Annotated in this window: 37 protein-coding genes (1 of these 37 running past the window's edge); 16 read left to right on the forward strand and 21 right to left on the reverse strand. The window is 34.5% G+C overall.

The features are described 5' to 3' along the window. The 8 genes from DOS84_RS11570 to DOS84_RS11610 form a co-directional block, all read left to right on the forward strand. Nucleotides 1–182 (forward strand): hypothetical protein (locus DOS84_RS11570; protein ID WP_133255352.1); only part of this gene is annotated, 182 nt, incomplete at its 5' end. Between the two features lie 38 nt (nucleotides 183–220). After that, the gene (locus DOS84_RS11575; protein WP_111410290.1) at nucleotides 221–1,858 is read left to right on the forward strand and encodes a beta-N-acetylhexosaminidase; all 1,638 of its coding nucleotides are present in this window, start codon (nucleotides 221–223) and stop codon (nucleotides 1,856–1,858) included. Between the two features lie 1,447 nt (nucleotides 1,859–3,305). Continuing rightward, nucleotides 3,306–3,968 (forward strand): dienelactone hydrolase family protein, encoded by a 663-nt coding sequence (locus DOS84_RS11585; protein WP_111410292.1) that lies wholly within the window; start codon nucleotides 3,306–3,308, stop codon nucleotides 3,966–3,968. A gap of 31 nt (nucleotides 3,969–3,999) precedes the next feature. After that, nucleotides 4,000–4,590, forward strand: a complete 591-nt coding sequence (locus DOS84_RS11590; RefSeq protein ID WP_165830428.1) for a phosphoribosyltransferase — start codon at nucleotides 4,000–4,002, stop codon at nucleotides 4,588–4,590. Nucleotides 4,591–4,596: 6 nt separating this feature from the next. Next, nucleotides 4,597–5,940: an erythromycin esterase family protein gene (locus tag DOS84_RS11595; RefSeq protein WP_111410294.1), complete on the forward strand. Its 1,344-nt coding sequence runs from the start codon at nucleotides 4,597–4,599 to the stop codon at nucleotides 5,938–5,940. An 82-nt stretch (nucleotides 5,941–6,022) separates the two neighbouring features. Beyond that, on the forward strand, nucleotides 6,023–6,652 hold the full coding sequence (locus DOS84_RS11600) for a PIG-L deacetylase family protein (protein WP_111410295.1): 630 nt from the start codon (nucleotides 6,023–6,025) through the stop codon (nucleotides 6,650–6,652). Nucleotides 6,653–6,670: 18 nt separating this feature from the next. Then, on the forward strand, nucleotides 6,671–7,813 hold the full coding sequence (locus tag DOS84_RS11605) for a glycosyltransferase family 4 protein (RefSeq protein ID WP_111410296.1): 1,143 nt from the start codon (nucleotides 6,671–6,673) through the stop codon (nucleotides 7,811–7,813). Nucleotides 7,814–7,819: 6 nt separating this feature from the next. Beyond that, entirely contained in the window at nucleotides 7,820–9,049 is a 1,230-nt protein-coding gene (locus DOS84_RS11610) for a glycoside hydrolase 100 family protein (protein ID WP_111410297.1), read from the forward strand. Between the two features lie 457 nt (nucleotides 9,050–9,506). On the opposite strand, the gene DOS84_RS11615 is transcribed toward DOS84_RS11610, so the two are convergent. Next, entirely contained in the window at nucleotides 9,507–9,968 is a 462-nt protein-coding gene (locus tag DOS84_RS11615) for an Hsp20/alpha crystallin family protein (protein WP_111410298.1), read from the reverse strand. Nucleotides 9,969–10,514: 546 nt separating this feature from the next. Here DOS84_RS11615 and DOS84_RS11620 point away from each other — a divergent pair. The 3 genes from DOS84_RS11620 to DOS84_RS11630 all read left to right on the forward strand — a co-directional run bounded on the left by DOS84_RS11620 (nucleotide 10,515) and on the right by DOS84_RS11630 (nucleotide 12,356). Further along, complete coding sequence (locus tag DOS84_RS11620) at nucleotides 10,515–11,144, forward strand: MCP four helix bundle domain-containing protein (protein WP_111410299.1); 630 nt, start codon at nucleotides 10,515–10,517, stop codon at nucleotides 11,142–11,144. A 25-nt stretch (nucleotides 11,145–11,169) separates the two neighbouring features. Continuing rightward, on the forward strand, nucleotides 11,170–11,733 hold the full coding sequence (locus tag DOS84_RS11625; protein WP_111410300.1) for a DUF6642 family protein: 564 nt from the start codon (nucleotides 11,170–11,172) through the stop codon (nucleotides 11,731–11,733). Between the two features lie 62 nt (nucleotides 11,734–11,795). Then, nucleotides 11,796–12,356 (forward strand): AraC family transcriptional regulator, encoded by a 561-nt coding sequence (locus DOS84_RS11630; protein WP_207802055.1) that lies wholly within the window; start codon nucleotides 11,796–11,798, stop codon nucleotides 12,354–12,356. 93 nt (nucleotides 12,357–12,449) lie between these two features. On the opposite strand, the gene DOS84_RS11635 is transcribed toward DOS84_RS11630, so the two are convergent. The 16 genes from DOS84_RS11635 to DOS84_RS11710 all read right to left on the reverse strand — a co-directional run bounded on the left by DOS84_RS11635 (nucleotide 12,450) and on the right by DOS84_RS11710 (nucleotide 43,100). After that, a complete protein-coding gene (locus DOS84_RS11635; RefSeq protein WP_077378508.1) occupies nucleotides 12,450–12,707 on the reverse strand; it encodes a DUF6952 family protein in 258 nt (85 codons plus the stop codon). Nucleotides 12,708–12,782: 75 nt separating this feature from the next. Beyond that, nucleotides 12,783–13,091: a thioredoxin family protein gene (locus DOS84_RS11640; protein ID WP_111410302.1), complete on the reverse strand. Its 309-nt coding sequence runs from the start codon at nucleotides 13,089–13,091 to the stop codon at nucleotides 12,783–12,785. A 102-nt stretch (nucleotides 13,092–13,193) separates the two neighbouring features. After that, a complete protein-coding gene (locus DOS84_RS11645; protein ID WP_077378516.1) occupies nucleotides 13,194–13,832 on the reverse strand; it encodes a peroxiredoxin in 639 nt (212 codons plus the stop codon). A 115-nt stretch (nucleotides 13,833–13,947) separates the two neighbouring features. After that, entirely contained in the window at nucleotides 13,948–15,546 is a 1,599-nt protein-coding gene (locus DOS84_RS11650) for a glycoside hydrolase family 3 protein (protein ID WP_111410303.1), read from the reverse strand. 135 nt (nucleotides 15,547–15,681) lie between these two features. Then, nucleotides 15,682–16,944, reverse strand: a complete 1,263-nt coding sequence (locus DOS84_RS11655; protein ID WP_111410304.1) for an MFS transporter — start codon at nucleotides 16,942–16,944, stop codon at nucleotides 15,682–15,684. Nucleotides 16,945–17,098: 154 nt separating this feature from the next. Further along, a complete protein-coding gene (locus DOS84_RS11660) occupies nucleotides 17,099–18,652 on the reverse strand; it encodes a glycoside hydrolase family 10-like protein (protein WP_111410305.1) in 1,554 nt (517 codons plus the stop codon). Nucleotides 18,653–18,784: 132 nt separating this feature from the next. Continuing rightward, on the reverse strand, nucleotides 18,785–18,976 hold the full coding sequence (locus DOS84_RS11665; protein ID WP_111410306.1) for a hypothetical protein: 192 nt from the start codon (nucleotides 18,974–18,976) through the stop codon (nucleotides 18,785–18,787). A gap of 286 nt (nucleotides 18,977–19,262) precedes the next feature. After that, complete coding sequence (locus tag DOS84_RS11670; RefSeq protein WP_124020639.1) at nucleotides 19,263–19,634, reverse strand: hypothetical protein; 372 nt, start codon at nucleotides 19,632–19,634, stop codon at nucleotides 19,263–19,265. 315 nt (nucleotides 19,635–19,949) lie between these two features. Next, entirely contained in the window at nucleotides 19,950–20,447 is a 498-nt protein-coding gene (locus tag DOS84_RS11675; RefSeq protein ID WP_111410308.1) for a hypothetical protein, read from the reverse strand. Nucleotides 20,448–20,453: 6 nt separating this feature from the next. After that, nucleotides 20,454–26,363, reverse strand: coding sequence for a nucleic acid/nucleotide deaminase domain-containing protein (locus DOS84_RS11680; RefSeq protein ID WP_111410309.1), 5,910 nt, complete (start codon nucleotides 26,361–26,363; stop codon nucleotides 20,454–20,456). A 37-nt stretch (nucleotides 26,364–26,400) separates the two neighbouring features. Beyond that, nucleotides 26,401–28,854 (reverse strand): hypothetical protein, encoded by a 2,454-nt coding sequence (locus DOS84_RS11685; RefSeq protein WP_111410310.1) that lies wholly within the window; start codon nucleotides 28,852–28,854, stop codon nucleotides 26,401–26,403. Between the two features lie 95 nt (nucleotides 28,855–28,949). Then, a complete protein-coding gene (locus DOS84_RS11690; RefSeq protein ID WP_111410311.1) occupies nucleotides 28,950–33,803 on the reverse strand; it encodes a T9SS type A sorting domain-containing protein in 4,854 nt (1,617 codons plus the stop codon). Nucleotides 33,804–33,806: 3 nt separating this feature from the next. Next, the gene (locus DOS84_RS11695; protein WP_124020640.1) at nucleotides 33,807–35,084 is read right to left on the reverse strand and encodes a hypothetical protein; all 1,278 of its coding nucleotides are present in this window, start codon (nucleotides 35,082–35,084) and stop codon (nucleotides 33,807–33,809) included. Nucleotides 35,085–35,097: 13 nt separating this feature from the next. Beyond that, on the reverse strand, nucleotides 35,098–36,387 hold the full coding sequence (locus DOS84_RS11700) for a hypothetical protein (RefSeq protein ID WP_111410313.1): 1,290 nt from the start codon (nucleotides 36,385–36,387) through the stop codon (nucleotides 35,098–35,100). A gap of 4 nt (nucleotides 36,388–36,391) precedes the next feature. Next, a complete protein-coding gene (locus DOS84_RS11705; protein ID WP_111410314.1) occupies nucleotides 36,392–38,470 on the reverse strand; it encodes a fibronectin type III domain-containing protein in 2,079 nt (692 codons plus the stop codon). Nucleotide 38,471: 1 nt separating this feature from the next. Next, nucleotides 38,472–43,100: a hypothetical protein gene (locus tag DOS84_RS11710; protein ID WP_124020641.1), complete on the reverse strand. Its 4,629-nt coding sequence runs from the start codon at nucleotides 43,098–43,100 to the stop codon at nucleotides 38,472–38,474. A 711-nt stretch (nucleotides 43,101–43,811) separates the two neighbouring features. Here DOS84_RS11710 and DOS84_RS11715 point away from each other — a divergent pair. After that, nucleotides 43,812–45,743 carry an amino acid permease gene (locus tag DOS84_RS11715; RefSeq protein ID WP_111410316.1) on the forward strand — a complete coding sequence of 644 codons (1,932 nt, stop codon included), beginning with the start codon at nucleotides 43,812–43,814 and terminating at the stop codon, nucleotides 45,741–45,743. 87 nt (nucleotides 45,744–45,830) lie between these two features. Here the strand turns inward: DOS84_RS11715 and DOS84_RS11720 are convergent, their stop codons facing one another. After that, nucleotides 45,831–49,757 carry a starch-binding protein gene (locus tag DOS84_RS11720; protein ID WP_111410317.1) on the reverse strand — a complete coding sequence of 1,309 codons (3,927 nt, stop codon included), beginning with the start codon at nucleotides 49,755–49,757 and terminating at the stop codon, nucleotides 45,831–45,833. 444 nt (nucleotides 49,758–50,201) lie between these two features. On the opposite strand from DOS84_RS11720, the gene lpdA reads away from it, so the two are divergent. Beyond that, a complete protein-coding gene (gene lpdA / locus DOS84_RS11725) occupies nucleotides 50,202–51,605 on the forward strand; it encodes a dihydrolipoyl dehydrogenase (protein WP_111410318.1) in 1,404 nt (467 codons plus the stop codon). Between the two features lie 68 nt (nucleotides 51,606–51,673). Here lpdA and DOS84_RS11730 read toward each other — a convergent pair whose 3' ends face one another. From DOS84_RS11730 to DOS84_RS11740, 3 genes are all read right to left on the reverse strand, one after another. Continuing rightward, complete coding sequence (locus DOS84_RS11730; RefSeq protein ID WP_111410319.1) at nucleotides 51,674–52,051, reverse strand: DoxX family protein; 378 nt, start codon at nucleotides 52,049–52,051, stop codon at nucleotides 51,674–51,676. Between the two features lie 51 nt (nucleotides 52,052–52,102). Next, entirely contained in the window at nucleotides 52,103–52,498 is a 396-nt protein-coding gene (locus DOS84_RS11735) for a DoxX family protein (RefSeq protein WP_111410320.1), read from the reverse strand. A 336-nt stretch (nucleotides 52,499–52,834) separates the two neighbouring features. Further along, nucleotides 52,835–53,725 carry a DUF4349 domain-containing protein gene (locus DOS84_RS11740; RefSeq protein ID WP_111410321.1) on the reverse strand — a complete coding sequence of 297 codons (891 nt, stop codon included), beginning with the start codon at nucleotides 53,723–53,725 and terminating at the stop codon, nucleotides 52,835–52,837. Nucleotides 53,726–53,930: 205 nt separating this feature from the next. On the opposite strand from DOS84_RS11740, the gene DOS84_RS11745 reads away from it, so the two are divergent. The 3 genes in view from DOS84_RS11745 to DOS84_RS11755 are tightly spaced (at most 51 nt apart) and all read left to right on the forward strand, a layout consistent with a single transcriptional unit that may run on beyond the window. Then, on the forward strand, nucleotides 53,931–55,217 hold the full coding sequence (locus DOS84_RS11745; protein ID WP_111410322.1) for an anthranilate synthase component I family protein: 1,287 nt from the start codon (nucleotides 53,931–53,933) through the stop codon (nucleotides 55,215–55,217). 43 nt (nucleotides 55,218–55,260) lie between these two features. Beyond that, nucleotides 55,261–56,574 carry a tRNA lysidine(34) synthetase TilS gene (gene tilS, locus DOS84_RS11750; RefSeq protein ID WP_111410323.1) on the forward strand — a complete coding sequence of 438 codons (1,314 nt, stop codon included), beginning with the start codon at nucleotides 55,261–55,263 and terminating at the stop codon, nucleotides 56,572–56,574. Between the two features lie 51 nt (nucleotides 56,575–56,625). Next, nucleotides 56,626–57,671, forward strand: partial view of a protein-disulfide reductase DsbD family protein gene (locus DOS84_RS11755; RefSeq protein ID WP_111410324.1) — the 5' portion only. Its footprint extends 976 nt past the window's final position; only the first 1,046 of its 2,022 coding nucleotides appear in the window; it begins with the start codon at nucleotides 56,626–56,628; its stop codon lies off the right edge, out of view.

A 57,671-nucleotide genomic window follows, 5' to 3' on the forward strand; every position in this document is an offset into this window, starting at 1 on the left:
AAAAAAGACAGGGAATATTCAAGCACCAATCCCAAAAGGATGGTGTGGTGTTTCAAGGATCGGATGCTAGGGAATTCTGGCAAAGAGCCGAAGACAGAAATAGAGAAACTGCCATGTTTTATCAACAGCTTGGACTTGCCACTTATGCAGCTATGGAGGCTTTTGTTAGGTGGGAGTATTAGTAAAAATTCAATAGTAATAAATAAATTAAAACATAATCATGGTTAGATCATTTATCGTTTCACTTCTTTTATGCAGCGCATTGTCGTTTGCACAGGAAGTAAATATCATTCCCCAGCCAGTACAAGTTACCAGAAACACAGGGAATTTTGTAATTAACACTAAAACAAGTTTGGTTGTAACCAGTAAAGAGGATAAGTCCACAGCGGCTTTCTTGAATAAATATTTATTGGATTACTATGGTTTTGAATTGCCGATAGTTAAAAAAGCTGATAAAAACTCCATTAAGTTGAAAAGTGGCAAGCACGCCGAGGGACTAAAAAGCGAAGGCTATAGTTTAAAATCAGACGATAAAGGTGTTCTAATTAATGGAAATTCGCCAATTGATACTTTCTATGGAATGCAAACATTGATTCAATTGCTGCCTGTTGAAAAAAGCAATAGCCTTACAATTGCATCAGTAGATGTGAAAGACGAGCCTCGTTTTGTATATAGAGGTGCTATGCTGGATGTTGGGCGTCACTTTTTCCCAGTTGCTTTTGTTAAAAAATACATCGATTATTTGGCTTTGCATAAAATGAATTATTTTCATTGGCACCTAACCGAAGATCAGGGGTGGAGAATCGAAATAAAAAAATACCCTAAACTTACCGAAATAGGTTCCAAAAGAAATGGGTCTATTATTGGCCATTACCCAGGTACAGGAAGTGATAATACTCCAGAGGGAGGATTTTATACTCAAGAAGAAATTAAAGATATTGTAAAATATGCTTCTGATCGTTTTATTACGGTTATCCCAGAAATAGAAATGCCGGGGCACAGTAGCGCTGCCATTGCCGCTTATCCACAGTTGAGTTGTTTTCCAGAAGAGAAAACCCAACTCTCAGATAAGATGATTTCCGATAGGAGCAAACAAGAATTGGCAAACGGAAAAACTAAAATTGTTCAGGAAACATGGGGTGTTTTTACGGATGTCTATGCTCCAACTGAATATACATTTAAATTTTTGGAAGATGTTATTGACGAGGTGGTGACATTATTTCCTTCAAAATACATTCATGTGGGCGGAGACGAATCTCCTAAAGATGATTGGAAAAGAAGTGAGTTTTGTCAAAAGATGATAAAAGAAAAAGGATTGAAAGACGAACATGAGCTTCAAAGTTATTTCATCCAGCGTATGGAGAAATATATTAATGGAAAAGGAAGAACATTAATTGGCTGGGACGAAATTCTAGAAGGTGGACTTGCACCAAATGCTATTGTAATGAGTTGGAGGGGAGAAGCTGGCGGAATAACAGCAGCAAGAGATAAACATCAAGTAATTATGACTCCAGGAAGTCACGTTTATTTAGATCACTCCCAAACCAAAAATGAAAAGGAAGTTACTATTGGTGGTTTTACGAACTTAGAAAAAATCTATAGTTATGAGCCAGTTCCAAAGGAATTGAATGAGCAAGAGGCTAAATATGTTTTGGGAGCCCAAGGAAATATTTGGACAGAATACATGCAAAATCCTGCCAAGGTGGAGTACATGATTTTTCCACGTTTGAGTGCATTAAGCGAAGTTTTGTGGTCTCCAAAAGAAAATAAAAACTGGTCTGAATTCCAGACAAAAATTGAAACACAGAAAAAAAGATACAGTTTGTGGGAAGCAAATTACTTTAAAGAAAAAGAGTAATGTTGAATAAATAAAAAAGAGCATTGTTTTAAAAGTTTGTTAGTTAGAAAAAGGGTTTGACATTTAAAAAGTCAAGCCCTTTTTTGAATTTTGTCATGTAGATAGTTTTTTTATTGACGCAATACTTTTTCAGAAATCATTTTAGTTGTTAAAATAAATTCAAGCCAATGACTTATATTGCTTAACCAAAAGACATCGAGATGAAAGATTTAAAAAAATCAACAACAAAACCAAAGCTGCACTTGCTTTGTTGATAGTTATGGTTATGTCGCAAATCCAGATTCATGAAGCTAAGTTCAAACTGGAAAGTTCTAATTACATTCATAGGGAGAATACTACTTGGGGGCAACTTCAAATTGCACTATTGACAGTTTTTTATTTTAAATTTTGAATTGTTTTTTCCTGTTCGCTAGTAATTTATTGCGAGTTTGTTAATCAATTGCCAGCATCAAATTCCCCTTTGGTTCCAAAAAAAAATCAATTACGAGTTCTTCCTCATTTATTTCTATAAGTTTACAAGATAAACTGCTTTATCAATATAGTTTCTTATAAAGAAATTTCAATCTATTGCACCACTATTGCATTTAAAGAATTTTTCTGTTTAAAAATGTTGTTTACGCATCAAAAACTAATTTTTTTCTATTTGTAAACCAGATCAATATTATAAACCAATTAACACTAAACAATTGAGAAAAAAAATGATTAAAGAGATTACAATGATAATAGTATCTGATTTTGCTGTAAAATATTCATTTAATGATATCCTAAGAGATGAACCTTTGGGAGAAGAACAAAATGACTATATAAACAAATTAGAATTTGAGGTCTACGTAACAGACATTCATGGAAAGTTATGAGAAGTAATCGCGAAAGACAACTTAGTCAAATTCTGTTAAGTCTGGATATCGATCATGGCTATTTGCTTTTTGATGTTATGGATGCCTCAGAATCCATTCTTGGTATGTCCTTAGTTTTGTTGATATGTCAAGAAAATAAAATTTTTTACGATAAACATAGACGCTTATTTTTGTAGATAACACTTCAACAAATTATACACTCTGCTACCTGGAATATTTTAAAATTATTCCAATTGTGGGGATAAGGACAACTTTAATAAAACTATAGATAGAGCTTGAATCGCACTAGTTAACAAATAAAAAAACGAAGGTGGTCACTTTTCTCCAGAATTAGTCTGTAATTTTAGACTGAAATCAGGTGGTCAATATCATCGGAATTAGCAGTTTTTAAGAATACATTTTCTTTTTCTTATTCAATCTTCATTCCAATATGGATTGATAAAAAATAGTTAAAAAAATATAGTATAATTTACTAATTATCAGTACTTTGTAGAGTATATTTTTTTATCTTTATGATGAAATAAATATATTCTTTTATTATTCTGAACCTTTTCATTTTACTGAATTGTTTAATATAAAATTCAAAAAAGATGGATACAATTGAAATTGACATCCCGGTTGATGAATTAATCTTAAAGGGTAATTTGACTGTTCCAAAAGCGGCAAATTCTTTAGTATTTTTTTCACATGGTAGTGGTAGTAGTCGTTTTAGCAAAAGAAATAATTTTGTCGCCAGTGTATTGAATCAGAGTAATATAGCAACTTTGCTTACAGATTTATTTACAATGGAGGAAGACGCGGTATACGAAAATCGCTTCAATATTGATTTGCTTACTCAACGACTTATTGCAGTAACAAATTACGTTTCTAAATTACCCAATCTAAAAAATCTTCCGATTGGATATTTTGGGGCAAGTACGGGGGCAGCTTCAGCACTAAAAGCCGCTGCAAGACTGAAGGATAAAGTGAAAGCTATAGTTTCTCGCGGTGGCCGACCTGATCTTGCTTTCGATGATTTACCGCTAATTCAAGTGCCAACTTTATTGATTGTTGGCAGTTTGGATCGTATAGTAATAGAACTCAACCAACAAGCCTATATGCAGCTCAATTGCCATAAAAAACTTGAGATTATTGATGGTGCAAACCATTTATTTGAAGAGGCTGGCACGTTGGAGGAGGTAGCCTATTTAGCATCTAAATGGTTCACGGAATACATTGTTAACGCTAAAGAAAAATCTCATGCTTTTCGCTGATAGATACGATGCGTCCTTAAAATTAATTTTGTTGTTAGAAAAATTCAAAAATGATAATTGTGTTATCCTTGCAGTACCTAGAGGAGGAGTGCCAATAGGATATCATATTGCTCAAGCATATCATTTCCCCATGGATTTATTACTGACAAAAAAAATAGGACATCCATTAAATAAAGAACTGGCAATTGGTGCAGTAAGTTTAGAAGACGAAATTATAGATGATTATCCATACATTTCCAAAGATTATATTAATAATCAAATACTCGAAATTAAAGAATCACTTAAAAAGCGATATAAAAAATTTTTGGGCAATCGCAGTCCAATCGAATTATTAAACAAAACGGTTATCATTGTTGATGATGGAATTGCAACAGGTAATACACTCTTGGCTGCCATAAAAATGATACGTCGTAAATCACCCAAAAAAATTGTTATTGCCGTACCAGTTGCTCCAACTGATTCGGCTAAAAAAATTATGAGCAAAGTTGATGAATTTATCTGTCCTCTGATTACAAATGATTTTGTTGGTGTTGGAGGATATTATTTGGATTTTTCTCAAGTATCAGATGAAGAAGTTATCCAGCTAATGGATGAAATTTATAGTTTGGAAAACAAAAAATAATTTAAAATGAAAACTTTTCACATCAAAAATGACCCCAATCAAAACAGTGAAATAATTGATTTAAGGAATTTAATCCTAGAAAACTCTATAGAATTAAAAAATGAAAACTCATTGAATGAATTAGTGGAAAAGATAGGTGAAGCCAAATATGTTCTGCTTGGCGAAGCATCCCATGGGACTCATGAGTATTATGTGTGGCGGGCTCAGATAAGTAAAATTTTGATTGAGAAAAAAGGTTTTTCGTTCATCGCAGTTGAAGGGGATTGGCCGGATTGTTATCGATTAAATCGTTATGTGAAAAAATATCCAAACTCAGGAGAAACAGCAGAAGAAGTGCTTCATGCTTTCAACCGTTGGCCTACCTGGATGTGGGCAAATTGGGAAATGGTGGCTTTGGCAGAATGGCTTCGCGAATTTAACGAAAAACTTCCCCAAAAAAACAAAATAGGTTTTTACGGGCTGGATGTCTACAGCCTCTGGGAATCATTTGAATCCATAATTGAGTATTTGGATAAAAAAGACCTCAAAACAAAGCAAACTGCTGTCAAAGCTTTTAAATGTTTTGAACCATATAATCGTGGTGAAGGCCAAGAATATGCCAGAGCTACCCAAATGATTCCCTCACTTTGCGAAAACGATGTGATCGAACTGTTGTCTAAAATAAGAATGAATGCACCAAGTTATAATACAGATCCGGAAGCTGTAATGAGTGTAGAACAAAATGCGCAAATAATTGTTAACGCGGAAAGGTATTATCGGGCCATGATAAAAGCAAGTGCTGAATCCTGGAATATACGTGATCGACACATGGTTTATACCTTAAATAATTTAATGAAATTTCATGGGCCAAAAGCAAAAGGTATTATTTGGGAGCATAACACCCATATTGGTGATGCCCGTGCTACGGATATGGTTGCCGAAGGAATGATTAATGTAGGGCAAATAGTCAATCAGGAGCATAATGAGGACGAAGTATACTCTGTTGGATTTGGCTCTTATCAAGGTACCGTAATCGCAGGTCGGGAATGGGGTGATGTAATGCAGATTATGAAAGTTCCAGAAGCTGTAAAACACAGTTGGGAATATGAATTGCATCAATTAAATGCCAAAGACAGAATTATTTTTATGAATCACAATATGAAGAAAAAAATAGGCGATAAAAAATTTGGTCACCGCGCTATTGGTGTAGTTTATCGCCCTAAATACGAATTTTTAGGAAATTATGTTCCCAGTAAAATGCCTTATCGCTACAATTCTTTTATCTATATTGATGAAACTTCGGCTTTGCATCCACTTCATATTAATCCTAATGTGAGACAATTGCCAGAAACATATCCTTTTGGAGTATAAATTATTGTATCGCATCATAAAAAAAGACATTTCAAAAACCGTCATCTCTTATTTATTCAGATACAAAAAAGTGTTTTAAAGGATGGACGATAAATTAAATAGGTCAGTAGTTGTAATAGTTGCACACCCAGACGATGAAATCCTTTGGGCAGGAGGGACGATACTGAATAACCCCCAATGGGACTATTTCATTATTAGTCTTTGTAGAAAAAATGATGAAGATCGTTCCTCTAAATTTTATAAAGTTTTAAAAATTTTAAATGCGCAAGGAATACTGGGTAATCTTGATGATGGTCCCGAACAAAAGCCTTTGGACGCAATTGAAGTGGAACAATACCTATTGGATTTATGGCCCCAAAAGCATTTTGATTTAATAATAACCCATAGTCCGCAGGGGGAATACACAAAACATTTGCGACACGAGGAAGTGAGTAAAGCCGTAATTATGCTTTGGAATGAAGGAAAAATTAATGCTGATGCCCTTTGGGTTTTTGCTTACGAAGATGGGGAGAAAAAATATTTCCCAAGAGCAATTAAAAGTGCTTCTTATTTCGAAACGCTCAGAGACGATATTTGGATTAAAAAATATAAGATTATAACCGAGACTTATGGCTTCGAAGAAAACAGTTGGGAAGCAAAAACAACACCAAAAATGGAAGCTTTTTGGGTTTTCAAAGATCCAAATTCGGCAGTTGCCTTTTTGAATAAATAAGAGATAAAATTAATTTCGATGAAAGTATTGGTGCTTTATGATTATCCGCCTTCGCCTGGAGGGTTGGCAACTCAAGGTGATCTTTTGTACAGGGGTTTGTTAGAATTAGGAGTTGATACCCATGCTGTTCATTTTGATTCAGCACAAGAAAAAGAGTGGTATTATCGCTGGTTTGAACCCGATGTAGTGGTTGGTATTGGTTACTGGGGGCATACGCCGCAGCTAATTTTACATCCACAGCGATATGGTGTTCAACCGGTTCCGTGGTTGGTAGCGGATGGCTATATCGCCAATTATCAGGAAGTTTTAAATGAGCTTCCTTTAATATTAGTTACATCGCATTGGGTGAAAGAAATGTATGTTAGAGACGGAATCAATGGTGATAAAATTGAAGTTTTACCTGTGGGATGCGATACCGATTCTTTCAAAGCTTATGATAAAAATGATCCTAAAATAATTGCTGTTCGCGAATCTTTGGGGATTCCTCCTGATCAATTAATGATTTTAACAGTTGGAGGAGACGCTGCGTCGAAAGGTGCCCAAGAAGTTATGCAAGCCTTAGCAATTATCGATGCTAAAGCCCCAGATTGGAAATATGTTTGTAAGGTTTGGCCTCAACAGCGGACTAAGTACCAAAATCTCGAAGATCTGCAAATGGCATCTGATTTGGGTATAGAGAAAAACATAACCTACGCAACGAACACTATTTCCAGAAATTTCATGCCTTACCTCATTGCGGCTTGCGATATTTATGCTGCACCCTCTCGATTAGAAGGATTTGGAATGCCACAAGTTGAAGCAGGAGCATGTGAAAAACCGGTTATTGGAATTAAGGCGATGGGGATGTTGGATACCTTGATTCATCGTGAAACTGCATTCTTGGCTAATGTTGCAAAAAAAATTGTAGTTGACGAAGTTACTCTTGGTGATGAATCCGGATTTGAAAATAATTCTAGGGTCAAATTTAAAGAACCTCGAACGGTCGATTATCGCGCAAACGTTCAAAATATCGCCACCGGATTATTCGAACTCATGAGCGATGCAAAATTAAGACAAAAAATGGGAAAAGAAGGAAGGAAAAGAGTAGTAGAAAACTTTGATTATAGAATTGTAGCCCAAAAATTTATAGATATAATGAATGACAAATTAGGAATAAAATGAACTGTAATGATTAATTCTCAACACTCTTCAGAAATAAATGTAGCTAAAAAAGCAGCACTTGAAGTGCTTTTGCATAACATGAATGGTCCATTTCACGGGCTTCCAAGAACGGCGGGTTGGGGGTATCCAGAACCCTATACCAGAGATTTATTGATTTCGATTCTAGGGATCGCCGTTTCTGGAAATGAACAGTTATTAGATAGCATTCGGAAAGTTTTGGAAACCTTGGCAAAACACCAGTCAGAAAGGGGACATATTTCCTCGCTGGTTCACGATTCTGATGACCGGGGAGCAAGTGATACAACACCTTTGTTTTTATTGGGAGTTGGTATTTACAGGCAGGTAAAAAATGAATCTAATTTTTTAAATGATGCCGTTCAAAAAGCATTAGTTTGGATGGAATATCAAAGTCCATCGGACTTATATCTAGTTGCCCAGCAACCCACCAGTGATTGGCGTGACGAGCAATGGGTACTTGGTTACGGATTATTTGTAAACACTTTGACGTATAGTTATTTGAAAATTTTAAATCAATCTGAAAGAGCAGAGAATTTATACCATGAAATGAAACAGTTTACTATTACTGGCGGTATCATGCACTACCATGTGCACGAGGGGTTGGTTCTCAAGCATAAACCTTATTATGCGTTTTGGTCATATAAAGTTTACAGTAGTGAACGTTTTGATTTGTTAGGAAATTGTCTTGCTATTTTATCCGGGATTGCATCTCCAAGAAGGGCTGATGAAATGGTTTCTTGGATTGAGGCCGAATGTGAAGCAATGAAAAATAACGAATTATTGGCAATCAATCTGCCACCTAATTTTTTTCCTTTTATCAATCCAAATGATCCTGATTGGTACGAAAGATACGCGGAATATAATAATCCTGGGGAGTACCATAACGGAGGTATTTGGCCTTTTGTATGTGGTTTTTATATCGCAGCATTGGTGGCGGCAAAAAGATTTGAATTGGCAGAACAGAAATTAATGATATTGACTGAATGCTTAAAAAAAACGAATACTTCAGAACAATCTGCTGCCATGAATGCTGATGTATCTGTCAATTATATGAATGATAAAAATATTAATTATGGATTTAATGAATGGATAAAAGCGCAGAATGGGGAGCCAAAAGGTCAAAATTGGCAAACTTGGAGTGCGGCAATGTATTTATATGCCGTAAAATGTGTCGAAGAAAAAACAACTCCTTTTTTTGACGAAATGCGCAAAGAGTGATTAAAGGTTCAGTCGTGTCCAAAATATTTTTTATTTATGAGTTCTGGAATAGGGATATTATGGTTGGTGAAAAATAATATTGATGAAGCTCTACTGCCTCTAGATGCAGGAGATAAGCAATAGCCTAAAATCGAGCAATTGAATATGATAATTAAACAATTAATGTGTTTTAATAGGACATGTTTTTTTTTGAAATTTTAGAGAAAACAAAAAGCCTTTAAATAGTACTATTTAAAAGCTTTTTAATTTTTATAGAAAAATAAAGAAATCCTTTCACATTCCTCCTTGTATTGATTAATTCCATAATTTGCCAAGCAATATTTTTCTGGATACAAATGAGATACCAAGCAAACCAGAAACTTTTAAAATAGTAGTAGATATAAATATCTACAACCAATCGTAAGGAAATGAAGGATTGATTTAACTATTTGAAAAAAGGGACTATTTCAATAACAAATTAATTTACTTTAATTTGTTTTATGGGTTTGGAAATAGTAGGCTCTTTTTTAGGAAGTGTTATTTTGAGAACACCATTGTGATATTCAGCATTAATATTATCCACTTTCAGATTTTTTGGAAGGCTGAAGGTACGATAAAACGAATTATAAGAGAATTCTCTACTGCGATAATTTTTATCTTCAGTTTTTTTCTCTTCTTCTTTCTCTGCACTCACAATCAGAGTATCATTTTCTACTTCTACTTTAAAATCCTTGCGTTCTAAGCCAGGTGCAGCTAATTCTATTTCATAGTCTTTTCCATTTTCAATGATATTAGCAGATGGAACAAGAGCTAAATCATTTTCAAATAATAAACCATTGAGATCAAACAATGATGGCCCAAAAAATGGGCGGGTGAAGAGATTATCGATTAAAAGCGGTAATTCCCTTCCTGTTCTTTTTTTTGATACAGCTAGTGACATAATGTTAATTTTTTAATTGATTAAACTTCAAATTTCAAGGTATAAAGGTACTATGTTTTAAAAATAAAAACATGATAAAAATCATATAAATTACTGATTATCAATATTTTATGTTTTTTTTTTTATCATTAACAAGAATCTTCATTTTTTTTTTGGTATGCCAAAAAATAAAAGCAGAATAACTCTTTCAAAATTTTTTTTATTAGTGCGTTTTTCTTTTAAAAATTATATAGCCTAGCTTTAAAATTAGCCGACAATGTATCTTGCTAAGAATCTATGTGTTATAATTTATATTCATTTTATTTCTGCGTGATAATTTAAGTTACATTTGATTTGGAATTCTACTTTTTCAGATTGTTGTAGGGTCAAATACAGTCTGCGGCCTCAAATTGAAAATTATTTTTTTCAAATTTTAAAAGTAATTATTACTTTTAATAAATCTATTATTAACTTTATGAACTTGTGATGATACTTTTCAGAAATCACTTCTTTTGCTGTAATAAATTCAAGCCAATGGCTTATATTGCATAACCAAAAGACATCGAGATGAATGATTTAAAAAAATCCAACAACAAAACCAAAGCGGCACTTGTTTTGTTGATTGTTATGGTTATTATATTAATTAGCAATTTTATCAGACTGCAAAACTCCCAAAAAGCAAACGAAAATATCAATGCTATCTATAATGACCGATTGGTGGTTGCTCACTATATCTTTCAGTACGACAATGAACTTTATTCCATAAAAGCAAAAGCTTTACAAAGTGAACTTAATGACTGGCAAAAAAAAGCTGCTATTGAGTCTGCCATGCAACGTATTCATAAAATTGATAAATTATATCTAAATACATTTTTGACTTCCAAAGAAAAAGCATCCTTTGTATCCTTCCTCGCTGCTTGCTCTGCTGTTGAAGTTCAGTCGCAAAACAATAACTGGGACCAAGTAACCGAATCCAGTAATCAGGCCCTGAAAACATTGAAATTATTGTCTCAAATTCAGATTAATGAGGCTAAATCCAAAATGGAAAGTTCCAATTCCATTCATAGGGAGAATACTACTTGGGGTCAACTTCAAATTGCACTATTGACAGTTTTAGGTGGTTTCGCGTTATATTTGCTAATTGCAAAGAAAACCAAGATTAAAATTAAAATACCAGAAGGACCAAGCATGAACTAATAGCAACCGAAAAAAACATAATTTCATGGATCGCGACCAATTTATTTTCTGCCTCGAAGCTGTTCCCGATGTAGAGATACGTACCACTACCGAAGTGGTTAAAAATCTGGAACAGTTAGCGATAGAACAAGGTATAGCTAGTATTTATAAAACCTGTGACACCATTGAAGGATTAGAAGACAGTTTGAATGCATTACTTTATCATGACCATAATTTTACCGATTACGAAATCATATATTTGGTAATGCCTGGAAAGGAAAACAGCATTTGCCTTAATAATTATTACTACAGTATAGAAGAAATAGCCGAAATTTTTGAAGGCAAAATGAAAGGAAAAATCATCCATTTTGCCAATGCAAAAATATTGGACTTAGACGCAGAAGAAGCACAATACTTCTTAGATATTACGGGAGCATACGCTGTTTCAGGCTATGGTGCAAAATACGATAAAATAGCTAGTTGCAGTACGATAGACAAGGCTTTCTTTAGCTTATGCCAAGAATATGATGATGTAGTGGAAATTGTGGAAAAATTGTATCAAAAGCACTATGCTCTGTGTAAGTTGCTGGATTTTAGGCTGTATTATTAGCTAATGACTTCGAAAAAAAACATTCCTTTTGAAGTATCTTTGTATTATAAACTTCAACAATAATGATTCTTTACATTAAAAATATGGTTTGCAACCGTTGCAAAATGGTTGTCAAAGCAGAATTGGAAAAACTCGGGATAACTGCACTAAATATCGAATTGGGAGAAGTAACCATCGAAAAAGATTTGGATGCATCAGAAAAGGCTCAATTGGATCTTGTACTTAAAGAATTGGGATTTGAATTGATCGACGACAAAAAAAGCAGGTATATCGAAAAAATAAAATCATTAATCATTGAATTGATCCATGAGCAAAACAATGACCTAAAAATTACTTTATCAGATTATCTGAGCCAAAATGTGTATCACGATTATTTTTATCTTTCCAATCTTTTTTCGGAAATAGAAGGGACAACTATTGAAAAATATTTTATTGCCCAGAAAATAGAAAGAGTCAAAGAATTATTGGCATACAAAGAATTGTCTTTGGGGGAAATTGCTTTCCAGCTGAATTATTCCAGCGTTGCCCACTTGAGCAATCAGTTTAAGAAAGTCACAGGGCTTTCGCCAAGTCATTTTAAAAACATACGATTAGGAGGAAGAAAATCTTTGGATGAAGTTTAATGAAAGTTTATGGCAATTTTTTATTCTAAACGTGTTTTAAACAAAAAAACGCAGCCCATTACAGAATGCGTTTGTATCTACTTAAGAATGATTTTATTTATCTATTGAGCCAAGGACTCTTTTCATGAAGGTGTTTAAGGCTTCTTTCTTGTCGGTGCCTTGCTGTACCATTTTGTGAACTTCAATGGCTCCGTACATGTTTGAAATTAATTCACCGATGACGTCTAATTCTTCATCTTTTAATGAGGGAATTTCGGTCATGGCTTCCAGCACTTCGATGGTTTCGATTATGTAATCCTGATCGTTTTCCTCGATGAACTGGGTCAGGTGTTTTATTACGGGTAACTTCATTTCTTAGATTTTTAGATTGCTGGATTTTTAGATAAAAGATTCAAAAATCTAACAGTCTAAAATTCCAATAATTATTTAAACAATTTCATTAACCAATTCGATTAAAACTTCTTGTTTGTTGGTTTGGGTTTCGTTTACTAATTTTCCATTTACGAAAGTAGCAAAAGTAGGCAAATTGCTTACGTTGGCTAGTTTTCTGGATTCTGGAGAATTCTCGGCATCAACCAAAACAAATGAAATTCCGTCATTTTCTGAAGCCAATTTTTTGAATTTTGGTTTCATGATTCTGCAATTTCCACACCATGAGGCTGAATATTGAACCACCACTTTTTCGTTTTGTGCTATTAAAGCCCCTAACGTATCTTCGTTTAATTCGATTAACATAGATTTTTAAATTTCAATGTCAATTTCAATAACAATGGCAATTCTTAACTATTGAAATTGCCATTGTCATTGCCATTGATATTATGATATTAATTGATATTATTAGTTAAGACTTAGGTATTCTGCAGTACTTTTTCTGTCAGCATTCATAGCTTCTTTACCAGCTTCCCAGTTTGCAGGACAAACTTCACCTTTTACTTGAATGTGAGTATAAGCATCAACCATACGTAAATATTCGTTTACGTTACGTCCTAGAGGCATATCATTAACGCTTTCGTGGAAGATTTTTCCAGTCTCGTCAATTAAATAGGTAGCTCTGTAAGTTACGTTTGAACCCTCGATGATTACTGAATCTGTATCTTCGCTGTAGCTAGTAGATTCGATGTCAAGAATTCCTAAAATGTTAGCTAAGTTTCTGTTTGTATCTGCAAGAATTGGGTAAGTTACACCTTCAATTCCACCATTGTTTTTTGGAGTGTTTAACCAAGCAAAGTGTACTTCGTTAGTATCACAAGAAGCTCCAATTACGATTGTGTTTCTTTTTTCAAATTCCGGTAAAGCAGCTTGGAAAGCGTGTAATTCTGTTGGACATACAAAAGTGAAATCTTTTGGGTACCAAAACAAAAGTACTTTTTTGTTGTTTTTTGTAGCTTCTTCGAAAATGTTGATTTTTAAATTATCACCCATTTCTGAAATAGCGTCTACTGCAATACTTGGGAATTTTTTACCTACTAATGACATTTTTTTAGTTTTAAAGTTATTTTATGCCGCAAATATAATAGATATAAAAAGGTGTTTTAGATAAATTTTGATTATTAATATTTATTTAATGATAGCGTATGGTTATTAAATATTGTTAAATACCTGTTATTGAAACTGGTAAACTGCCTTTTCCTTTTTTGTCTTCCAATAATTGTTCGGCTGCGCTTTCCTGAAATTCTACAAAATCTTGGTACATCTCCACAATTCCGTTGGTGTGTTCCAAATTTGGAATTACTTGTAGGACATACGGATTTCCAAAAACATACAGAATGCATTTTTTGGTTTGAAATAATTGTCCTAAAAATTCCAAAACTGAATCTTCCAAATCAAATTTATTCAGTGGTTTTGCTTTTGGAACAAATAAAGAAATAAGGATGGTGTCAAATGGTTTTAGATCTTCTATGAGCGTTGTGTCAATTAAGTCATTGGCATTTTCAATCGCATATTCAGGGGATGGCAAGATGGGACCTAAGGTTTTAAAAAATGGATTATCGATAGGTTTGTAAACACTCAATTTAGCGAGACGTTCCCTGTTTTTTGCATCAAAAAGAACCACAGAACTGTTGTTGTCCTTGAGGTCGGTAATGCAATAATCGGCTATTTTTCGGTTTAATTCGGAAGTGACTTTGAAGTCAAAATCAACAGCAGGACTTGGATTTGCGTCAAAAAGGCCTGCTTTTTGTTTGCATTTCATAATGCGGTTCAAACTCGCCTCAATTCGCTCTTGGCTTGCATTTTTTAGTATTTCCTGAATACCTTCGGCTACGTTTTCTGCAAAACAAAGCACATCGTTTCCAGCGTTGAAGGCTTCCCATTCCAATTGGCCTTTAGTATCGTATAATTTTGAAACGCTATGCATATTTAAAGCATCCGAAATAACCAAACCATCATAACCCAATCGCTCGCGCAAAAGAGATTCTATAATGTTTTTGGATAAAGTGGCCGAAGTTTCTTTTCCGTCGTTCAAAGCGGGAACAGCAAGATGACCTATCATGATGGAATCTACTTGATTTTCTATTCCTTTTATGAATGGCACCAATTCGTTTTCGAGTAATTCTTCGAGATTTTCCTGTAAAACAGGAAGTCCCAAATGCGAATCCACATTGGTATTTCCATGACCTGGGAAGTGTTTCAAACAACCTAAAATTCCAACATCCGACATTCCGCGAAGGTATTCCAAAGCATACTGAGCCACTTTCTCTTTGTTGGAACCAAAAGAACGGTATCCAATCACTGGATTGTCAGGGTTGTTATTTATATCGGCCAACGGAGCCAAATTGTAATGAATTCCCGCCGATTTTAAGTCTAATGCAATTTGTTTTCCCACTTGATACACCAAGTCGATTTTTCTTTCGGGCAAAGCGCCAAGGGTAATGGCATAAGGATATTGAGGTGTTTTTTCAACGCGCATGGCCAAGCCCCATTCGGCATCAATACTCATTAATAGGGGAGTAGTGGCGCATTTTTGATAACGTACAATCAGGTCTTTCAATCGTTGATAGCTATTATCGTTGAATTCTACTTTTTTCTTGCTCTCATAGTTGGTTGCTGCACTGGCTCTGCTATGAAAAAACGTCAATCCACCAATGTTATGTTCCTTGATTAACTGTTCCATTTCCTGAATATTCTCTTCCGTGTCGTTGATGAAAACGGCAGGAAAAAAGAATTGTCCTATTTTTTGTTCTAGTGTCATTTTAAAATGAATATGATATCTAATTTAACCATATAAGTATATAAGCTTAATTTTGTATAGCTATTAAAGTTAAGTATTTAATAGCTATTATTTTAAATAAATTTATATGACTTTTATGTTTAAAAAATATTATGTTTATTTATCTTTCGCTTTCTTTCCAAAATCAGCGGGATACTTTAGAAATTGAGATAAAATTAATCCAGGGATGGTGGCACAAAATACCCAAATAAAGAAGTTTCCATAGCCTAAATATTGCTGTATATAACCACTCAACATTCCTGGAAGCATCATTCCCAAAGCCATGAAACCAGTAGCGATGGAATAATGTGAAGTCTTAGATTCACCTTCAGCAACGTAAATCAAATACATCATAAAGGCAGCAAAGCCAAAACCGTATCCGAATTGCTCTGCTATAACCGTTGCATAAATATAATAAACAGAAGTGGGATGAAAATGAGCTAATAGGATAAAACCAATTATGGGTAGGTGCATCGATAGGAACATAGGCAACATCCATTTGCGCAATCCTCCTTTGGAAATGGCAATCCCACCCAGAATTCCTCCAATAACAAGGGCAGTTACTCCAAAAGTTCCATAAATGATTCCCACATCTTCGGTAGTTAATCCCAAACCGCCTTTGGCTTTTTCATCAATCAAGAAAGGAGTCAACATTTTTAATAATTGGGACTCTCCTAATCTGAAAAGTAAAATGAAAGCCAGTATCAGACCAATTTGTTTCTTTTGAAAAAAAGTAGCAAACACTTCACCGAAGCTTGCTTTTGGAGCTGTTTCGGTCTCAGTAATTTCTTCCACTTTTGGAGTAGTGAAAAAGTTGTATACTGTCAGGACAGCCATAATCAAGGCCACAACAATCATTGTGTATGACCAAGCCTTGCTTTTGTCTCCGAATTTGTGTTCCAAAAAACCACCCAGAATCACAATCAATCCATTGGCGGTAAGCATTGAAAGTCTATAAAAAGTACTTCTAATCCCGAGGAAGAAAGATTGTTGTTCTTTGGCTAAAGCCAACATGTAAAAACCATCGCTGGCCACATCATTGGATGCCGAGGCAAATGCAGCTACCCAAAACAGCGCCAAACTCAGCATGAAAAAATGATTCATCGGAATGGTTATTCCAACAATCAAAAAGGCTATCGCAATCAGCAATTGCATTGCCAAAAACCATTTTCTTTTGGTGGCATACAAATCAATAAACGGACTCCAAAGCGGTTTGATTACCCAAGGTAAGTACAGTAAACTTGTATAAACTCCAATGTCTTCATTGGCAATTCCCAGATTTTTGTACATAATCACCGAAACCGAAATAATAATAGCATACGGAAAACCCGAAGCAAAATTTAAAAACGGAATCCAATACCAAGGTTTGTTGTCTTTCATTGTTTGAGGAGGTTTAAAAGTTTAGAAAGTTTAAAAGTTTAAAAGTTTAGAAGTTTAGAAGTTTAGTTTTTAACTGCTTAATCGTTTAACGTTTATTTGTTTTAAGATGGTTTAACTCCTAAACCTGCTAAACCATTTTAAACTTTCTAAACCTTTATTTTGTTTGTGTTTCTACCTGTAAATCTATTATTGTTTCCGGGCTTTCATTGGCATAATAATCAACGAAAGTAAAGGCAAAGGCCGTTTTGCCAATCATTTTATAGTCGGGCACTTCGATGCTGAATCCTTCATTTTCTTCTGTTACTGCAATTTTGTCCAGAATTTGGGAGGCATCATTAATGTTTATTTTTGAAGCGTCTTTGGCACCATAAACGACTATGTACCTCACTTTTGACAGCAGTTTTGGTTTCTGAAAAGAAATATAATAATTGGCTGTATCCTTAGTGATGGAATTGATGACTAACGTTTCCGTAATAGCCTTTTTAAAATTAGGAACTGGCAATGGCAATGCTGGATATTTGTATTCATATTCTTGAAGTACCTTGACCACATCCATGTTTTTGTTCATAAACCACTTGGCACTAAAAAATCCATTTCCTTGCACGTTAGGATAAGAACGGGTAAGGTCAATCTGATTCGGAATTTCAAATTTATTATTCCAGTGTTTGTCTGAATCTGCTTTGATTTTGTAGGTACTGTTTCCTACATACAATGCGGTGTTGCTTGGTACATTTTCAGACCACCATTTGATTAATTTTGCATACGAAGCTGTTTTGTGGTCAATGCTCCAGTACAGTTGCGGTACGATATAATCAATCCAGTTTTTGTTCATCCAATCAATAGGATCGGCATATAAATCATCATAATTGGTTTGTCCCGAGAGTGTGTCGGAGCCTTTTGGGTCAACCGATTTGTTGCGCCAAACTCCAAACGGACTGATGCCAAATTGTACCCAAGGCTTTAGTTTTTTGATGCTGGAAGAAATGTTTTTAACAAAAGTAGTCACATTGGAACGCCTCCAATCGGGTAGAGAAAGCCCATTACCAAACTTTTGATAAGAAGCAGTGTCATTAAATTCGATTCCTTTTATTTTATATGGATAAAAATAATCATCAAAGTGTATGGCATCAATATCGTATTTTATTACTACCTCTTCGACAATCGATGTCAGGTGTTGCTGCACTTCGGGTAGGGCAGGGTTGTAATAGTATTTTCCTCCATATTCAATCATCCATTCGGGATGTTTGTAGTAATCATGGTTTGGACTTAAGGTTTCGGTTTTCAAGTCGAATGTGGCTCGATAGGGATTCAGCCAAGCGTGAAATTCAAAACCACGGGTATGGGCTTCGGTAATCATCCATTCGAGTACATCATAATTAGGACTTGGCTCTTTTCCTTCTCTTCCGGTCAGGTAACGGGACCAAGGCGCCAATATTGTTGGATACAGTGCATCACCCACAGAGCGAATTTGAACAATTACGGCATTATAATTGAGTTTTTGGTAGGTATCCAAAATATCGATAAAGTCGGCTTTTTGTTTCTCAACCGAATCCGTGCTTTTTTTTGGCCAGTCAATATTGACAACGGTGGCAATCCAAACGGCTCTAAATTCGTTTTTGGGGTGCATCTCTCTTTTTTGGGAATACCCAATGACAGCAAAAAGTAGAAGATATATAGTTGGGAATAGCAGGGACTTCTTTAGAATCATTTTCACTCATTTTATAAAGGAATCAAAAGTAGTTTTTTTAGCTAAGTTTATTAAATTAATTGCCAATAAAATTAGTCATACCGTTTTTGTTTTGCATTATTGCTAAAAAGTATACTAATGTGCCTTATCCAGCTATCCGCTATAGCCCTCCATTAGAACCCTTTTTTTACTAGCAACTCCAGGAGCTTCCGCTGGTCGCTCTGTAGTAGCTGTAAAAAATAGTGTTCCAATTATCGGGGCTGTCGCTGCTATCTGGGGCAGGGATTTGGTGTATTGATGAAAGTTTTTTATAATGATTTGAAATGCATATAATTCTAAAGACATTCACGTTAAAAGTCGGGAGACTTTTGACATTTTTTTTTGCTTTCAGGAGCTTTAAAAAAAACGCAAAGTCGGGAGACTTTGCGGAGCATCTACACTTTGCGCAGCGGGGTTGCTTGTTGTGAAATTTTGCGCAGCTTTTTGTCAGGAAAACTTCGGAGAGCGGGAAGTCAGGAGGCTTTTATCTTATTTACGGTTTTTAAGAACTAAAAAAAACGCAAAGATATGAGTCTTCAGACTTTGCGCAGCGGGGTGGACACTTTGTGGAGCTGTAAATTAATAACTCAATTTATTTATTCAAATCTATTTCAAGTATTGCATTTATTTCGCACATATAGCGACCATTCTGCCACTCGCCAAGACGGAATATAATTAGATAATCATTATTACATTCTTTTGAATTAAAAAATTGATATTGAAATAATAATGGTGTTTGCTTTTCGAAAATTGACATTGTAGCAACTCCTTTTTTTGATAATGATTCAAAATCAATTTTTCCTTCAGTAACTAAATCATTGAGATATGGACTATTAGGTGATACAAAAACTTCGTGTTTAAAACCTCCTCCATTGGCACAATAAAATTCTACTAAAACACCATCCATAACTTCTACACCAGAAAATGATGATTTTCCTAAATGTATTTTTTGCTTTATAATCATATATCGTTTTTTGAGATAAATTTTTTGAAATGCCAATTTGCGGGTATTGTATAATACAAAACTATTTCAAATTTATTACAGTTTATAATTTGAATATCGTTTTTCATCCATAGATCAATACTTTCTTCATCAAAATTCTAACAAGTTACCTTTTTTACAACTAATCAAATATTGATGTGCCTTTAAATTTTTATTTCTTCCATAAAGTTTGGAATAGCTATAGTTTTTTACAAATTCCAAATAAAATTCATTTAAATTTTGACTTCTGTCAACACCTTTTATTAATTAATTTATTACTCAAATTTGGTAAAATAATTAAATTACTCCTAATCTCATTTCCTCAAATAAACTTCCCCAAGCTCCTCCAAGGATTTTATTACTTTCAATATCAAGTATTAATTCTTTTAATAATATGGCATACTTCTCATGATTTTCTTGGTAACTTCCCAATTTTTCGGATAATATTAAGCGTTTAATAATAAAGTCATTTATAAAAAGTGATTGGCACAATGTTTCGACATTTTCTCCAAGATAAACATATGATGGATTATTCGTTTCAAAATTCCATTTATGATAAATTGCTTTATCTTCTAATTTAATAACCAAGTTATGAGGGTTTTTATCTCCAATAGTTTGTCCTAATAAAATTTCCGTCTGATTTAATATTGGTTGTTTAAAAAACGAATATTCTTGATAAATAATTTTCTTAGGCAAACCATTTAATATTAAAAAAAAAGAATTTGTCTCACCTAATATTTCTTTTAAATTTGGGCTTAATTCAAAAAACGAGGTTTCAGTTCTATATTTTAGCATTTGTATCTATTTTAGAAGTTCAATTAAATCATTAAAACGCTGTTCAAGAGATTGTTGTCTTGTTGATGACCCAGTAGTATTGTTTCCTGGGTAATCATAAGAATAACTTTTTTGAGCACCCGAAAATTCTGTATTAAGCATTTCTTTACATTTTGAAGCTTCTAATTCACATGGCTCTAGTTCACTAAAAATTCTTTTGACATTTGATTTAGGAATATTATTTGCTTCAATCCATGTTTTAGCTAACTGCTCAGAATGTGTAGTAACTCCCACTTCTGTTGTAAATGCTTTTTTTACTAAATTTCCCGAATTATCAAGATATTCAAATACTGCAACGTTACCTTTATGGTTTGGAATAGCTAGAGTTTTTCTAAATTCTACAGCAAATTTACTTAAATCGTCGCCACCTAAAACAACTTTTTTTATGATATTTCCTGATAATACAACAATCTCTTTCTCTAAAACCTTTCCAATATAACCAGTATATAATTTATTTGGAGAAGATTTTACATTTATTTTTATATAACCATCATCAATTAAAGATTGTAAGTTTTTGTATTTCGTGTCAAATTTAAGTAAAGTTTGTTTACCATTGCCAACTTGACCAAACCACGGTATAACATCAGCAGTTGTTCCTGTTATTGGCAAATCTTTTAATATTTCTATTTCATAGTATAATGCATTTTTATTTTCGGTAACACGCAGTGCTCTTTGCGCATAGCTGTAAGGTGTGTCTTTTATAGGTGCCACATAGCTTCCGCCAACTATTGGTTTGTCTTCAGGTGTTGCGCCAAACCATTTTTCTTGGTAACGGTCAAATTTTTGTCCTTTTAAAATAGATATATCTTCTACTGTATTATATCCACCATTGGCGGGTGGCCAGCCATCATTAAGTTTGTATTCCTTGAAAATTTCTTCAATTTTGCTCCAGTTTTGCTGTTTATAATGATTGAATATTTCTCCTCGCAGTGATTTGCTTAGTTTATTATATGCGTCATAAGTTTCACCTAAAGCATTTGCATTTTTAAAGAAATTTGCGGGGACAATAACATCTTTATTTCTAGCAATTCTTTGATAAATTAATTCTAACTCTTCTTCTGTAGCAGTAGCTATTTTACCTGTAAACTGATTTATTCCAGTTTCGTAATTAATGATTGTCAGTTCAGGAGTTGTTTTCCCAGCTACATTTTTTGCATATCCAATAATCATTTCATTATCTGTTGCTTTAATAAAAACATCAGCTTCTGATGTAGCCTTCGGTAACAAATATTCAATAGCGGTAGTACTATTTTTGATTTCTAAATTGATTAAATTTTTTATTGCCACTTCGTCTAAACCTTTGGCTATTTGTAATGATAAGCTAGTACTTAAATAGAAATTTTTAGTAAATCTTGCACTATTTTTATATACTGTGGCAATTTTGTTAAATGTTTCTCCTAAGACAGGACCAATTAAGTAGCCAGCAACATACATCAATGCCATATCAGATTGACCTATTGAAGCATAGTAAACTACAGCTAGACCATCTACTGTAATTACCGCTACATTGCCAAAAGGAATTGAAGCAATACCCGCAACTAGAAACGCATCATCTATATATTGTTCTATACAAGTCTTGTTTAAAGTGAATTTACATTCTGAAATATGTGGTACTATTGAAACTATTCCATCTTCATATTCAGGTTTGTCAAAATCAAAGTAGGTAAGTCTCCAATCTGCATATTGGTCTGCATATCGTTTTGCTAAATTTAAACTTTCATCAGCAACATATTGTTCCTTTAACCTGTTTATGTCTTCTTTTTCGTTTAGACTAACAATTGTATTAGTTTGAGTATCTTTAAACAAAAATATTGCTTGAATAGCATTGCCAATTTTTCCTTCAACTGTAACTATTTTTTTTAAAATATTCTTTTCTAAAAAAGATTTCGTTGGAGCATTTTTAATTTCTTCTGGCGTAACTTTTTCGATTACATAAATATATTGTAATTGCTTTTTTGGTATTTTTTGGTAAAAAGATATTATTGATTTGCCGTAATCATTATAATTTTGCCCTGTGTTAATAGATAAGTAATCGACCGTAGTTTTTTTAATAGATTCGGATATATTTGTTCCAAAAACAAAATACGTTTTCCATCCATATTGATTTCCTATTGCATCCCTGTTTTTGACTGTCAAAGAATAAATCCCATTGGTTTTTGATATTTGCGAATTGTCGAAAATGGCTTTAGCGAATTCTAATCCCTCTTTATCAGTAAAACTACAATTAGTGTCTATAAAATTAATATACAGTTGAACCCCTGAACTCGCTTCTAGGTATGCAAGTTTATTGTTAAGTTCTTCAATATATTGAGGCTCAAATATTGGAATTCCTCTATAATTTGGAGTTGGGTTAATATATTGGAGTCCATCGACTTTAACTGTTTTTAAATCAGTTACGCCCTTATTAACTGCATTAATTTTGATAGCTCTATTTAAATTTTCAACAATAATTTCACCCCAAGTCGCTCCATTATTCCATGAAACAATAGGTTTTTGATTATATGCTATAGTACCATCTTGGGTTTTATTACAGTCTCTAATAAATACTATTTTACCATCAGAATTTGTGTTTGTTAACCCATTATTAGAACTAGTACCACAATCTAAAAACCCTGAATAAATATTAGGATCACTTTGTTTTGAAATAGAATCTATTATTTTTAAATAAGCATCAAGTTGTTTTTGAGCTTCAACTTTATCTGAAAGTGAAACAATTTTTTTTATTTTTTCATACTTTGTTTTAATGAATTTTATTTTAGAACAATCTTCGGAATATTTGTATATAAGCCAAACTATTTCATCATCGTTTAATTTCTTTTTAGGGGTAAGATCATATTGTCCAGAAGAACCAGTATTTGCACCAAGAAAAGTATATTTACTCTGCTCTTTATTCCAAACCCATTCATTGCCACCGTCATCTTTAAAACCAGATAACATTCCTTCACTTACTAGATTTGTTTTTGGTACAATTACATTACTTAGTTCTGCGCTTACAAACTCAAAATTAGGAGTAAGTCCATACCCACCTGCCAATTCACCCGCACTACTCCCCTGAGTGAACTGATACAGCTGCAATCCTGGAGCATGCATAATCTCCCAATCATTGTGGCTTAATACAGTCCCTGTTCCATAATCCATTAATAAATCAGTAGGAACTGCAGTGTTGTATTCTGTGAATGGATGTTGCAATCCAAAAACACCATGTCCAAGCTCGTGTGCTAGAGTATGAAGTTTTTTATCCTCAGGTTGAGAAAACACAAACCCAAACTGTCGCTTGAGTGGCATAAAACCTAATGTGCCAGGCTTACTAGATGGTACTTTAGTAAACAACACATAATAAGTATCGGTTTTATAACTAGTTCCTAATTTGGTTTGGAAATTGTTAGTAATGGTTTGTTGACCATCGGTATAGGTATTGAGTAAATCGCTATCTCCAGTTTCTATACTAGTGACCCAAGTATCAGCTATATCAATTTTTACAGTACTAACTTCAAATTGTATTCCTGCTTTACTATATATGCTATTAAGGTATTCTTTAGCTTGGTTTTGTGTTGGTGTTTCACCACCATTAAGCCCAACCAAAGTAATATTTACTTTTTTACCGGTCATATGCCACAAATTCAGAGTACCTGCAATGTCGTATTTGCCTGCAGCTACTGGATTTTTTGGATCTGCAGCTTCTTTCTGTACGGGAGGTTTTACGGTTGCCAGTATTGATTCTTTGGCAAAATCCAAAGTTCTTTTTAATGGAAGTGTTGCCACATTGCCAGACCAGCTAGGTTTAATTTCGGTACCGTTTTCGGTTTTGAATATGATGTCAGCTATTGTCTTTCCATTACTGAATGTTGCTTTCGCAGTAACATAGTCTTCTGCTTTTGGCGCATCCGAGATGACTTTGTAATGTACATAATAGCTAGTGCCATCCTTTTTAGGAATGATATCGTAGGTATTATTAAGTTTGGTGTTGGCCTTAAGTTTAGGGTCTTGGTTTGGGTTTTCATCCAAGCTATAGAAACCCGTACCTGCTGCAAAGGTTATGGAAACATCTGCAGAAGAAATTTCTTTGATATTGCCACCAGAACCCATTCCATTGGTGTTTTGGGGAGTAGGAACACCTCCGGGAGCTGCTTTTCCAGTAGATTTGATTTCTCCTGCTTGCGCATTGGGAGAAATAGCATATTGGTTTCCGTTTCTGTCGGTGATTATTACATCATTTTCATTTTTTGGCAGTTGAACGACAATTTTATTTGGCCCCGTTATGGTAAGGGAGCCATCAAGATTTTTTACAACACTTTTAATTTCAAATTGTATATCAATAGGAATAACAGTTCCTGTATCGCCCATTATATCATTAACGAGTTTATCCCCATCAACCATACCTCCCCAATTCGGGTCATAACTCGCAACAATCTCTCCCGAAATCAACTTGAAATCGGTGTTTACCCCAATATTATTGAAAGTTATGCGAATACGGGTGTATTTGCCAATATTAGATTTATCATTTCCTCCTTCATCTTTGCCAGCCAATGCTGTTGCAGCATCTATAAGTTCTCTAAATTTCTCCAAAAACGGTAAAGTCACATAGCCTTCACCCGAGAAAGTACCGTTGCTTCCTGTTGATTTAAGAACGACTATAGGGAAATCGCCAGCAGTAACCACATCATTTGGGAACAATGCTGGTAGTGGCGTTTTGTTGGATAAGGCTGCTGGATCTGGCTTGATTCCACAACCAACAAAGGCGATTTCGTCTTGGGCCATGGTAGTAAACTCCTGAATGTTACTTTGGGTATATTCACCAGGATCACAGGCTGCTCCCACAGTATATTCGTATGTGGTTTTGGGTTTTAGGTTGCTAATGGTAGCATATTCTCTTGGGGTTACCAGAGGGTACCACTTGGAATTGGCATTTTTTTCTCTATAATTAATTTGGTAATCGTAATTATCGACAGCGCCGCTCCAAGTTATTTTGGCTTGGTCCTGACTCACATTGGTGGTGGTTATGGCTATTGGTGCGTTACAGAGTGTGAGGTATTTAAAAGAAAAAATCTCGCTGTAACCATTGTTTTTGAAAACGCCAATTTCTTCGGCACCAACCAGGGCTTTGGCTTTTACACGCCAAGCATACGTCTTGCCTGGAATAAGTTGCGGTTCGGCAATACTGTATTGTATTGTCGTATTTCGGGTAGTGGTGGTATAAAGGGGAGGTGAGTAGGCAAAAGCGTTTTGGATAGGCGTATTGGTGTTCCAAATTTCTGCCAGAGAGAATTCGTATTCCACATTGCTCACATTGATGCTTCGGGGTGTCCAGCTAAATATGACATTCTGAATGTTTTGTTCTACAATACCTGCTTTGTTTGCAGGCAGGTTTAGAAACGGTGGTTCGTTTTGGAAAATAACTGTGGTAACACTTGATTTTTTTGACAGTTTTTTGTTGGTTGCAAAGTCATACACTTCAAATGATATTGTATAAATTCCCTCAGGCAACGGTTGTGCATATTGGTTGGGGTTAATGCCCTGCAGGTTTTGGAATTCGAAATAATGTCCCAGTTCTACATTGGTCAATAGGGTAGGGAAACCACCTTCGAGATAGATGGGAGATGCCCCAACCACAAAGTCATTTGTAACAAAAGACACTGCTCCCTGGAAATAGCATTTTAAACGCACTTGTCTATTCATTATCGTCAAATCATTGAGTATCAATTGTACTTTTATAGGACTATTGATTCTCGCAGTATTGGCATAATTACTCAGGTAAATAGGAGATGGCTGCGTGAGTTGGGTGCTTATGGTAACAGGGTAGGTTTGGGTGTAAGCCGAAAAAGGAAAGAGCCAAGAGGCAAGAACCAAGAGAAGGCAGATGTAGATTTTTTTTTGCATTTGGGTAAATATATTTTAGACTACTTAGATTATTAAATTACTTCTGAATGTATTTCAATTCCACTTCCTCATTCATTCCATTTGCCAGTGCCAGTTCGTGGTAAAACGGAATTAGATTTTGTTCCAGCTGGGCGATGATTTCGGCATCTGTTTTTTTGTTGGTGATCAATTTATAGACTTTTTCAATTTCTTTTTTGTTATAGCTTAGGAGGTAATCATTTTGTTCCATTTCTTTGGTATCTGCTTTTGAAAGTTTCAAAAACTCGGTTTGCATAAAACGATGTGCCTGTAGTTTCTGCTTTGCTTTGTCGCTTCTTTCTATCAATTTCAGATACGAATTATAGCCAACTTTATCGGTTATTTCGCTTGGGTTAACTCCATGCAGTTTATGGCTATTCACTCGGCTAATGGCTGTGGTGTATGCTTTTTCAAAACTTTCGTCTTTGTTACTGATTTCTTGTGCTACTTTTTGAACAGTCTGGCCAATCAGTTTGTTGTATTTTTTAATAACTTCGGATGCTGCTTGGTATTCTTCCAAATAGTCAATCACTTTGTCTTTGAAGCTGGCTTCATCTGGCGTTAATGTGGCAAGTGTCAAGAGATGTTCCAATTTGCTTGCCTCTTCATTTGGTAACGGCTGTAATTGCTGCTGTAAATCCTTTAATTGTTGCGTGATTTGCTCTCGAGTTCCTTCAAGTTTATAGTCTTTTAAATTTATTTTCAGAGTATTATCTCCCAATTGTCTCTCTTCTTTTTTCTGTTCTTTTGGCGTTGACCTTAATTTTATTTTGTCAAATGAGTAGGCATAGGTTAGGGTAGCGGTCAGGTCGTTGTTCCTGTTACTGGTGGTTTTGCCAAATAAGCAGATAACCCCCAAATTGAAGTTGTGTTTTTCTAAATACAAATAAGAACTGCTGAGCCGCATATTGAAAATATCGTTTTGCTTGTCTCCATTACTAAAAGTGGTATTGTAGCTGGTAGAAAAGGAAGTATTTAATTTTCGTTCCATGAACAATTTGGTCACGCCAAGTGTTGGCCCAATGATTAAACTGTTGCCTGTTTCCATTAGACTGTACGTATTGTTGATGGACCCCATAAAGTTTAAATCTTTTGTTGGATAGCCTTGAACATAGGAAATAGCCGAGTTGTAAAAAGTGGTTTCGCCGCCTGCCACCGTCTGTCCCTGTTGTTCATTGGATGATTCCTGCATGGAGAAATTGACATTAATGGATTTCTTGAGTTGTTTGTCGTTTTTGAGAAGATAGTTTGCCGTTAATCCTAAATTTTGGTTGACTTGTCTAAAGTTCAATGTATCTGCATATATTAAACTTGGATCTTGATTGATATAATCAAACTGGTTGCGGCTATTGGTATAGGATTGAAAATTGGAATAATTAAAATTCAGATTTAATTTTTGGTTGGCTTTGTAATCTGCGGTAAGCGAAGAAACCAGTCTTTTGGACTGACTAACTTTCTGTTTGTCTAAATTATCTTTTTGCATCCCTAGGCTTAAGGCTAGCGACACTTTGTCTTTGAAAATCTGTTGGGTAGCATTTACTGTAATATTTTCTAAATCATTATTGAAATAATAACTCCCTAAGGTTCTGTAATTAGGGTCAATGCGTTCGTAGCCTAACCCTAAAGTTCCTTTTCCAGCAGGATACACCAATTGTGCTTTGATGGCATTTTGGGAAGTCGTAGTTGCATTTGGATTTAAAAAAAGAGAGGCAATTCCTTTTCCTTTAGTGGTCCCTTCAATACTGATGTCTTCGGTTATGCTACTGTTGGCATATTCTGTCATGACTTGCAGTTTTTGGAATAATTTAAAACTGGTTTCAAAACTTACAGCTACATTTTCTTTTGGTGTAAGCCCTAACTCAAACGGCACAGGATTGGAAAGTGAACTTGTTACATCGGTTGCTTTAAAAAAGATGAGGCCCAGATTTACTTTATCGAAAGCATAGGCTGTTTTGAAACCATAGCCAAAACGTTTGTAGGTAGGTATTGCCTCTGGAATGTTCACATCATATTCATTACTTTTCAATAGACGACCATACATAGCACTCACTTTGAATTTTCCCGGAGGAGTAAGGTCTACACCAAAACCAGTAAACAAATGTCCGTTTAGCGTATAAGGAGAAAAAGTCATGTTTACATCCCCAATATGGGTTGTTATCCATTTGTAGGAAGGGTGTATGCTTAATGTTTTTATGGCAACAGGTTTGGTATACCCAAACTTTTGGGTAGAATAGGAAAACGAAAATGGTAAATTGTACAAGCCCGCCACGTTGATGTTGATATTTCCATTAAAAAAATAGGAGAAAGGTTCCCTAGCCGCATTGCCCGAATACATAATTGCATTTGCCGACGCACCACCCGAAACATTGATCAGTTTGGTCTTTGCCAATTGTTCTACATTGAAGCTTTGTGAATAGCCAAGGGTAGTTGCAAAAAACAGTAAAATAAAAAACAGTATTCTTTTTAAAATCATTTTAATATTGCTATAAAAAGGAAAGAAAAACAGTATTTTTCTTTATGTCTTTTTATGATTTGTTTATTTGTAATGTGATATAAAATATAAGAAGTCTAGTTGATGATTATTTTTCTCAATTGGTTTCCTTGTTGTGATTCCACCAAAACGAAATACACACCAGGTGTTAGTCCGGTTAGGCTAAAATTGAATTTATAGGCATCTTTTCCTTCTTCATATTTAGAGTCGATAATCAAATTATTGGTCAAATTATATACTTTGACATGAGCAGGTATTACTTTGTCGAGTGTTACATCAACAGTGAAAATTCCGTTGGAAGGATTTGGATAGATTTTTAGATCAAATTTCTTTTTCAAATCGGTACTGTCCGGATTAACGTATTCACCTTCGATAACCACAATTTTTTTGGTTTGAGTTGCCGTACAATTTCCTTTTTTTGTGTTTAATGTCAGTTCGTATTCTCCGACTTTGTTAAAACTCAATTCGGCAAAATCCTTGGTTTTGTTAACTACTGTTGCTTCAGCCGGTAAAACCCATTCGATACCATCGGCGATAGGATTACTGATGTCTACAATAATGAATTTTTCATTCATAAATACTTGTGAAGAAACAGCGAATTCAGCACTGATAGCGGTGTTTTGACTTGAAATTTTTACCGTATCGGTCGCTTTACAACCTAGTTTATTTGTAACCACAAGTGTATAATCTGCGGGTTGTGAAACTGTAATAATGGGATTGTTATTTGTAAATCCTTTGGTCGATGTCCAAGAATATTTGGCTTTATCATCTGCAATAGTCGAATTAATTGTTAGTGATTGATCAAAACAAAGCGTAACATCTTCGCCTAAACTGATGACATCTTTTGGCGGATTTTCGATGGTATAAGTTTTGTTAATCACACAACCTTTGAAATCCGTTACAGCCACCGAATATTCTTTTGCGGAAGCGTTACTCAAAACATTTGACTTTTCACCCGTATTCCATAAATAGGTATAAGGCCCTTGACCTCCAGATGAGGTTAGTACAATTGTAGCATCCGAACCTTCAAAACAGGTTGGTTTTGTTATAGTTTCGGCTGTAGCCAAATGTATTGGAGCGTTAATTGTAATTGTTTTTGTAATGGAACAACCATGATTATCGGTTGCCAATACTGAATAATTAGCCGGTTCAACGTTTTGTAGACTAGCTGTTCGGGTGCCCGTATTCCATAAATAGGTGTATGGTGACGTTCCTCCCGTTGGTACTGTAGTGATAGTCCAGTCTTTGGCATCACCACAACGAGTGTACTCAGTTGATAGCGTATTGCTTAAAATTACAGGTTCACTAATGGTTATGTTTCCGCTTTGTTTGGATAAGCCAAAAGAATCAGAAAGAACTACATAGTATGTTCCAGCATTTACATTTACCAAAGTTTCATCAAGTCCTACAGCATTTAGTGGGTCAGTCGTTTTAAACCATTTGTAGTAATAAATTGGAGTTCCACCCGAAGCATTTGCTCTAATACTGGCAGTTGCATCTCCATTACATTTTACAACATTGATTTGATTTATAGAAAGAGCTAAGGGATCAATTTTATCTAAATCTTTTTCGATGATAGCACAGTTTTTTGAATCGGTAACGGTAATGAAATATTGTCCAGCAAAAATGTTGTTGATACTAGTATTGGAAGGCTGATTTAAATCTGAATAAATCAAATCTTTATTGCCATTATACCATAAATAGTTATAATTTGGAGTTCCCCCCGTTACTTCAATTTGTATACTACCATCTTGTAACCCTAAAGCAGAAGGTGGATTTTTGGTCACTTTGCTTACATATAATAATCCTGGTTCTGTAATTTGTATAGTTTCAGAAGTTTGACATTGATTTGCGTCAGTAATGGCAACTGTATAACTTCCAGAGTAAAGGTTGTCAATGGTATTGGTGCTTTTTCCTGTACTCCAATTTATGGTTGGAGAACCTGTTCCTCCTGAAGGAGAAATAGTTATTGCGCCGTCATTTCCATTTTTGCAGGAAACATTTTTTGGGGTGGAATTAATTTTTAAAAGTGGAGGTTCATTGATTGGATTGCTTTTGAAAGTAAAAATGTTACCATTTGCATCAGTCACTTTAAGTTCATAAGTTCCTGCTAATAATGTTTCTGAAGGATTGGTAGTAGATGTAGTGATTGTCGGTGTTAGAATATTGTACCAATTGTAAGTGTAAGGAAGTACACCACCAGTTATAGTCGCCTCTAATATTCCAAATTTATCTCCATAACACTTAATGGTTGAGCTTGGAGTTTGAGAAATATCTGTAATTAATAATTTGTCAGGTTGTATTAGTATGTATTCTTTCGTAACAGTACAATTATGATCATCAGTTATCGTGAGTTCATAAGTACCAATAGGGAGTGAGGTGATTTGTGCTTTGTCACCAATAACAGTATTTATTCCTTTGTTTCTCCATGTATAAGTATAAGGTGCAGTTCCTCCTGTTATTGCCACAGAGATTCTTCCATTTAAAGTTTCAAAACCAGTTAGGTTTTTTACTTCTATATCTGTTATAAGAAGTGGATCAGTTGGTTGTGTAATAATAACAGCAGGAGATAGAGAAGCCGTACAATTATGACCAACAGCATCTGTAACTGTAACTTGATATGTCCCAGCGCCTAAATTAATTAGATTTTTATTAGTGGAATAATTTGAACCTTCTTTTGTCCACTGTTGTGTATAGGGCGTAGTTCCCCCATTAATATTAATGTCAATTGCTCCTGTAATTGCATTGTTGCACAAAACATTAGTTTGTGATGTAGGTGTAACGGTTAATAAATCAGGTTGTTTTAAACTAAATAATGTTGATGTTTTTATAGCCCCAACAAAATCAGTAACTATGACTTTATAAACTCCAAGTTCCAGTCCTTTTTGTTCAAATGAGTTGTCACCAAATGCTAATCCATTTTTGAACCACTGATAATTGTAGGTAGCAATACCGCCAGTAACTACCGCCTGCAATTCTCCATTGAAATTTCCATTACATTTTATAGGAGAAGATTCTTTGATGCTAACCAATAATTCAGGTGATTGGGTTACTTCGAAAGTTTTGGAAACAGAACATTGATTATTATCTTTTATTTCAATAGTATAAAAATCTGCTTTTAACCCAGAAATATTTTTAGTTGTCTTGGTTATGAAAGTTGCATCAGAATTTGAAACCCATTTATAGGTATAGCCGCCATTGCCGCCTGTTGGATCTAAGAGAAAGTTTATTGCACCTGTACTTTGCCCGTTAATCAAGACAGGAGTGATTGATTCAATTGGGATTGTAATAGAGGGGTACTGAGAAACTGTAAAAGAAAAGTCTTTGGTACAATATTGATCTTTTACAGTTACTGTATATGTTCCAGCTGTTAGGCCCGATATTGTTGAAGTACTGTTTGTGTTTACTATGCCACTTGTAATTATTCCTGTTTTTTTCCAAATAAATGTATATAATCCATTTACAGGAGTACCATCTTTGACTTCAATATATATAGTACCGTTATTACCTCCAAAACAAGTTACATCTGTAGTTTTTGAAGTTACAATTGAAACAGGTGGATTTATGGGATTATTTAATGTTTGAGATGCTGAAAAATTATATTTTGTATCGTTTACTATAACCTTATAATTTCCAGCATCACAATTTGATAAAGTTTTGTTTGTGCCAACTGGATTTGTATCAGTTCCTTTAAACCATTGATAAGTATAGGATCCATTTCCTCCTATTGGCATTGCTTCTAGAGTTGCAGTGTCACCTATGCAATTAATTGGATTTAGAATATTTACAGTTGCAGATAGTGATTTTAGAATTATGTTATTAATTGTTTTTGTGCAGCCGGTTAAGTCTGTAACTTGATTTTTATCAGTTATGGTTACACTATAAATTCCATTTCCTAACCCTGACAAAGAAATATTATTTGAAGGTGTAAAAGGAACAGCATCTTTTTCCCAAGAATAGCTATAATTACCATAACCGTCATTTATATTCAAATTAATTTTTCCGTCGGAAAGAGTTGGTGAAGGTTGTGTTATGGAATTCAAGGATATTGAAAAGGGGGTGTTAGGTTGATCTATTTCAGCAAGTATTGGAACTGTAGTTAATTCACATCCTAAATTATCTTTGACTGAATAATAATACGCTCCTGCTTTTGCAGTTAGTAATTTCCCATTATTTGAAATTACTGCAGAATTGATATTAGTTCCAGTCCAATTGATGATATATGGCGCTATTCCTCCTGTAATTGCTAATGAAATATTTCCGTTATCTCCATAGCATTTTGCATTGGTTATAATTTTTGTTGATGTTAATAATGTATTTTGCTTAACAGTTATACTTGTACTTTGGCTATTTACTGGGCTTGCATTGTCATAAACTGTAAGCACGTATGTTCCAGCTTTGCCCGTAACTTGAATTCCAGTTTTGGGTTCTTTAGAATTATCAAAATAAGTTATATCCCACGAATAATTATAATTTCCATTTGTTTGTAGAAAACCACCTTGAGCAGCTGCGGTTAGTGTTGTTATTCCATTATAACAAGTTATATTGGTATTTCCAGAAATGATCGGAATTAATTGAGAAGGCTCAGTAATATTGAAGTCTTGTTTTTTTTGACATTTGCCATTTTCTATAACGGTGACAGTATATTTACCTGGACCTAAATTACTAAGTGATGTAACATTTCCTGCATAATTATTCAGGTCTTTCGTCCATGAATAAGTATATGGCCCCGCCCCATTTGTTATACCTCCTGAAGGTGAATCTAGACTAATAGTACCATTGTTTTTTCCAAACCCCGTTGAATTAGAAAAAGTCCCTGTAATAGGATTTATGTCTGCTGGGTTAGTAATAATTACTTTTCTAACCCCTGAGGATTGAGAATAACCTATTGTACCCGTAATAATTAGAATTAAATATATAATTTTTTTCATCTTTTAATCATTTGCTGTTTTGTCGATACAATTTTTTGAATCAGTAACCATAATATTATATGTTTTTTCTTGCAGACCAGTAATATAGTATTTACCAGTATTCAATGTTGGTTGTGAAGCGCCTGTTAATTCCACGTCGTCTTTATAAAAATGGAAGGGAGATTGACCACTGAGAATCTGTATTTCAATGGCTCCATCATTTCCTCCAAAGCAAGATGGCTGTGTTTGATTTGTTATTTTGAATTCCATTTTTGCTGGATCTGTGTAAAGGAAATTCAGTGTTGCTGGAGAATCCATAATTCCTCTCATTATTGTTTTCGATGAATCGTCAGGATCCGTAATCTGTGCCTGATATCTTATTTTGTAATAATGACCAGTCTCTAAACTTTGAAAAGTAGTATATATATACATTTTTGTATCATCTGGGTAGGATACAGGATCGTTAATTTGCATAAATATTTTTGAATTGTCATTTACGTCACAAATAAATATTGAGGCTAACTTTTCTTCTTTTGTATTATCTAATTTTCTTTCAAAAACAATATCAAGTTTACTTATTGGATCTCCTTGACATTTAGGGTTTTCATAAATTATATTGGTGATGATAGGTGTACATGGTCTAAACGTAATTCCTAATGGAGTTGTAAATTGTTTGCTTTGACCATAACCCAATCTGAAATAAATAACTTTGTCAAAATAATTATGTATATTATCACCTAAAAAATCATTAATGCTAAATTTAGTAGAAGGGCTGTTGTTTTTTGTAGCAGGTACATCATACCAGTATGTTTTATTGTCTAAAGAATATTGCCAATGATAAACTTCGTTTGGGAAAATATTTGTACTATTTGCATCAAGTTCTAACTGTTCTCCTGAACATACTTCAGCGGTAGAATTTCTGTTATTAATTGTTATGCCATTTGGGACAAAACTATTAGGGTAAAAATTGCCGGCATAGCCACTTCCGGTAGGACAAGATTGTAATGTGAAATTATCTCTTAGCAATTCTAATAAGGATTTCGTTACACTTAAATTTTGTGAACATGCTCCTGTGTTGGTACTAAGATTGAAAGTAAAAGAATTACCTTTTACAGTTGTTAAATTTGGATAATCTTGACTTCCATAATTATTTGTGTTACTAAATGTATAAATATTACCTCCAACATTTGAATTTACAGAAGCAACTCCTTTTGTGACATAAACATGCAAATTTAACGTATATGTTTGACCATATCCTTTTAAAGCTAAAACTAAAATAAATGATAAAAAGATTTTTCTCATAAATGTCATGTTTTTAATCATTTGCTGTTTTGTCGATACATTTTTTTGAATCAGTAACCATAATATTATATGTTTTTTCTTGTAGACCAGTAATATAGTATTTACCATTATTCAATGTTGGTTGTGAAGCGCCTGTTAATTCCACGCCGTCTTTATAAAAATGATAGGGAGATTGACCACTGAGAATCTGTATTTCAGCTGTTCCATCATTTCCTCCAAAGCAAGAGGGCTGGGAATAGTTTGTTATTTTGAATTCCATTTTTAATGGATCTGTGTTAAGGAAGTTTAGCGCTGCTGGAGAATCGAGAACTCCAGTCAGTATTGTCTTCGATGAATCGTCAGGATCAGTAATTTGAGCTTGATACCTTATTTTGTAATAATGACCAGTCTCTAATTGTTGTAAATCACTTGTATTATATGTATACGTTTTTGTGTCATCAGGATAGGATACAGGACCGTTAATTTGCATACGCATTGTTGAATTACTAGTTATATCACAAACAGTTAGAAATGCTAATTTTTCACCTATTGTTGAATTTAATTTTTGCGCAAAAGTTATAGCCAATGATTTGACAATATCTCCGTTGCATTCAGGCCCTACAAATGCTATATTTGAAATAGTTGGGCCACAAGGAGAATATGTTATTGATATCACATTAGAAAAAGGTCTATTTTGGTCATATCCCAATCTAAAGTAAATCTGTTCATTGAAATAGTTTTCATAGTTAGCTCCTAAAAGATTATTAATACTAAAATTAGGGATTGGGTTAAAATTAAAAGGGCTGGGTACATCTGTCCAAGTGGCTTGATTGTCAATGGAAAATTGCCAATGATAAGCTTCATTCGGAAATCCTGCTGGAGAAGAAATCACAAAATCTAATTGTTCTCCTGTACAAATACTTGATTTATTGGATACTATTGACATATTATTGGGCCTAAATTCAATGATACTAACGCTACCTGCACAGCCACCTGATTCTATGAGATTGCCTTTTATTAATTCAGCAGCTGATTGTGAAGTTGTAGTATTATCTAAACAGTCAAGTGTTGCAGGGCCTAAAGGAGTACAAGTGAAATTTGTAGTTAATTCATAAGAGCTTGATAAAGGAACTGTAGTATAGGTAGCATTTGTAATACCAGCAGTAATAAACGAACCGCTTCCAATTAAATTAGAGCCAGTTAATGACCAAGTCTTTCCACCGTGACATCCACCGTAATAATTACGTATAATACCAACAGTATAGGTTTGTCCAAAACTTTTGAAGGTGAAAAGAATTACTGCTAACAAAAATATCTTCCTCATAATCTTAAAATTTTATATCAAAAAAAGACATTTTAGAAACTCTTCCATCTGCAAAAAGCGCTCTTATGGCATATTTATAACTCGTATTTATCGTAATGCTAGGGTCAGAAACTTTTTTTATTTGGTTAGTGATCATTTGCATTAATTGCATCGGTTCATCGGCTGTGGCTTTGTATATTTCAAAACTTTCGACTCCGATTGCTTTGTATTCCCAAGATAAATCAATACTGTTTGTCAACGTATTGACTTGTGCATAAAAACTTTTAATAGCAGGCATTACAGAAGAAGCTGGGACAAAAACAGCTATTTCTGGTGAAGGATTGGAAACTAAATTACTTTCATCTTTGGCATAAATGGCATAACGATAAGTGTCGCCTTCAGTAATGTTTTTGTCATGATAACTTTCTGGTTTGTCTTTACTATCTAATACTAATTGCCAATCTTTTTGTTCGTTTTCTTTACGATAGAGTTGATGAGAAACCACGTCTTCACTTTGGCTATTGATCCATTCTAAAGAGACCATTCCATCTTTTATCTCGTAATTAGTAAAAATGGGAGAAGTGGGGGGGATGACATCTGGTTTTTTGATAATCAATACTTCTGAAAAAGGCGACATGTTATAATGTGTATCTACTGCAATAATTTTGTAATATACTTTACTATTCAAACTTTTTACTATAACACTATCTTGGTATTTGTTGATTTCATTTGGACTCACCGTAATTTGGCTATATTCTTCGTTTGGATTACTTGCTTTGTAAATTCTATACCCCATTAGATCTTTTTCTTTATTGGGATCCCACGTTAATTTTACTATTCCCAAGCTGTCAATGACTCCTTTTAAATTTACCGGTTTTGCCGGCGGAATTGAATCTACCGGTTGTACGAGCATAGGGAAAGATGTTCTGTTACTGCCTTGTTTGCCTATTGCTGTTATGGTAAAATAATTGGTAGCCTTCAGTTTGTTGTAGGTTACTGTTCTGATTTTTGGAGCAATATTTTTTATTACAGGGATGTATTTATCATCATCTGAATCCGAACGATTGAGTTCGAATCCAGTGATTTCAGAATCGCCTGCCTCATCAAATTCCCAAGTTAGTGTTACAGTCTTATCATCTTTGAAATCTTTTATGGTAAGATGTGGTACAAATTTCAAGATCGATTTTCCTTTCCCAGAAACAACTTCAGAGTAGGGACCTAATTCTCCAAAAGCAGAAATGCCTTGAATTCGATAACTGTATTGTTGATCATTAGCTATTGAATCTACATAAAAAATACGATTATTATTTTCATTTTCTTGATTCATGCTTGTATAAGGCTTATTGGTAATTCTCTCGAAATGCAATTTGTCTTGCGAACGTTCGACATAATAGCTTCCGTAGGCATGTGCCAATATCTTGAAGTTCCAACTCAGCATCGTGCTTTTGTCCGCGAAATGAGCTGTGAAATCCATCGGTTTGGGTAAGTCTTCGTATTCTTTTAATCCTACAAATACGCCACCATATTTTATTACCAGTTCTTCTTCAGGCACTTTGGATGATACTCTGTAAATGTATTTTTCATTTTGCTTTACGGTTTTATCTTCAAAACCCAAACCTGCTTTTTTTGCCATTTCAAAATCTTTGTCGGCCGCAAAAAGTGCAAAAGTAAATCTTTGTTCACTTTCTTCAGATTGATTAACAATGGATTGTAATCTATTAGTACCTTCCACTGCAAAACTTTCTCCATAGAGAGCTTGAGCAATTATAGCTGCATTGTCGTTGTCTTCTATTGTTTTCTCCCAGTTTTCAAGTGGTTCTGGTTTTAGTTCATTAGCCAAAACTATTTTTGCAGGATTTGACAATGTTTTATTGTCTCGGGTTACTGTATAGCGTTCGAGTTGATACCCATATTTGTTTAATTTTTTCCAAGCAAGGGCATCAGTAGGCGCCCATCGCAATAGAATTTTATCTTTTTTCACCCTTACAATTACTTGAATGGTTGGCTCTTTTTCAAGGGTTGCTTTTTCTGGAGTGGGTTTTTTTTGGGCATTTGAGAAATTAAATCCCCAAAAAAGTATTAATATTATATAATGGAGCTTCATGCTAATTTGATTTGTTAAATGTAAAAATGGATCCAGAACTTGTACCTGCTTGTCCGCCAGGAAGTATATAGTTTAATTTTATCTTGTAAGTTCCTTGCTTTATATATGGGAATTCTCCATTAATGAGATAATCGTATTTTTGAATCATTGTCTGATTCAAACTAGTTACATATTTATTGCTGACCTTATATCTAAGATCTTTGAAATCAGTTTTGTAGTAAAATGGAAGGTTGTATCTAAATGGCAGATATTCTTTGAGCATAAAACTAGAAGGACTGTTTATAGTGTAGTCCTGATACCAAGCCAAAACTTCTACAGCTCTTATAGGGGGAGCTCCTAATGCATTAGTATCTCTATCTAATTTTATTTCATTTTCCAAAGGATAGTCTTTGTAAATAATTGGATAAATTTCTTTTAAATAATAATTATCATCTAATATAGCTTCAATGCTTACTAAAGGTTTATTTAATGTTTTTGAATTTCCTATTATCTCTATTTCGTCAAATGGCTCTGTTGATTCATTTAAGGATTGTAAGGCATGAACATCGGTATATATAATTTCTACCAGCGTTTGTTTCGGTTTCTTGGCTTCCATTTTTTCTTTAAAGCTTGTGTATTGGCTTGTGTTAAAATTATACTGTAACATTTCTGTTCCTTCTCCACCAATTGCCGTTTCATTTAGTTTATTGCTTTTTATCTCAACATTCACATCAGCGGCAAGTTCTTTTTTTTCATAGTTTTGCGATAAATTATTGGTTGCATCTGTTTTTGTTTCAAGAGTCATTAAGGATAATGAATAGGGTTTTGCCGTTTTTAATGCGGGTAGTTCAATATTCACTCTTTTGTTACTAACATCGTAACTAATTGCGCTGGTTGCCGTATTGTCGGTTGTCTTATAAAATGCTTTTTGGGATTGACCGGGTTTTAAATCAAACAAATAAGCTTGCCCTTGCTTTAGAACAACATAGGCCAGCTTACTTTCGTTTTGATATACATATTTTTGATCAAATACAGGGTAACAATAGGCAATGTTTGTAGCAGGAATATTGTTTGGAGCTGCTCCTGTGGTAAAGTTTCTAACTTCTATTTCTGTAGCAACTTGACCATTATCATATACAGTTGTCCAAGTTCCTTTTATGTTTTCTTGAAAACTGATTTTGGCAGTAAGGGTAAGTTTTGAATTTTGTGGCAATACTTCAGTAGCATTAAAACTTACTAAATCCCTGGTTTCATTCCAGCTCATTGTTCCAACTACTGGTACGCCTTCTTTTTTGATGGAGTACTCTTCCAGTTTCAATCTATAGGTTTTTGTACCTTCTTCACCATCGATAACAAAATTTTTTTCAATAGGCATATTAAAACCAACTTGAGGAATTGTAAATACATTTATGTCTTTGCTCCCTTCTGCAGGACTAATGTCAGCAATGGTTTTGAGACCTTCTAAAGGATTACTACTTATAAATTCGCATTGTGAGCCAAATTCTAATTTAAATCTAAAACTGCCTTTTACTGCACCTCCTAATAAATCATAATATCCGCCTAAATATCCTCTAATCCAAACTGGATTGGGTAGTTTGGCTTGTAATATTACAGCACCTCCACCTTTTATAATTGATATTTTTTTACGTATTCTGAAAATTTTTATTTTCACGCCTAATTCTCCTTGTAAATAAGCGTAGGACTGGCCATTAGCATACCATCCATTTATACCAATTTGGCCAGTTCCTTTACACATAGCTTCTCCATAATCTTTTACCATTACATCGAATCCCAGTCCAGCTTCAAAATTGGCATAAAATATTAAAAAAGACATATCCCCTGTTTTTAAGCTAAAATCTGAACCGAATGCAAATCCTTTTCCGGAGCCTAATGTACTGGCATTTTCAGATCGCATATAGTCTAATTTACTGCTGTCTAATCTAAGAATTTGGGCTACAATTGCTGGAGGAGGGGGACTGGCAGGTATGTCATCTCCCAACATAAAATAACCGCCGGCTTCAACTTCTATAGATCCGATTGCCATTTTTAAACCAAGTCTATCGGTTGGCGTTCCCATCCGAATGTACCATTTATTTGGAGCAAAATGTAGTACTGCCCATCCCGCTCTGTTTTGGGAAGCTCTTCCTTTAAGTAATCCTGCAGCTGCATCAATATACAAATCGAATGAGCCATGAAGTGTTTTGGCTATAAAATCATATTCTATTGCCGCAAAAGCATTGATTCCTACTTTTCCTGAAACTTCATCTGGATAAACTGTCTTTGCAACTTCAGTAAGATTACTTTCTTTTAATTTGTCTAATGTAGCTGTCACTAATTTGCTTTCCGCTGTAACAATTTTTTCTAAGTTTTTAGTTAACGAATTTGCGGGAACTTTAAATCCAAAATCTTGCATCACGTGACCTTCTCCATAAATACTAATTCTACGAATACCTCCTGTTTTTAAAAAAGCAATTTCGAATCCTGCTCCACCCCAGAAAGCATCTGGTTTTGCAGCATTAGCAAAATGAATCATCGCTTTTATACCTAAACCTGATTCCACATCTGGAACATAGTTTGCACCTGAAGCGGTAAAACTGGAACTAAACCCGTCTTTTTTCATGTTGTAATAGGCACCGCCTCCAAAACCTTTAATAACAAAGGCACTACAAGGAATATTCAACCCATCTACCATAGCATCTACATACCAATATCTAAATGCGTCTTTTTTTCCAAAAATCGCATTGGCCTCAACGATTATTCCCGCTTTGAACTCTGCTTTTAGCCCTCCTTTAAAGCCATCTCCATAAACGGGGTCTTTATCCATTAAAACAATATATCCATCAAATTTGGCACCTCCAATGTCTGCTTTTAAGCTAATTTGTTCAAATTTTAAATAATCAAATTTCCATTTTTGGATACCATCATTTTGATCAAATTTTCCAACAATATTGAATTTTGTTCTTCCATTAAATTGATCTTTCATCAAATTGATGGATAAATCTATTTTTAGAGTGGCTGATACATCGTCTGCAATAATGGCAATTTCATGTATTGTTATAGGAAAATTGGCAACTTTGGAAGATTTTGGATCATTCTCGGCTTCATTTTTATATCCGAAATAGTCCGCTTTAAAAACAGGAGTAACCGTTTGAAATTGAAGATTTTGGAATGTTATCCCTTCAAATGCTACTGTTTCTTTTTTGGCAGGTTCTTCTGGTTTATCTGCTTTAGGTGCAGTAGTTGTAGGTTCTTTTGGCGGGTCGTAATATGTAAAATTTGTTGATGGAACATTTGTGTTTACTGCTGTTTTTGGGGCTTCAGCATCAGGGGTTGGTGTATTGCTTCCTTTTATGGCAAGACTTCCATTCAAAAGTGCTTTTGGTAAAAATTTACCGTCTTTGACTTTCAATTCAATATAGGAGCCTTTGTCGATTTTTGCAGTAGCCTTAAATACTTGAAAACATAAATTATTATTTACTTCTGCTTTTAATAGGTATTCTTTGTCTATTGGGTTGATTATGGCTGTGTATCCAATCTCGCCCTGTGAGTCAGATGAACATTTTTTGTTTTTATCTGTTATAGGAAGTACAATAGCACCGCCAAATCCTCCAGAAACTAGTGCATTTGCTCTAAATTTTAGATTAATATTGTTTACCGAAAATGCCCATCCACCAGCAGATCCCTGGTCGATGTTCAATATGTTATTTCCGGTAAAATTTCCTGAAACCCCCATCCTGTCTATCAGTAAATCTGTGGCTTGAAATGTAACCCTGCCTTTACTGGAACTAAACTTGAATTCTTCGGGAAGTGTAATCAATAAGGACTTTACATATAATCCTCTCCATAGATTCTCGCTACCTGGAATCAAATAATCTTTCGCATAGTTTTCTGGCCATTTAATATTTTCAGAATTGCGCAAATCGCTCAAATCGATTATTGCATTATTCAGTTCAAAATAGGTGCCTTTAAAAGATGTTAATTGAAATTTAGGCAATGAAATATTAATTAGTATGTCATTCCAATTGGTGACTTTTGTTTGGAAGGATCCTGTTACCCGCTGAGTTTTACCTATTACATTATTTGATGCATCAACGGGTTCTATTATTGATCTTGAGAATTCGACATCAGCAGTTATTCCTAGTTCTTTAAATCCGTTACAATCAATAGTTACATATGTTTTGTTTTCAACAGCTCCAGTATTCATGTTCATTCCACCCTTCAAAATTAAAAGGGCTTTGTCTCCACAAATTTTTAATGGAAAATCTCCAAGTAAAACTAGTTTAGTATCTCCAATCAAACCGCCTTTATGGGAAAGCTTTATGTTGTGTGCCCCAAAAAATATTTCTTTGGGCTTACCAAGTGAATCAATTTGTGGAATGATTATTCTAACAAATGCGGTTAGTTCAGTGTACTCTGGGGTAAATTTCGCATTACTTATTCCCAACATGTATTGGGTTTTATGAATAGTTTTTTTGATGCCAATTGGCAACATTGAAAGGTTTTTATTCTCTAATAGTTCAGTATTGTTATTTGTACTGTCAATTTTTTGGAACACAGCCTTAGCTGTTTTTAAATCTTCACTTGTGCTCTCTGATGTAGGGAATTTTTTACTGATAAAACTCTCAGTAAATTCACTTCTGATAGGAGACATGTTTACTTGTTGAGCAGCAGTTTTTGTGTAACTATTTTTTAGAGTTACATTTGAAATTAATTTTGATCTGTTTTTTTTAGGACTATTTAGGGAATCTTTAAATGTATTGGAATGGCAATTTAGATTTATAAATAACAATAAAAGTATTAAAGAGTATAGTTTTGGGGTGTTTTGGTTCAATTTATCACAAATTATAGGTTACTAGGAAATTACAGAGTATATGTATTTTTTATTAAAAATTAGATTTAAAAGGATTACAAATGTAATAAATTATATTTTTTTTAATAAGAAAAAATTTTACTTATATTTTCATTATTGTTACAATAAATATAAAGATTAAACTATTTTGACTCTTTTCGTGCAGAGAATTATTATAATTTGGGAGAACTAATGAATGGAATTAAATATTGTAATTTAAGTTACTCTGTTGTCTCAATAATCATGAGTATGGCAGTTTTATTATTTTAAACTTTTTAAAATAAAAATTGAAGTATATTTTGTTTAAATATAATTTTTGAATGTATATTTGACTTTTTTTAAGGTAAAAAAGAGAAATGTTGTTTTAATATCCCAATATTATAAAAAATCAGAATCATGACTTTAAAGAATGAATATGTTTTTTATATTTGGCCTTTACTATTTTTCTTTTTTAGTAAAACACTATTGCAAAAAAACACTAAATATTAAATTTTTAACGGTAAAATATACAACATGGCACTAAAAGGGCTTTTTAGAAAAAAAACGGTTCAAGATATCTTAAAGCAGGTCGAAAAAAATAATTTGGAAGGGCATGAAGCTCTTGGAAAACATTTGACTGCCAAAGATTTAACCGCTTTTGGGATTGCGGCCATTGTTGGTGCAGGAATTTTTAGCACTATAGGAAAAGCCAGTTTTGACGGAGGTCCAGCCGTAATTTTCTTGTTTCTGTTCACAGCTGTTGCTTGTAGTTTTGCTGCTTTTGCCTATGCTGAATTTGCTTCAATGGTTCCTGTTTCGGGAAGTGCCTATACCTATTCTTATGTTGCTTTTGGTGAATTAATTGCCTGGATTATTGGCTGGGCGTTGATTATGGAATATTCTGTTGGGAATATAACAGTGGCCATATCGTGGAGTGATTACTTTACGGGACTGCTCTCGAGCGGTGGAATCGATTTACCGCAATGGGTACAAATGGATTATTTAACAGCTTCTAATGGCTTCAAAGATGCCACTGCCTTGATGGAAGGGGGGAAGGCATTTGAAAACTTGAGTTCCGGATTGCAAAATGCTTATACCGCCTGGACGACGTCTCCTGTAATTGGTTCTTTTCATTTAGTAGCCGATTTACCTGCATTATTAATCATTGTCTTGATTACAGCCTTGATTTATCGTGGAATGAAAGAATCCCGTAATGCGAGTAATATCATGGTTGTTGTTAAATTGTGTATTGTTCTTTTGGTTATTGCTGTCGGTATCTTTTATGTGGATACTACGAATTGGCACCCTTTTGCTCCGAATGGAGTTTCGGGAGTTTTAAAAGGAGTGTCGGCGGTATTCTTTGCTTATATCGGTTTTGATGCTATTTCGACAACAGCCGAGGAGTGTAAAGACCCACAACGCGATTTACCAAGAGGGATGATGTGGGCAATTATTATTTGCACAATTCTATATATTGCCATTGCATTGGTTCTAACAGGAATGGTGAGTTATAATACTTTGAATGTAGGGGATCCATTGGCTTTTGTGTTTGATCAATTGCATTTGAAATGGATGTCGGGGATTATTGCGGTAAGTGCCGTGGTTGCTATGGCGAGCGTATTGTTGGTTTTCCAAATGGGACAACCACGTATCTGGATGAGTATGAGTCGTGATGGCTTGTTGCCAAAAAAATTCTCTAATGTACATCCAAAGTTCAAAACCCCCTCTTTTGCGACCATTGTAGTTGGCTTTGTTGTGGCGGTTCCTGCTTTGTTTATGAATTTAACGATGGTTACTGATTTATGCAGTATTGGAACATTGTTTGCCTTTGTTTTAGTTTGTGCCGGAGTTTTGGCTTTGCAAAATAGAACGGATATTCCGAGAGGAAAATTCAAAACGCCTTATATTAATTCCAAATACATATTCCCAATATTGATTATTATTGCTTTAGTGATTTCTTTTACCTACAATAAAAAAGCGACTATGGGTTTCATTACCAATGAAACCAAAACTAACAATTCAGAGTTTATTATTACTTCATTGAATAAAGATGAAACTCAAAAAGTATATGATTATTTGGTAAGCATTGAAGGAAAAACTAACGTTACAGAAAAATTAGATGTAGAACATTTGTTAAGTCAATACCAGGAAGATGAAGCTAAATACGAATCTATTGTCGCCGGATTGCCAATTTCGGATTCCATCAAATATGAAAGTGGATTTGATTTATTCAAGCATAAAATACCAATGTGGATTTTCTTAATCGTAATCGGTGGATTGGTTTTTTGGTCCTTCAAAGAAAATTTGTCTTTGATTCCGCTTTTAGGCTTAATCTGTTGTTTATATATGATGGCAGAATTGAGCGTTTGGAATTGGATTTACTTCACTGTCTGGTTGCTTATAGGATTGGTAATTTATTTTGGCTTCAGCCGAAAAAACAGTAAGCTGAATACACAAGAAGTTTAATAAAATTATAAAAATATAAAAGCCGTTCTGAAAGTTTCAGAACGGCTTTTTGTTTTAAAGATTTATTATAATAAAATTTGGGGAGATCTATTTCTTAATAATTTTTTGCATAGTTTCTTGACCGTTTTCCAATCGGATGACGATAAAATAAAGTCCAACACTCAAATGACTTACGTCAACGATGTTTCCGTTTAGTTTTCCTTCCTGAATAATACTTCCTTGTGACGAAATAATAGTGTAATTATTTAAAGGGCTCGTCGAACTGATTTGTAATGTCTCATTTACGGGATTAGGATATAAGCGAATAAGATACGTTTCTTCTTCGGTGGCCGCTTCTGGTTTGGCCGCCATTTTAGCAGTAGTTACACCCCAAGTATAAGAGTATTCATTTGTTTTGTTGAGTAAATCAGGTGTTTGATTGGCAGAGCCACTGGAACCATTATTGAAAATTATATTTATGGATGTAGGACCAGTAATAGTGTACTTATAAAAGCCGTTTGTATCAGGAATCATTGTTACGCCAGGCCAAGTTGTATTGGCAACGCTTCCTGATGGAACGGCATTCCAATAATGTAATTTAGGGGCAGATGTCCAGCTTGTTGGTGGCTTAAAGTAAACAGTAAGCGTTGTTGCTGCGCTAAAATTATAAGTTTCCGTTTTAATTATCGATGAAATTCCGGCAGTATTAACTACGTATGCCTTTAAGGTTGTGTTTGCTGTAAAAGCAAATGATTTACTCCCAATTGCAGAAGAGGAAGCTGTTGTTGGTGTTGTTCCGTCTAATGTGTAATATATTGTTGAAGTTGTAACATTGGCTGTCAAAACGACATTTACTGTTGTTCCCGTTGTAAAAGTCCCTCCAGTTCTTGAGTTTGTAAAGTCAGGCGCAATAACGGGACATCTATTGGTTGGCTCTGCACTTAACCAAGCGGAGTCATAATATTTAACGCCAGCTGTTGTACTTAAATCGGCTGTTTTAAGATTTCCATCATTGAACAATAAATTTGATGCAGTTACTGTTGATGGGAAAGTGTATTTATACCAGTCCCCGCAATCTTGGGTCATTGCCACTCCTGGATAGGTAACAGCAGGAGCAGTTCCCGTTGGAGACCAGTAGTATATTTTTACGGCAGTGTTCCAATTACTTGGTTTTTTAAAGTAGACAGTGAATGTAGTTGGAGCGTTAAATGTATAGGTTTCAGTTTTAACGGCGGAACTGATACTGGCCACATTTTTGACAAAAGCCTTAAGGGTTGTTGTGCTTGTTAAGGCAAATGTTTTGTTTCCAATAGCAGAAGGTGATGCAGTTGTTGGTATCGTTCCGTCTAATGTGTAATAAATAGTTGAAGTAGTTTCATTAGCAGTCAAAACAATATTTACGGTTGTTCCCGTTGTAAAAGTTCCCCCTGCTTGTGAGTTTGTAAAATCAGGAGCAACAACAGGACATCTGTCGGTTGGTTCGGCAGCGAGCCAAGCTGAGTCGTAATATTTAATTCCGGCAGTTGCTGTTAAATCTCCTGTTTTTAGAGTTCCATCATTGAATAATAAATTTGATGCGGTCACTGTTGATGGGAAAGTGTATTTATACCAATCACCACAATCTTTTGTCATTGCCACTCCAGGATAGGTTACTGCAGGTGCAGTTCCTGTTGGAGACCAATAGTATATTTTTACGGCAGCATTCCAATTGGATGGTTTTTTAAAATAAACGGTGAATTCGGGGATTGCTCCAATTGTGTACGTTTTTGTAATAATTTCAGATTGGTTTCCTTCATTATCTACAGCGAAAACTTTAACTGTTGTAGTTTGAGCAATGTTAATTGTTTTTGTAGACTCAGCAAATGAGGATATAAGAGTAGGAGTAGAACCATCTGTTGTGTAATACAATTTTGGTTTTGGATCCGTGCTGTCTGTGGCTGTAATAGTCACATCAAAAGCTGTTGGAGAGTTAGTGGTGTCTGGGGTAAAAGCAACTTTTGGTGCTACATCCAGATTTTTTCCAACCCATACATGTTGAATTTTGGATTTGGTTATATTTCCTTTTTTATCAGTTACTTCAACGTAATAATCTAATAATTTTTCTGAGATTCCTGCAATTTCAGCATAGTATTGACTAGCAATTACGTCTGGTAGCATATATAAATCTGCTTGTGTACTATTGGTGAAATTTCCTTTTGGAAATACTCTTTCAGTCATTGGTAAAGATATCCATGTGCCAACTTCTCCACCGCCTGCATAAATTTCGTTTTGATTTGAACCGGGACTATTTTTTCCGTCAACGTCAATACGGTATTTTAATTCTGATTTTTGAATACCACTCACATCATAAGCAAAAGTATAAACGGTAAAATCGGCCGAATTTAAGAAATCTTTGTATGCATAAGGTGCACCATATCCCTTTTCGCCTGGATTATAAGGCCAACGCTGCGGAATAAATACGGACGGTTTTGTGGTATCAACACCTGGATGGGCATCAAGGGTAGGTTTTGCAAACTGTACACATCGGTTAACGGCAAGAGTAGTTTTTATTTCTAAATCTTCAGCTAGGCCATAGTAGGCATTTCCACTGTCATAACCAGCCATTAAAAAGTGCCATGCTTTTTCTGCAGGGCTTACAGCAGCAGTTGGATTTACAATTTCGCTCATTCTAAGATTGCTTCCTTCTAATTGTTCGGCCATAATTGCGTGGTTTTCACCAGCAGTGGTAATGGCTTGATTCATCATATCTTCTGTCCAACCATTTGGATTGAATTTTTTTGAAACGGGATCGAAGAACGGCCATAACCAGTTTGTAAATTGTGGATGTCCAAAATCTCCATCGGCATTTACCCAAGCACCATCTTCTACATGGACTACTTCTGATTCAGGAACAGGATTGTCTTGTAAATACTGGGGTATTGTCGTTGGAATATTTCCATTGGCAGCCGATGCGTGTGAAAATCCTGTAACTGATTCGTTGTAATAGGAAGAACCTCCGCCCCAAGCATTGTCGCCATCATGGGCAAATAAAACCAAAGGACGTCTTGGAGATGTTGCCGCTTTGGCAACAATTGGATCTATTAACGATGTACCAATTGCGGCATATCCGTCCTCATAACTTTCATAATCTGCCATAGGCACTACAGTGATTTTATATTCCTGAGCCGTCTCTGGATCTACATATTTTGCTTTATAGGGAAGATAAGAATAGGGAACAGCAAATTGACCACCACGCGCATCTTTCTGAGCTGAAAACCAAGTGTTCCCTTTTGTGTCTACCTGATCTGCTTTGTTGGGAATGTCACACATGGTTCCGCCAGAACCGTATCTTATGGGATAGTCGGATAAGGTTCTGGATAAATGACTATTGGCTATAACCGACCATTCAATACCGCATTCTGTCAATGTCTTTATAATTCTTTCAGAGAATGCACATTCAGCTGGCCAATATCCTTTTGATTCATGTGATCCAAATAATTGAGTCGAATAATATTGATGTGCTTTAATTTCTTTTTTCAAGGCTTCGTCACTTAATAATGGAGAAAGTGCATGGTGCATTGTAAAGGAAACCATTTCCATACGGGGAAATCCACCGGAAGTTTTCCATGATTTTGCATCTTTAATGTTTTGAATCCAAGAATTGGAATAGCCCCATTGATTTGATTGAGCCAGTTCGTTGACGTTTTCCAGCAAAGACCCTCCATACGTTATTTGCGCTCCCGCTTTAGGTAAATCTTTAATGGAATTAATTGCGTTTTTTGGTGCAAATTGATAAGCAGCTACACGATCACCTGTACCAAAAATTTCTTGTAGGTTGTTTGTGGGATGGGCAAGCCCGTTTTTGTCATTATTGGCGCCAGAAACTTTTAGATCTTGAGATTCTTTTACCATCTGATATCGATTTGGGTTTTTCTTACTAACATCTCCCCAATATGTTGGTTGATGAAGATGCCATAAATAGGTTGTATTCACTTGTGCTTTTACAAAAACAAAAGGAATTAATAAGGCATAAAATAATAGTAGGTTTTTTTTCATGATTTAATTTTTCGTTATTTATATTGTGAATTTTTGTTAAATGTATATTTTATTAACATTAAAATTATGATTTTAATTTATTGCACGAATACTATTACGATGTAGTGTTTGTAACTTTTTTATATTTAACAAAAAGTAAAAAACAATTTAAATTTTTCGTGTAATCAATTGTACTTTAATTGGTTGTGTTTTTTTTGGAAAGATGAGTTTTACTGTGAAAAATGAAAGTGATAGGATTCTATAATTGATTTAATAAGTTTTAGTGGTTTTTTATGGCAACTGATTTTCTTTTCGTGATAAATTGTGATTTGTTGTTTTATTTAAAAGGTTTGTCCGTAATTATTGATAAAATCGTTATAATTCGAACAAAAAACCTCTAAAATTAAACTTTAAACAAAACTTTATTCCTTAATTTTGCATCACTAAAAATAAAAAACACATACTATGAGTTCATTTGACGTAGTCATTATAGGTTCTGGGCCAGGCGGATATGTTTCAGCTATTCGTTGTGCGCAATTGGGTTTCAAAACGGCAATTATAGAGAAATATTCAACTTTAGGGGGGACTTGCCTAAATGTAGGTTGTATTCCATCGAAAGCATTATTGTCTTCTTCACATCATTATGCAGAAATCAAACATTTTGCCGATCACGGAATTGAAGTTTCAGGTGACGTAAAGGTGAATTTAGAGAAAATGATTGCCCGTAAACAAGCAGTTGTGGATCAAACATCAGGAGGAGTAAATTTCTTGATGGAAAAAAATAAAATCACTGTTTTTAATGGTTTGGGTTCGTTTGTAGATGCGACTCACGTTGCAATTGCAAAAGCAGACGGGACATCGGAAACGATTGAAGCCAAAAATATCATTATAGCTACAGGTTCAAAACCCTCTTCTTTGCCTTTTATCAAAATCGACAAAGAAAGAATCATCACTTCGACTGAAGCTTTGGCTCTTAAAGAAGTACCTAAGCACCTTGTAATTATTGGTGGTGGTGTTATCGGTATTGAATTAGGTCAAGTGTATTTACGATTAGGGGCGCAAGTTTCGGTTGTAGAATTCATGGATAGAATTATTCCTGGAATGGATGGTGCTTTGTCTAAAGAATTGACTAAAGTGCTGAAAAAACAAGGAATGAAATTCTATACTTCTCACAAAGTACAATCAGTTGAGAGAAAAGGAGATGTTATAACTGTTCAGGCTGAAAACGCTAAAGGTGAAACAATCACTCTAGAAGGAGATTATTCTTTGGTATCAGTTGGTCGTCGTCCTTATACAGATGGATTGAATGCTGATAAAGCTGGAGTGAAAATTTCTGACAGAGGAATGGTTGAAGTAAATGACCATTTACAAACTAACGTTCCTAATATTTATGCAATTGGAGATGTGGTTCGTGGCGCTATGTTGGCTCACAAAGCAGAAGAAGAGGGGACTATGGTTGCTGAAATCTTGGCCGGTCAAAAACCACATATTGATTATAATCTGATTCCGGGAGTAGTTTACACTTGGCCAGAGGTTGCTGCTGTTGGACAAACAGAGGAACAACTGAAAGCATCTGGGGCTGAATATAAAGTGGGAAGCTTTCCTTTTAAAGCTTTAGGTCGTGCTCGTGCAAGTGGAGATCTTGACGGATTTGTAAAAATTCTTGCTGACGCCAAAACAGATGAAGTTTTAGGAGTACATATGATTGGTGCAAGAACAGCTGATTTAATTGCAGAAGCAGTTACTGCAATGGAGTTCAAGGCTTCTGCAGAAGATATTTCAAGAATGTCACATGCGCATCCAACATTTGCGGAAGCGATAAAAGAAGCGGCATTGGCAGCAACCGATAATAGAGCTTTACATATTTAAATTAGCTTTTAATAAAAAAAATCCCGTCTCGTTGTAAAAATGAGACGTTTTTTTTTTAAAATAGGTTTCTAATTTGCGGTAAATAATGCTTTGTAACTATCCCATTTGGTATAAATAAGGAATATATTCCCTAAGAATACAAAACTGGCAACCGGAATACCTTCTGGAGCCAAAAATAGGTGAGTGCAAATAATATTAACTGAAATTGGCATCAATAGAATAAAAGTAAGTTTATTGAATTTTCCAACGAGAAAAGACAATCCATAGATAAGTTCTATTGTTTTTACTAAAGGCATTAGGTAACCGGAAGCTTTTATTCCGTCGTTAAAAATTTTCATGTTTCCTGCCAAGGGAGGCTCCGGGAACAAATGCAAAAAGTAGCTTATAGAAGCAAATAGTAATAATAATCCGATTAGTGAACGAATAATAATAGTAGCAATTCTCATAGGTTTGTATTTATTGGTTTTAGTTTATTGGTAGATTTTTAATGAGCTTTATTAATCAAATTGTTTAATGGATTTTCTTGTAAACAGGCTTTTGTAGTTTTTCCAATGTACGTAAATTAAAAACAAATTTCCTAGAAATACAAAAAGTGCTAGTGGTATTCCGTTTGGGTTTAAAAAGAAATTGATGAATAAAATATTTGTACTAACCGGCAGGACAATAAGATTGGATAAGGCAACGTATTGACCAGTGAGATATGAAATTCCACAGAGTAATTCTATTGTTTTAACCATTGGCATTAGATAAACAGAAGAAATTAAGCCTAGTTGGAAAGCTTTGAAATCCCCTGTGCTTGCAAGGTCTGGCATTAAGTTAAAAAAATAGGCTACCGATACAAAAACTAGTAATAAGCCAATTATTGTGCGAATAAAGAAGGTTGCAGTTTTCATATTTCGAGTATTTAAGAAGTTAAATGTTTAATTGATAATATGTGATTACAAGAGTAATCATCTTTTCATCCATTTACTTACATTGATAGCTTTCGGAGGCAAAAAACTAAGTCCATTTCACTAACAAATTTAGTTAAATTTTTTATTATTTATTACGATTTTAGTTATTTTATTAGTTATATTTCCTTAAAATTGAGTCAATTGCGTGTTTTTGTTGTCTATTGATGGTGCTTTACTTAATTCGAACGAAACCACTAACTTTTAGTTTTTTGGCATCTCTCGGTATTACAAAACAGAATTCAATCTAGATTTTGACTTTTTTATGTGTTTGTGTTCCTATTTCTTTTTGAGATACTTTTTGTAAAGAAAGAATAGGCTAATGACGATAAATACTAGCCACCAAATTTCTATAATAAAAACGATGACATCGAGCAGTACATACCAGCCCGTTTTTAAAGAATCGATGATGCGGATCCCGATATTAGGTTTGTAGTAGTTGTAATCTTTAGTGTTAGCAATCATTTCTTGTTTAACCGATTCATGTTGGTATATTTGAATGGTCAGAGTGCTAAAGTCGATTTGGTCTTGGATTGACAAGTTTTCCAGTTTTGAATTGTCGTTTTGTTCTTTTTGACTAGCCAAATTATTTTCGGCCTCCATAATATCGTTGATTTTTTTTCCTTTAGTATCGATGGCTTTTTCTACCCTTTTTTGATTAGTGCTGCTTCTTTTTTGAGAAAGCTGGTTTGAAAGCATTTTTAAGGAAACATCGTCCGCTTTTATAATTCGGTAATCGAGAAAATCAATTTGCTTGGCAATAGTTTTGATAACTGTGTCAAGACGTTTGTTAGGCACTCTTATCGTGATATTGTTTTCTACGTTGTAACGGGTTGTTTCGAGAGTGCTATCCTGGCTTATTTTAGTTTCAAACTTATCAATAATGTTGCTTTGCAAATTGGTGTAGGTAACAAATCCATCAAATTTATTGGTGATATTTTCAATGATATAAGTAGATTGGGTAACATTTTTAACTTTGAATTTGAGGTCGGCAGTACGAATGAATTTTCGTGTGCTTCCTTCTTTTTCAACTGCTGCAGAGGAGGAAATGCTGTCAGCGGATATTGCGATGTCTGAAGTTGATTCTTCGCTTGCTTCACTTTTTTTGCAGCTGATGATTAGTGTAATAATGGCTAATGAAATTAGGCCTTGCTTCACAATTTTGTTCATAGATTTGGATTTAAAGATTGATAATTGTTTTCTATTGTGCGATTGTTTTTATATTTTCAAGCTTGAATTCGATATCAAATATATAATGTTTTAACAAGTAAAAACTTTTTTAATGTTTATTTAACTAAGGTTTAGTTTTATGATATTTCTACTTGAGAAGCGATTTTTTTTGTTGTAATTTTGAGGTCCATAAACAGATTAATTTTTGAGAACTTCCATTTATAAATTTATTAAAGAACCATTGCAGTTCAAGCAACAGCTTGTTGCTTGGGGACAGCAATTTAGAGAGATATCTTTTCTGGACAGTAATTCATTTTCAAACGAATATTCAAGCTTCGATTGTGTATTGGCTGTTGATGCTTTTACGTCCATGAAAACAGATTACCACAATGCTTTTGAGGATTTGAAGCAATACCAGCAAACCACCAAAGATTGGTTATTTGGCTATCTTTCGTATGATTTGAAAAATGACCAAGAGCATTTGCAATCCAATAATTATGATGGATTGGACTTTCCTGATTTGTTCTTTTTTCAGCCTAAAAAGTTGTTTTTGTTAAAAGGTAATCAACTCGAGATTAAATATCTTAATATGTGTGATGATGAGGTTGAAGATGATTTTATTGACATAGTCAACAGTCAAAAAACAGGAGTCGAAAATCAAAATAAAATAGCTATTGAGCAACGCATCCCGAAGCAAAATTACATCGAGAAAGTTTCCAAATTGCTGGAATATATTCATCACGGTGATTTGTATGAAGCTAATTTTTGCATGGAGTTTTTCGCCAAGAATGCCGTTATCAATCCACTGGAAAAATTTCTCCGACTCAATGAAATTTCTCAGGCTCCATTTACTGTGTTTTTCAAGAACGACAAGCAATTTTTGCTTTCGGCATCACCAGAGCGTTATTTGAAAAAAGAAGGCGTAAATTTAATTTCGCAACCCATAAAAGGAACTTCCAAACGATTTTTGGATCCATTGGAAGATGAAAAATCTAAAAATACTTTGGCTGAAGATCCTAAAGAAAGAGCTGAAAACATTATGATAACCGACCTGGTTCGAAATGATTTGTCCAGAACGGCCGAAAAAGCATCTGTCGAAGTGAAAGAGCTGTGCGGAATTTATTCTTTTTTGCAGGTACACCAAATGATTTCGACGGTAACATCCAAAATAGATCCTCAATATACGGCAGTAGATACGATTCGAACCACATTTCCTATGGGAAGTATGACTGGAGCCCCCAAATATGCCGCAATGAAAATTATTGAGGAATTGGAGGAAACCAAGCGTGGATTGTACAGTGGTGCGGTGGGCTATTTTACTCCAAATGGTGACTTCGATTTCAATGTTGTTATTCGCAGCATTCTTTACAACCAAGAAAATAAATACGTGTCTTTCTCTGTGGGAAGTGCTATAACTTCATTATCCATTCCTGAAAAGGAATACGATGAATGTTTGCTTAAAGCAAAAGCGATGCATGAAGTTTTGTTGTAAGTGAATTCATATTGGATTAAATAATAATCAGTATTTTTGATAGATGAAAAGTATATTCCAAAATCATATCGATAAAGAAATTCCGTATTTGAAGCAAAAAAAACTACTACTTGCCGTAAGTGGAGGTTTGGACAGTATGGTTTTATTGCATTTATTTCAGGAATTGAGCTATGATATTGCTATAGCCCATTGCAATTTTCAACTTCGGGGAGTAGAGAGTTTTGGAGATCAAAAATTTGTGCAAGACTATGCTGAGGCTAGTGGGATACCAATTTTTGTGACCCAATTTGATACTGAGGCTTTTGCCAAAGATTATAAATTATCAACTCAGGTTGCTGCCAGAGAACTACGATACAATTGGTTTTATGAGTTATTGGAAACCGAAAAATTTGATTACATATTGACAGCTCATCATGCCGATGACAATCTGGAAACCTTCCTCATTAATCTCACACGAGGAACAGGATTAGAAGGATTGACAGGGATTCCGGTGCAAAATGATAGAGTGATTCGACCTTTACTTTTTTTATCCCGCCAAGAAATTGAAAATTATGCCAAGGCAAATGATATTCAGTGGCGTGAAGATAGTAGTAATGCTTCGGATAAATATGTAAGGAACAAAATTCGGCATCATTTGATTCCTGTTTTGAAGGAGTTGAATCCTCATTTTATGAACTCATTTTTGAAAACCGAAGGCTATTTGCAAGAATCATTAGCAATGGTTGAAGATGCTGCGAGTATGGTTTTTCAGCAAGTGGCGATCGAAAAGGAAAATCAAATTCATTTTGATTTAAACCAATTGTTGCAATTACCCAATTATCAATCGTATTTGTACCAATGGCTCAAAGATTATGGTTTTACTGCTTGGGAAGATATTTATGATTTGGTTGACAGTCAATCTGGAAAACAGGTTTTTGCGACTGATTTTCGTTTATTGAAAGACAGAGATTCCCTGATTTTATCGCCAATTGATGATAGTGAGAAAGAAATAGAATTTTTGGTTAATGAAAATGAGACAGAAGTTAATATTCCCTTAAATATGACTTTTTGTAAAGCAGCAGACATTTCGGTTGCTACAAATAAAACTATATTTGTCGACGCTGATCAATTGGTTTTTCCATTGGTGATACGCAAGTGGAAAACAGGAGACATTTTCCTGCCTTTTGGGATGGATGGAAAGTCTAAAAAGGTGAGTAAACTTTTTAAGGATGAAAAATTATCATTGATAGAAAAAGAAAATACTTGGCTTTTGTGCTCAGATAATCAAATAGTTTGGGTAATTGGAATAAGAGCCGATCATCGATTTAGAACCTCAAATACGACCAAAAACATACTTAGAATTGAATTTGAGAATTAGAAAATAGAGTACAGAGTAAAGAAGAAAGAGTTCGAAAATAGAAAATAAAAAATGAAAAAAATAATAGTTATATTTCTTTGTTTTTTGGCTTTTGCCAAAGGGAATGCTCAAGTTTTAGATCCTGTAAAATGGACTACTAAAATCGAAAAAAAAACGGATACCCAATATGTTTTGACTTTTACTGGTGTGATCGAGAAAGATTGGCATTTGTATTCACAATTCACACCAGATGGTGGTCCACTGCCTTTGGAGATTATTTTTAAAGATCAAAAAGGGAATTTTGATTTGGTGGGAAAAGCTAAAGAAAGTAAAACGACTACTGCTTTTAATGATGTTTTTGGGGTAAATGAAACTTTTTTTCATGATAAAGCTCAAATTCAACAGGAAATAACAGTGATAAATCCAAAGATTACTTCAGTCCAAGCTGAATTGAATTATCAAGTTTGTAAAGAGGTTTGTATCAATCTGGAAAAGAAATTCACTTTTAAAATTCCAACTGCCGAATCAGTGGTTGCAGTGGCTACTCCGGTTGTTGCCGTGAAATTGGATACAGCCAAATCGGACACGGCAAATATATTTACGGTGGTAACAAAGGAAACCGCAGCACCAGTTGAAACGAAAGATATCAATCAACCAAAGCCGACTTCGGAAAGAGGATTGTGGTCTATTTTTTTTATTGCATTTTTTTCCGGATTTGCGGCTTTGCTGACTCCTTGTGTGTTTCCAATGATTCCGATGACGGTTAGTTTTTTTACTAAACAAAGTAAAAATAGAGCTGCAGGAATCAAAAATGCGATTATTTACGGGGTTTCGATTATTCTAATTTATGTCTTACTAGGATTTTTGGTTACCTGGATTTTTGGTGCCGATGCACTGAATGCGTTGTCAACTAATGTTTGGTTCAATATCCTTTTCTTTATTTTATTAGTGGTTTTTGCAACTTCATTTCTAGGGGCTTTTGAAATTATGCTGCCTAATTCTTGGGCAAATAAAGTAGACAGCCAGGCTGATAGAGGGGGAATCATCGGTATATTGTTTATGGCATTGGCCTTAGCTATCGTTTCGTTCTCCTGCACAGGACCTATTGTAGGAACACT

This window comes from Flavobacterium aquariorum (assembly GCF_003254745.1).
Lineage (GTDB): Bacteria > Bacteroidota > Bacteroidia > Flavobacteriales > Flavobacteriaceae > Flavobacterium > Flavobacterium aquariorum.

Excerpts from the sequence above, each read along its gene's own strand:
- DOS84_RS11575 (WP_111410290.1), top strand. The coding sequence starts at position 221 with ATGGTTAGATCATTTATCGTTTCACTTCTTTTATGCAGCGCATTGTCG.
- DOS84_RS11585 (WP_111410292.1), top strand. The coding sequence starts at position 3,306 with ATGGATACAATTGAAATTGACATCCCGGTTGATGAATTAATCTTAAAG.
- DOS84_RS11595 (WP_111410294.1), top strand. The coding sequence starts at position 4,597 with ATGAAAACTTTTCACATCAAAAATGACCCCAATCAAAACAGTGAAATA.
- DOS84_RS11600 (WP_111410295.1), top strand. The coding sequence starts at position 6,023 with ATGGACGATAAATTAAATAGGTCAGTAGTTGTAATAGTTGCACACCCA.
- DOS84_RS11605 (WP_111410296.1), top strand. The coding sequence starts at position 6,671 with ATGAAAGTATTGGTGCTTTATGATTATCCGCCTTCGCCTGGAGGGTTG.
- DOS84_RS11610 (WP_111410297.1), top strand. The coding sequence starts at position 7,820 with ATGATTAATTCTCAACACTCTTCAGAAATAAATGTAGCTAAAAAAGCA.
- DOS84_RS11615 (WP_111410298.1), bottom strand. The coding sequence starts at position 9,968 with ATGTCACTAGCTGTATCAAAAAAAAGAACAGGAAGGGAATTACCGCTT.
- DOS84_RS11620 (WP_111410299.1), top strand. The coding sequence starts at position 10,515 with ATGAATGATTTAAAAAAATCCAACAACAAAACCAAAGCGGCACTTGTT.
- DOS84_RS11625 (WP_111410300.1), top strand. The coding sequence starts at position 11,170 with ATGGATCGCGACCAATTTATTTTCTGCCTCGAAGCTGTTCCCGATGTA.
- DOS84_RS11630 (WP_207802055.1), top strand. The coding sequence starts at position 11,796 with ATGATTCTTTACATTAAAAATATGGTTTGCAACCGTTGCAAAATGGTT.
- DOS84_RS11635 (WP_077378508.1), bottom strand. The coding sequence starts at position 12,707 with ATGAAGTTACCCGTAATAAAACACCTGACCCAGTTCATCGAGGAAAAC.
- DOS84_RS11640 (WP_111410302.1), bottom strand. The coding sequence starts at position 13,091 with ATGTTAATCGAATTAAACGAAGATACGTTAGGGGCTTTAATAGCACAA.
- DOS84_RS11645 (WP_077378516.1), bottom strand. The coding sequence starts at position 13,832 with ATGTCATTAGTAGGTAAAAAATTCCCAAGTATTGCAGTAGACGCTATT.
- DOS84_RS11650 (WP_111410303.1), bottom strand. The coding sequence starts at position 15,546 with ATGACACTAGAACAAAAAATAGGACAATTCTTTTTTCCTGCCGTTTTC.
- DOS84_RS11655 (WP_111410304.1), bottom strand. The coding sequence starts at position 16,944 with ATGAAAGACAACAAACCTTGGTATTGGATTCCGTTTTTAAATTTTGCT.
- DOS84_RS11660 (WP_111410305.1), bottom strand. The coding sequence starts at position 18,652 with ATGATTCTAAAGAAGTCCCTGCTATTCCCAACTATATATCTTCTACTT.
- DOS84_RS11665 (WP_111410306.1), bottom strand. The coding sequence starts at position 18,976 with ATGTCTTTAGAATTATATGCATTTCAAATCATTATAAAAAACTTTCAT.
- DOS84_RS11670 (WP_124020639.1), bottom strand. The coding sequence starts at position 19,634 with ATGATTATAAAGCAAAAAATACATTTAGGAAAATCATCATTTTCTGGT.
- DOS84_RS11675 (WP_111410308.1), bottom strand. The coding sequence starts at position 20,447 with ATGCTAAAATATAGAACTGAAACCTCGTTTTTTGAATTAAGCCCAAAT.
- DOS84_RS11680 (WP_111410309.1), bottom strand. The coding sequence starts at position 26,363 with ATGCAAAAAAAAATCTACATCTGCCTTCTCTTGGTTCTTGCCTCTTGG.
- DOS84_RS11685 (WP_111410310.1), bottom strand. The coding sequence starts at position 28,854 with ATGATTTTAAAAAGAATACTGTTTTTTATTTTACTGTTTTTTGCAACT.
- DOS84_RS11690 (WP_111410311.1), bottom strand. The coding sequence starts at position 33,803 with ATGAAAAAAATTATATATTTAATTCTAATTATTACGGGTACAATAGGT.
- DOS84_RS11695 (WP_124020640.1), bottom strand. The coding sequence starts at position 35,084 with ATGAGAAAAATCTTTTTATCATTTATTTTAGTTTTAGCTTTAAAAGGA.
- DOS84_RS11700 (WP_111410313.1), bottom strand. The coding sequence starts at position 36,387 with ATGAGGAAGATATTTTTGTTAGCAGTAATTCTTTTCACCTTCAAAAGT.
- DOS84_RS11705 (WP_111410314.1), bottom strand. The coding sequence starts at position 38,470 with ATGAAGCTCCATTATATAATATTAATACTTTTTTGGGGATTTAATTTC.
- DOS84_RS11710 (WP_124020641.1), bottom strand. The coding sequence starts at position 43,100 with ATGTCTCCTATCAGAAGTGAATTTACTGAGAGTTTTATCAGTAAAAAA.
- DOS84_RS11715 (WP_111410316.1), top strand. The coding sequence starts at position 43,812 with ATGGCACTAAAAGGGCTTTTTAGAAAAAAAACGGTTCAAGATATCTTA.
- DOS84_RS11720 (WP_111410317.1), bottom strand. The coding sequence starts at position 49,757 with ATGAAAAAAAACCTACTATTATTTTATGCCTTATTAATTCCTTTTGTT.
- lpdA (WP_111410318.1), top strand. The coding sequence starts at position 50,202 with ATGAGTTCATTTGACGTAGTCATTATAGGTTCTGGGCCAGGCGGATAT.
- DOS84_RS11730 (WP_111410319.1), bottom strand. The coding sequence starts at position 52,051 with ATGAGAATTGCTACTATTATTATTCGTTCACTAATCGGATTATTATTA.
- DOS84_RS11735 (WP_111410320.1), bottom strand. The coding sequence starts at position 52,498 with ATGAAAACTGCAACCTTCTTTATTCGCACAATAATTGGCTTATTACTA.
- DOS84_RS11740 (WP_111410321.1), bottom strand. The coding sequence starts at position 53,725 with ATGAACAAAATTGTGAAGCAAGGCCTAATTTCATTAGCCATTATTACA.
- tilS (WP_111410323.1), top strand. The coding sequence starts at position 55,261 with ATGAAAAGTATATTCCAAAATCATATCGATAAAGAAATTCCGTATTTG.